Annotated in this window: 51 protein-coding genes and 1 pseudogene (1 of these 52 only partly in view); 38 read left to right on the top strand and 14 right to left on the bottom strand. The window is 64.6% G+C overall.

Annotated elements, in window-relative coordinates; translation table 11 throughout:
• The 3 genes from VOM14_RS07890 to VOM14_RS07880 all read right to left on the bottom strand — a co-directional run.
• On the bottom strand, positions 1 to 710 hold the start of the coding sequence (locus VOM14_RS07890) for a ClcB-like voltage-gated chloride channel protein (RefSeq protein WP_327628178.1). It extends 1,024 nt beyond the left edge of the window; 710 of the gene's 1,734 nt are visible here — the first part of the coding sequence; its start codon is at positions 708 to 710; its stop codon lies off the left edge, out of view.
• Positions 711 to 822: 112 nt separating this feature from the next.
• Positions 823 to 1,560, bottom strand: a complete 738-nt coding sequence (locus VOM14_RS07885; RefSeq protein ID WP_327628177.1) for a glutathione S-transferase — start codon at positions 1,558 to 1,560, stop codon at positions 823 to 825.
• Between the two features lie 133 nt (positions 1,561 to 1,693).
• Positions 1,694 to 2,791, bottom strand: a complete 1,098-nt coding sequence (locus VOM14_RS07880; RefSeq protein WP_327628176.1) for a YeiH family protein — start codon at positions 2,789 to 2,791, stop codon at positions 1,694 to 1,696.
• Positions 2,792 to 2,907: 116 nt separating this feature from the next.
• Between VOM14_RS07880 and VOM14_RS07875 the strand changes: the two genes are divergently transcribed.
• The 8 genes from VOM14_RS07875 to VOM14_RS07840 all read left to right on the top strand — a co-directional run bounded on the left by VOM14_RS07875 (position 2,908) and on the right by VOM14_RS07840 (position 10,806).
• Positions 2,908 to 3,798: a LysR family transcriptional regulator gene (locus tag VOM14_RS07875; RefSeq protein ID WP_327628175.1), complete on the top strand. Its 891-nt coding sequence runs from the start codon at positions 2,908 to 2,910 to the stop codon at positions 3,796 to 3,798.
• Positions 3,799 to 3,969: 171 nt separating this feature from the next.
• Entirely contained in the window at positions 3,970 to 4,743 is a 774-nt protein-coding gene (locus VOM14_RS07870; RefSeq protein ID WP_327628174.1) for a sugar phosphate isomerase/epimerase family protein, read from the top strand.
• A gap of 89 nt (positions 4,744 to 4,832) precedes the next feature.
• Positions 4,833 to 5,852, top strand: a complete 1,020-nt coding sequence (locus VOM14_RS07865; RefSeq protein ID WP_327628173.1) for a sugar kinase — start codon at positions 4,833 to 4,835, stop codon at positions 5,850 to 5,852.
• A 165-nt stretch (positions 5,853 to 6,017) separates the two neighbouring features.
• Positions 6,018 to 7,307 (top strand): MFS transporter, encoded by a 1,290-nt coding sequence (locus VOM14_RS07860; protein ID WP_327628172.1) that lies wholly within the window; start codon positions 6,018 to 6,020, stop codon positions 7,305 to 7,307.
• Positions 7,308 to 7,311: 4 nt separating this feature from the next.
• Positions 7,312 to 8,277 (top strand): 2-hydroxyacid dehydrogenase, encoded by a 966-nt coding sequence (locus VOM14_RS07855; protein WP_327628171.1) that lies wholly within the window; start codon positions 7,312 to 7,314, stop codon positions 8,275 to 8,277.
• Between the two features lie 66 nt (positions 8,278 to 8,343).
• Complete coding sequence (locus VOM14_RS07850) at positions 8,344 to 9,438, top strand: LacI family DNA-binding transcriptional regulator (protein ID WP_327628170.1); 1,095 nt, start codon at positions 8,344 to 8,346, stop codon at positions 9,436 to 9,438.
• Positions 9,439 to 9,543: 105 nt separating this feature from the next.
• The gene (locus VOM14_RS07845) at positions 9,544 to 10,365 is read left to right on the top strand and encodes a YhfC family intramembrane metalloprotease (RefSeq protein WP_327628169.1); all 822 of its coding nucleotides are present in this window, start codon (positions 9,544 to 9,546) and stop codon (positions 10,363 to 10,365) included.
• Between the two features lie 75 nt (positions 10,366 to 10,440).
• Positions 10,441 to 10,806 carry a DUF3022 domain-containing protein gene (locus VOM14_RS07840; RefSeq protein WP_327628168.1) on the top strand — a complete coding sequence of 122 codons (366 nt, stop codon included), beginning with the start codon at positions 10,441 to 10,443 and terminating at the stop codon, positions 10,804 to 10,806.
• A gap of 21 nt (positions 10,807 to 10,827) precedes the next feature.
• Here the strand turns inward: VOM14_RS07840 and VOM14_RS07835 are convergent, their stop codons facing one another.
• Both VOM14_RS07835 and VOM14_RS07830 read right to left on the bottom strand, forming a co-directional pair.
• Positions 10,828 to 11,265: a PGDYG domain-containing protein gene (locus VOM14_RS07835; protein WP_327628167.1), complete on the bottom strand. Its 438-nt coding sequence runs from the start codon at positions 11,263 to 11,265 to the stop codon at positions 10,828 to 10,830.
• Between the two features lie 189 nt (positions 11,266 to 11,454).
• On the bottom strand, positions 11,455 to 11,967 hold the full coding sequence (locus VOM14_RS07830) for a Spy/CpxP family protein refolding chaperone (protein ID WP_327628166.1): 513 nt from the start codon (positions 11,965 to 11,967) through the stop codon (positions 11,455 to 11,457).
• 195 nt (positions 11,968 to 12,162) lie between these two features.
• On the opposite strand from VOM14_RS07830, the gene VOM14_RS07825 reads away from it, so the two are divergent.
• The 3 genes from VOM14_RS07825 to VOM14_RS07815 all read left to right on the top strand — a co-directional run bounded on the left by VOM14_RS07825 (position 12,163) and on the right by VOM14_RS07815 (position 14,934).
• The gene (locus VOM14_RS07825; protein ID WP_327628165.1) at positions 12,163 to 13,047 is read left to right on the top strand and encodes a LysR family transcriptional regulator; all 885 of its coding nucleotides are present in this window, start codon (positions 12,163 to 12,165) and stop codon (positions 13,045 to 13,047) included.
• Between the two features lie 65 nt (positions 13,048 to 13,112).
• Positions 13,113 to 13,571: an Lrp/AsnC family transcriptional regulator gene (locus tag VOM14_RS07820; protein WP_013588181.1), complete on the top strand. Its 459-nt coding sequence runs from the start codon at positions 13,113 to 13,115 to the stop codon at positions 13,569 to 13,571.
• Between the two features lie 256 nt (positions 13,572 to 13,827).
• Positions 13,828 to 14,934 carry a saccharopine dehydrogenase family protein gene (locus VOM14_RS07815; RefSeq protein WP_327628164.1) on the top strand — a complete coding sequence of 369 codons (1,107 nt, stop codon included), beginning with the start codon at positions 13,828 to 13,830 and terminating at the stop codon, positions 14,932 to 14,934.
• Positions 14,935 to 15,006: 72 nt separating this feature from the next.
• Here VOM14_RS07815 and VOM14_RS07810 read toward each other — a convergent pair whose 3' ends face one another.
• Positions 15,007 to 15,627: an AAA family ATPase gene (locus tag VOM14_RS07810; RefSeq protein ID WP_327628163.1), complete on the bottom strand. Its 621-nt coding sequence runs from the start codon at positions 15,625 to 15,627 to the stop codon at positions 15,007 to 15,009.
• Between the two features lie 355 nt (positions 15,628 to 15,982).
• Here VOM14_RS07810 and corA point away from each other — a divergent pair, with 355 nt between their 5' ends.
• The 13 genes from corA to VOM14_RS07745 all read left to right on the top strand — a co-directional run bounded on the left by corA (position 15,983) and on the right by VOM14_RS07745 (position 35,387).
• Entirely contained in the window at positions 15,983 to 16,960 is a 978-nt protein-coding gene (gene corA, locus VOM14_RS07805; protein WP_327628162.1) for a magnesium/cobalt transporter CorA, read from the top strand.
• A 313-nt stretch (positions 16,961 to 17,273) separates the two neighbouring features.
• Positions 17,274 to 18,236 (top strand): sugar ABC transporter substrate-binding protein, encoded by a 963-nt coding sequence (locus VOM14_RS07800; RefSeq protein ID WP_327628161.1) that lies wholly within the window; start codon positions 17,274 to 17,276, stop codon positions 18,234 to 18,236.
• A 342-nt stretch (positions 18,237 to 18,578) separates the two neighbouring features.
• Positions 18,579 to 20,174 carry a sugar ABC transporter ATP-binding protein gene (locus VOM14_RS07795; protein WP_327628585.1) on the top strand — a complete coding sequence of 532 codons (1,596 nt, stop codon included), beginning with the start codon at positions 18,579 to 18,581 and terminating at the stop codon, positions 20,172 to 20,174.
• Entirely contained in the window at positions 20,171 to 21,226 is a 1,056-nt protein-coding gene (locus VOM14_RS07790; protein WP_327628160.1) for an ABC transporter permease, read from the top strand. The genes VOM14_RS07795 and VOM14_RS07790 overlap by 4 nt, the downstream gene beginning before the upstream one ends.
• A gap of 190 nt (positions 21,227 to 21,416) precedes the next feature.
• Complete coding sequence (locus VOM14_RS07785; protein ID WP_327628159.1) at positions 21,417 to 22,457, top strand: LacI family DNA-binding transcriptional regulator; 1,041 nt, start codon at positions 21,417 to 21,419, stop codon at positions 22,455 to 22,457.
• Between the two features lie 111 nt (positions 22,458 to 22,568).
• Entirely contained in the window at positions 22,569 to 23,492 is a 924-nt protein-coding gene (rbsK, locus tag VOM14_RS07780) for a ribokinase (protein ID WP_327628158.1), read from the top strand.
• Between the two features lie 347 nt (positions 23,493 to 23,839).
• On the top strand, positions 23,840 to 25,690 hold the full coding sequence (locus VOM14_RS07775; protein ID WP_327628157.1) for a methyl-accepting chemotaxis protein: 1,851 nt from the start codon (positions 23,840 to 23,842) through the stop codon (positions 25,688 to 25,690).
• Between the two features lie 323 nt (positions 25,691 to 26,013).
• The gene (locus tag VOM14_RS07770) at positions 26,014 to 26,775 is read left to right on the top strand and encodes a 2-keto-4-pentenoate hydratase (protein ID WP_327628156.1); all 762 of its coding nucleotides are present in this window, start codon (positions 26,014 to 26,016) and stop codon (positions 26,773 to 26,775) included.
• An 811-nt stretch (positions 26,776 to 27,586) separates the two neighbouring features.
• Complete coding sequence (locus VOM14_RS07765; protein WP_013339422.1) at positions 27,587 to 29,509, top strand: PrkA family serine protein kinase; 1,923 nt, start codon at positions 27,587 to 27,589, stop codon at positions 29,507 to 29,509.
• A gap of 131 nt (positions 29,510 to 29,640) precedes the next feature.
• Positions 29,641 to 30,912, top strand: a complete 1,272-nt coding sequence (locus tag VOM14_RS07760; protein WP_327628155.1) for a YeaH/YhbH family protein — start codon at positions 29,641 to 29,643, stop codon at positions 30,910 to 30,912.
• Positions 30,909 to 32,624: a SpoVR family protein gene (locus tag VOM14_RS07755; protein WP_327628154.1), complete on the top strand. Its 1,716-nt coding sequence runs from the start codon at positions 30,909 to 30,911 to the stop codon at positions 32,622 to 32,624. The genes VOM14_RS07760 and VOM14_RS07755 overlap by 4 nt, the downstream gene beginning before the upstream one ends.
• Positions 32,625 to 32,860: 236 nt before the next feature.
• Complete coding sequence (locus tag VOM14_RS07750) at positions 32,861 to 33,913, top strand: GSU2403 family nucleotidyltransferase fold protein (RefSeq protein ID WP_327628153.1); 1,053 nt, start codon at positions 32,861 to 32,863, stop codon at positions 33,911 to 33,913.
• Between the two features lie 169 nt (positions 33,914 to 34,082).
• Positions 34,083 to 35,387 (top strand): MFS family transporter, encoded by a 1,305-nt coding sequence (locus VOM14_RS07745; RefSeq protein ID WP_327628152.1) that lies wholly within the window; start codon positions 34,083 to 34,085, stop codon positions 35,385 to 35,387.
• Positions 35,388 to 35,422: 35 nt separating this feature from the next.
• Here the strand turns inward: VOM14_RS07745 and VOM14_RS07740 are convergent, their stop codons facing one another.
• From VOM14_RS07740 to VOM14_RS07720, 5 genes are all read right to left on the bottom strand, one after another.
• Entirely contained in the window at positions 35,423 to 35,644 is a 222-nt protein-coding gene (locus VOM14_RS07740; protein ID WP_327628151.1) for a hypothetical protein, read from the bottom strand.
• A 289-nt stretch (positions 35,645 to 35,933) separates the two neighbouring features.
• Complete coding sequence (locus tag VOM14_RS07735) at positions 35,934 to 36,122, bottom strand: hypothetical protein (RefSeq protein WP_327628150.1); 189 nt, start codon at positions 36,120 to 36,122, stop codon at positions 35,934 to 35,936.
• Positions 36,123 to 36,185: 63 nt separating this feature from the next.
• Entirely contained in the window at positions 36,186 to 37,106 is a 921-nt protein-coding gene (locus VOM14_RS07730) for a LysR family transcriptional regulator (RefSeq protein ID WP_327628149.1), read from the bottom strand.
• A 140-nt stretch (positions 37,107 to 37,246) separates the two neighbouring features.
• Positions 37,247 to 38,647: a DHA2 family efflux MFS transporter permease subunit gene (locus tag VOM14_RS07725; RefSeq protein ID WP_327628148.1), complete on the bottom strand. Its 1,401-nt coding sequence runs from the start codon at positions 38,645 to 38,647 to the stop codon at positions 37,247 to 37,249.
• A 138-nt stretch (positions 38,648 to 38,785) separates the two neighbouring features.
• Positions 38,786 to 39,223, bottom strand: coding sequence for a carboxymuconolactone decarboxylase family protein (locus tag VOM14_RS07720; RefSeq protein WP_327628147.1), 438 nt, complete (start codon positions 39,221 to 39,223; stop codon positions 38,786 to 38,788).
• A 268-nt stretch (positions 39,224 to 39,491) separates the two neighbouring features.
• Between VOM14_RS07720 and VOM14_RS07715 the strand changes: the two genes are divergently transcribed.
• Positions 39,492 to 40,598, top strand: coding sequence for an NAD(P)/FAD-dependent oxidoreductase (locus VOM14_RS07715; protein WP_327628146.1), 1,107 nt, complete (start codon positions 39,492 to 39,494; stop codon positions 40,596 to 40,598).
• 86 nt (positions 40,599 to 40,684) lie between these two features.
• Here VOM14_RS07715 and VOM14_RS07710 read toward each other — a convergent pair whose 3' ends face one another.
• Positions 40,685 to 40,927 (bottom strand): hypothetical protein, encoded by a 243-nt coding sequence (locus VOM14_RS07710; RefSeq protein ID WP_327628145.1) that lies wholly within the window; start codon positions 40,925 to 40,927, stop codon positions 40,685 to 40,687.
• Positions 40,928 to 41,190: 263 nt separating this feature from the next.
• Between VOM14_RS07710 and coxB the strand changes: the two genes are divergently transcribed.
• The 9 genes from coxB (at position 41,191) to VOM14_RS07665 (ending at position 49,875) form a co-directional block, all read left to right on the top strand.
• Positions 41,191 to 42,231 (top strand): cytochrome c oxidase subunit II, encoded by a 1,041-nt coding sequence (coxB, locus tag VOM14_RS07705; RefSeq protein WP_327628584.1) that lies wholly within the window; start codon positions 41,191 to 41,193, stop codon positions 42,229 to 42,231.
• A 60-nt stretch (positions 42,232 to 42,291) separates the two neighbouring features.
• The gene (gene ctaD, locus VOM14_RS07700; protein ID WP_327628144.1) at positions 42,292 to 44,331 is read left to right on the top strand and encodes a cytochrome c oxidase subunit I; all 2,040 of its coding nucleotides are present in this window, start codon (positions 42,292 to 42,294) and stop codon (positions 44,329 to 44,331) included.
• Position 44,332: 1 nt separating this feature from the next.
• Positions 44,333 to 44,986, top strand: a complete 654-nt coding sequence (locus tag VOM14_RS07695) for a cytochrome c oxidase subunit 3 (protein WP_327628143.1) — start codon at positions 44,333 to 44,335, stop codon at positions 44,984 to 44,986.
• Positions 44,971 to 45,411: a hypothetical protein gene (locus VOM14_RS07690; RefSeq protein ID WP_327628142.1), complete on the top strand. Its 441-nt coding sequence runs from the start codon at positions 44,971 to 44,973 to the stop codon at positions 45,409 to 45,411. Before VOM14_RS07695 ends, VOM14_RS07690 begins: the two co-directional genes overlap by 16 nt.
• 2 nt (positions 45,412 to 45,413) lie before the next feature.
• Positions 45,414 to 46,823 carry a c-type cytochrome gene (locus VOM14_RS07685; protein WP_327628141.1) on the top strand — a complete coding sequence of 470 codons (1,410 nt, stop codon included), beginning with the start codon at positions 45,414 to 45,416 and terminating at the stop codon, positions 46,821 to 46,823.
• A gap of 103 nt (positions 46,824 to 46,926) precedes the next feature.
• Positions 46,927 to 48,084, top strand: coding sequence for an acyl-CoA dehydrogenase (locus VOM14_RS07680; RefSeq protein ID WP_327628140.1), 1,158 nt, complete (start codon positions 46,927 to 46,929; stop codon positions 48,082 to 48,084).
• Complete coding sequence (locus tag VOM14_RS07675; RefSeq protein ID WP_327628583.1) at positions 48,081 to 48,689, top strand: SAM-dependent methyltransferase; 609 nt, start codon at positions 48,081 to 48,083, stop codon at positions 48,687 to 48,689. The genes VOM14_RS07680 and VOM14_RS07675 overlap by 4 nt, the downstream gene beginning before the upstream one ends.
• On the top strand, positions 48,686 to 49,339 hold the full coding sequence (locus tag VOM14_RS07670; protein ID WP_327628139.1) for a glycosyltransferase: 654 nt from the start codon (positions 48,686 to 48,688) through the stop codon (positions 49,337 to 49,339). Before VOM14_RS07675 ends, VOM14_RS07670 begins: the two co-directional genes overlap by 4 nt.
• A 41-nt stretch (positions 49,340 to 49,380) precedes the next feature.
• Positions 49,381 to 49,875, top strand: coding sequence for a DUF421 domain-containing protein (locus VOM14_RS07665; protein WP_327628138.1), 495 nt, complete (start codon positions 49,381 to 49,383; stop codon positions 49,873 to 49,875).
• Between the two features lie 123 nt (positions 49,876 to 49,998).
• Here VOM14_RS07665 and VOM14_RS07660 read toward each other — a convergent pair whose 3' ends face one another.
• Complete coding sequence (locus tag VOM14_RS07660; protein ID WP_327628137.1) at positions 49,999 to 51,396, bottom strand: MFS transporter; 1,398 nt, start codon at positions 51,394 to 51,396, stop codon at positions 49,999 to 50,001.
• 233 nt (positions 51,397 to 51,629) lie between these two features.
• On the opposite strand from VOM14_RS07660, the gene VOM14_RS07655 reads away from it, so the two are divergent.
• A complete protein-coding gene (locus tag VOM14_RS07655) occupies positions 51,630 to 51,782 on the top strand; it encodes a hypothetical protein (protein ID WP_327628136.1) in 153 nt (50 codons plus the stop codon).
• Positions 51,783 to 51,915: 133 nt separating this feature from the next.
• Here VOM14_RS07655 and VOM14_RS07650 read toward each other — a convergent pair whose 3' ends face one another.
• The gene (locus tag VOM14_RS07650) at positions 51,916 to 52,056 is read right to left on the bottom strand and encodes a hypothetical protein (RefSeq protein ID WP_327628135.1); all 141 of its coding nucleotides are present in this window, start codon (positions 52,054 to 52,056) and stop codon (positions 51,916 to 51,918) included.
• Positions 52,057 to 52,514: 458 nt separating this feature from the next.
• On the opposite strand from VOM14_RS07650, the gene mprF reads away from it, so the two are divergent.
• The 3 genes and pseudogenes from mprF to VOM14_RS07635 form a co-directional block, all read left to right on the top strand.
• Positions 52,515 to 55,067, top strand: a complete 2,553-nt coding sequence (gene mprF, locus VOM14_RS07645; protein WP_327628582.1) for a bifunctional lysylphosphatidylglycerol flippase/synthetase MprF — start codon at positions 52,515 to 52,517, stop codon at positions 55,065 to 55,067.
• Positions 55,064 to 56,338: a virulence factor family protein gene (locus tag VOM14_RS07640; protein ID WP_327628134.1), complete on the top strand. Its 1,275-nt coding sequence runs from the start codon at positions 55,064 to 55,066 to the stop codon at positions 56,336 to 56,338. Before mprF ends, VOM14_RS07640 begins: the two co-directional genes overlap by 4 nt.
• A gap of 211 nt (positions 56,339 to 56,549) precedes the next feature.
• Positions 56,550 to 56,760, top strand: a pseudogene (locus tag VOM14_RS07635) (threonine ammonia-lyase, biosynthetic); the annotation flags it as partial.

Here is a 56,760-nt window from a genome sequence, read left to right as displayed (position 1 = left end):
ACGCCCGCCACCGGCGGGAACACCGGCATCTCGTACGGCGGTTTGTAGCCGGCGAATTCGCGCATCGTAATGTTGGCAACGACGGCCGCGACCACCACGGGCCCGAAGCTTTCCATCGCGATGGAGCCGAGCACGATCTCGGTGACGAAAAACGCGCCCGCGATCGGCGCGTTGTAGGCCGACGTAATCCCCGCCGCCGCACCGCACGCGACGAGCAGGCGCAGCCGCGGCGGATCGAAGTGCACCCAGCGCCCGATCAGCGAGGCGGCGAGCGCGGCGAGCTGCACCATCGGACCTTCGCGGCCGATCGAGCCGCCGCTGGCGATCGTGAACAGCGACGACACGCTGCGCCACAGGCTCAGCTTCACGGGCACGACGCCATCGCCGATGGCGACCGCTTCCATGTAGTCGATGTGATTGCATTTGTCGGCGTGACGCTGCGCGATCAGCAAGAAGGTGCCGGCCACGAGGCCGCCCGCCGCGGGCAGCCAGATACGCACCGTCCACGGCAGGCTGCGCGCCATCGCCACGAAGCTGCCGGACTTGCCGACCACCAGCAGTTGCAGCGTCGCGATGCCCTCGCGAAACGCGATGGTCGCGAAGGCACCCGCGACGCCGACCACCACCGACCAGACCAGCATCGTGTGGGCGTCGGAGAGACGGAAAAGATCTTGGGCGCGGGTGCGCAGCTTCAGCAGGAATGAAAGCACGTCGGCGGTACGGGGCGTCGAAAGAGGTTGAAAAGCGCGCACGGCAACAGCCGCGCGCCCGCTCGGAGAAGCGGGCGCGCGGCCGGACGTGCACGGAGAATCGCGGCGCGGCTCAAGCCGCCGCCTTGTCGAGTTCGGGATAGTGCCGGAAGATGCACGCCTCGTTATGTTCGATGCGTCGTTCCGACTGCAGATAAGCCGCGATTTTCGGCCGCTCCATCACCGCGTCGTGCAGCGCGGCGAGGCGCGGATAGTGCTCGCCGAAGCGCTTCAACGCGCGCGGAAAAGCGTACAGCAAGCCGTCGATCAACTGGAACATGGACAGGTCCACGTAGGTGAGCGAGTCGCCCACCATGAAACTGTCGCCGGCGGGATTCTGCTTCAGCACGCGCTCGAAGTACTTCATGAACTTCGGAATCCGGTGGTCGATGAAATCGTGCGCGCGCGTCTTCGCGGCATCTTTCTGGTCTTCGTAGTAGAGGTTGCTCGCGAGCGGATGATGGGTGTCGTGCGCCTCGGTCACGACATCGGCGATGGTCAGTTGCAGGCCGTTCGCGACGTAGCGCAAGCTCTCCACCGACGGCGCGAGGCTCAAACGCGGCCCGAGATAGAACAGGATGTTGGCGGTCTGCGCGATCACCAGATCGCCGTCTTTCAGGAACGGCGGCGCGAACGGCGGATACGGCTCGTCCCTGCTTTTCATCACCGCCATCATCGCGTCGGTGCCGAGACCTTCGGAGGGCTCGCCGCGCGCCACTTCGACATAGTCCGCGCCGGCTTCTTCCAGCGCCAGCCGCACAAATTCGCCGCGGCCCTGCAGGCCGTCCCAATAGTAAAGTTCCAGGCTCATCGAGGGGTCCTCATTCAGATTGCATGAACGCCGTGACGCGCGAGCAGCCAGTATGCCGCGCGAGCACATCGAATGCGTTTCCAGAATGCGCAAAACCCCGCACGCGGCGGGGTGGGTTTCAGGCGAGGCCGGCTTAACCGAACAGGTGCTGGACAGTCCATGTGATACCGAGTCCGCCCGCGATCAGCCACACATACAGGATCAAGCCGGTGGTCAGCGCGCGCGGGCCGGCCTGACGAATCTGCGAAAGGCGGGTTTCGATGCCGAGCGCCGTCATGGCCATAGTCAGCGCGAAAGTGTCGAGCGTGTTTAGCGCGGTGGTGGCGGCGTGCGGCAGCACGTGCAAGGAATTGATTACGACGAAGGCGAGGAAGCCGAGCGCAAACCAGGGAATCGCGAGCTTGCGCTGACCGCGCGCCTGAGCGGCCGCGCCTTCGTGCGTGCCGGCCGTTGCGGCCTCGTTGCGCGCCGCGCGATTCACCCAGAGGCCGACCACGAGCAACACTGGCACGAGCAGCATCACGCGAGTCATTTTGACGATGGTGGCGATGTGCGTCGCTTCCGGGCTCACGTTGCTGGCCGCGCCGACCACCTGCGCGACTTCGTGAATCGTGCCGCCGAAGAAAAGCCCCGCGCCGACCGTGTCCAGATGCAGCCAGCCCGCGTTGAACAGGACCGGATAAAGAAACATGGAAAGCGTGCCGAACAGCACCACGCTGCCGACAGCCATGGCGCTCTTGTGCGGTTTGGATTGCAGCGTCGACTCGAAGGCGAGCACGGCCGCCGCGCCGCAGATCGCGCTGCCCGCGGCTGTCAGCAGCGCCGTGTCGCGGTCGAGCTTCATGATTTTCATGCCGGCCAACGTGCCGATCACGAGCGTGCTCACGACGATCAACACCGATTCCGCGAGGCCGGGCAAGCCGACCTGGGCGATTTCCTGGAGGCTCACGCGCAGTCCGAAGAACGCGACCGCGATGCGCAGCAGCTTGCGTGCGGAAAAATTGACGCCGGCGGCCCAGCTTGCCGGCATGCCGTCGCGCAGTGCGTTGCCGTAGACCGCGCCGGCGACGATGCCCACGATCAGCGGGCTCAGCCCCAGCCCGGCAATGGCCGGAATGTCGGCGATGCGCGTCACGGCAGCGGCAAAAAGCGCGACGAAAAGAATGCCGTTGAGCTGCCCGCGGGCGGAGGACTCTTCGGAGGTAGCGGCGGTGAGGCGAGCGGTGGTCATGGTGGCAGCCTTGGTGACTGACTGGATTCGATGGGCCTAATCCTAAATTAGATATATGGATATGAAAAATCGTGATTTAGAATGAGAAATATCAGCCCTGACGATAGTTAAACCCAGTGACCCCCGACCAGCTTATAACTTTCGCCGCCGTCGCCGAGCATCGCAACATCAGCCGGGCGGCGCTGGCGTTGCATCTTTCGCAGCCGGCGGTGTCCGGCCAGTTGCGCCAGTTGCAGGACGAGTTCGGCGAGCCGCTTTATCAGCGCGACGGGCGTGGCGTGCGCCTGACGCCTGCAGGCGAACAGCTCGCGAGCTATGCCGCGCGGTTGCGCGAGACATGGCGGCAGGCGCATGCGTATCGCGACGCGTTGCGCGGTCTCGAACACGGCACGTTGCGGATCGGCGCAACCACGACGCCCGCAAGTTACCTGCTGCCGTATCTGATCGCGGATTTTCATCGGCGATATCCGCAGGTGAGCGTGCACACCGCGGACGGCAATACGAGCGACATCGTCGGCGCGCTCGGCTCGGTGGACATCGCGTTGATCGAAGGGCCGGTCGGCGCGCATTTGCCGCCGGACACCGCCGTGCACGCCTGGCGCGAGGACGAGATCGTCGCGATCATGCCGCGCTCGCATCCGCTCGCGCAGTCGGCTCAGGACGCGAAGATCGAGCTCGCGACGCTCGGCGGAGAGCCGCTCATCGTGCGCGAGGCGGGCTCGGGCGTGCGCCAGATCGTGGAGCGCGCGTTCGCCCACGCGGGCGTGCGCATGCGCGTGGCGCTGGAGATCGCGGGCGTCGAAGGCGTGAAGGAAGCCGTGCGCGCCGGCATGGGCATTGGCTTCGTGTCGGCCATGTCGATGCGGCACGAGAACGGCGCCTTGAGCGTGTTTTCGCTCAGTCCCGAGCCGCTGACACGCCGGCTGTCGATTGTCGTGCCGCACGCGAACGCGCCGTCGCGCGTGGTGCAGCAGTTTCTTGCCCTGTGTCTCGCGGACGGCGGCTGAACCCGTCCGGCGAACCGCCGCGAGCGTGCCTGGGGATTTCCACTATGGTCTGGCGCACGGGCGCGGGCGCACTATTCGGACATCGCAAGCGCTTCGGCGCTTTTTTGAAACACATTTTTGGAACCGGTTCCAAAGCAAGCTTCAGCGCACGAAGAGCCGGACAATGTCGACATGATCCATGCAGTGGAAGTCGCGATCGTCGCGAGCGCTTTCGGCGCGGACCTGGTGCGCACGGCCGGCCACCGGAAGTGGGCGGAAGCCAGCAAGCGGGCGGGCGCCACCGGCTTCGAGGTGCGTCGCGAGCTGTTCGGCTATGAGGCCGACGCTGCCGCGCAGCGTCTCGAGGCGCTGGGCCAACGGATCGGGGAGCTGGGTTTGTGGTCCGTCTATTCGACGCCGGCCTCGCTGTACGCGCCGGACGGCCAGCTCGACACCGCCGCGCTGCGCGGCGCGCTCGATGAGGCGGCCGCGCTCGGCGCGCGCTTCGTCAAGCTGCAGCTGGGCGGATTCGCTCATCACGCGGATGGCGAGGCGATCGCGGGGCTCACGCGCGGCGCGAAGGTGCGGCTCGTCGTTGAAAACGGGCAACTGACGCGGGGCGGATCGCTCGACCAGTTCGTCGGCCTCTTCGATGCATTGGCGCGCGAAGGCCACGCCGGCGTGCTTGGCATGACCTTCGACATCGGCAACTGGGCATGGTGCGGTGTCGCGCCGCTCGAAGCGGCCACGGCGCTCGCGGCCCACGTCGAATACGTGCATTGCAAGGTCGCGGCAGGCGAGGGCGCGCGGCGCTTTGCGGCCGCGCCCGATGCCGGCGACTCGTGGTTCGCCGCCGTGCTGGAGAAGCTGCCTCGCCATGTGCCGCGCGGCATCGAATTTCCGCTCGACGCCGCCAACATCGACGCAGACGCGGCCCGCCGCGTCGCATGGCTGGCCGCGGCGTAAGCGGCGCCATCGGATTTGAGAAGCGGGCGGCCGCGCACGCAGCGGCAAAAACCCCGGCGCGACTCACGAAGCCTACGCAGGAGCAAAGCATGAACATGAGCACGAGCACGAGCACGAGCACGAGCACGAGCACGACAGGCGCAGCACTCGACGTCATCACCTACGGCGAAGCCATGGCCATGTTCGTGGCCGCCGAAACCGGCCCGCTCGCCGGCGTCGGCCAGTTCACGAAGCGCATTGCGGGCGCCGACCTGAACGTGGCGATTGGGCTGTCGCGGCTTGGCTTCAAGGTGGGCTGGATGAGCCGGGTCGGCGACGATTCGTTCGGCCAGTACGTGCGCGACACGCTGACCAGAGAAGGCATCGACCAGCGCTGCGTGAGCACCGACGGGCGCTATCCGACCGGTTTCCAGCTCAAGTCGAAGAACGACGACGGCAGCGATCCCGCCGTCGAATATTTCCGCCGCGGCTCGGCGGCGAGCCATCTGTCCGTGACCGACTACGCCGCCGACTATGTGCTGCCCGCGCGTCATCTGCATCTGACGGGCGTGGCGCCCGCCATCTCGGCAAGCTCGCGCGAACTCGCCTTCCACTTGGCACGCGAGATGCGTGCGGCCGGCAAGACGATCTCCTTCGATCCGAACCTGCGTCCGACGCTGTGGCCGTCGCGCGCCGCGATGGTCGAAGGTCTGAACGCGTTGGCCGCGCTCGCCGACTGGGTGCTGCCGGGCATCGGCGAGGGCGAGATTCTGACCGGCTATACGCAGCCCGACGACATCGCGCAGTTCTATCTGGAGCGCGGCGCGCGCGGCGTGATCGTCAAGCTCGGTGCCGAAGGCGCGTATTTCCGCACCACCGGCGAAGCGGGCGTGATCCGCGGCGAGCCGGTCGAGAAGGTCATCGATACAGTCGGCGCGGGCGATGGCTTTGCCGTCGGCGTGGTGAGCGCGCTGCTCGAAGGCAAAACGCTGCCGCAAGCGGTGGCGCGCGGCAACCGGATCGGCGCGCTGGCGATCCAGGTGATCGGCGATTCGGAAGGGCTGCCGAGCCGCGCCGAGCTCGATGCGCTCGAACGCGGCGATTTGCCGAGCGTCGCGCACGCGGCGTGAATGTCGCGTAGTGGCGAAAGACGCGCGCTTGCCGCGAAGCTTTAGCCGGAAGCACGAGAGCACCAAGCACCAAGCACCTCATCCATAACAGCAAGAGCGCCTGACAAGCGCCGCCGCAGAACCCTCGTTCATCATTGTTTCGGGAAGCCATCAAGGAGACACCCCATGACTTCATCTCTCGCGATTCGCCGCTGGTGGACGATCATGCCGATCGTATTCATCACCTATAGCCTCGCTTATCTCGACCGCGCCAACTACGGTTTCGCGGCCGCCGCGGGCATCAACCAGGATCTCGGCATCAGCAAAGGACTGTCGTCGCTGATCGGCGCGCTGTTCTTCCTCGGCTACTTCTTCTTCCAGATTCCGGGCGCGATCTACGCCGAACGCCGCAGCGTCAAGAAACTCGTGTTCTGGAGCCTCGTGCTGTGGGGCGGTTGCGCGGCGCTCACGGGCATGGTCAGCAATATTCCCTCGCTGATGGTGATCCGCTTCATGCTCGGCGTGGTCGAAGCCGCCGTGATGCCGGCCATGCTGATCTTCATCAGCAACTGGTTCACGAAGAGCGAGCGCTCGCGCGCCAACACGTTCCTGATCCTCGGCAACCCGGTCACGGTGCTGTGGATGTCGGTCATCTCCGGCTATCTCGTGCATTCGGTCGGCTGGCGCAACATGTTCATCGCCGAGGGCATTCCGGCGGTGCTGTGGGCCGTGTGCTGGTGGTTCATCGTGAAGGACAAGCCGCAGCAGGTCTCGTGGCTCACGCAGCAGGAAAAGAACGACCTGGCTGACACGCTGCGAGCCGAGCAGGCCGCGATCAAGCCGGTGCGCAATTACGGCGAGGCGTTCCGCTCGTCGGCGGTGATCAAGCTGTGCGCGCAGTATTTCTGCTGGAGCATCGGCGTGTATGGTTTCGTGTTGTGGCTGCCGTCGATCCTGAAGAACGGCTCGACGCTCGGCATGGTCGAAACCGGCTGGCTGTCGGCGCTGCCGTATCTCGCCGCGACCATCGCGATGCTCGCGGCGTCGTGGGCATCGGATAAACTCAACAGCCGTAAAGCGTTCGTCTGGCCGTTTCTGCTGATCGGCGCGGTGGCGTTCGCGGCGTCCTACGCGCTCGGCTCCACGCATTTCTGGCTCTCGTATGCCTTGCTCGTGATCGCGGGCGCCGCAATGTACGCGCCGTACGGCCCGTTCTTCGCGATCGTGCCTGAACTGCTGCCGAAGAACGTCGCGGGCGGCGCGATGGCCTTGATCAACAGCATGGGCGCGCTCGGTTCGTTCGTCGGCTCGTATGTGGTCGGCTATCTGAACGGCGCGACCGGATCGCCGGCGGCATCGTATGCGTTCATGAGCGTGGCGCTGATCGCCGCGGTCATCCTCACGCTGATCGTGAAGCCGCAACAACAGACGGCGCAACCCCAACACACGCTCGCCACACCGTTGCAAGGAAAATAAGCCGATGAACAAGATCGTCGCCTGGAAGCCGCTGCCTGAAGATGTGCTCGCGTATCTGCGGCAGCACGTGGAAGTCGTGCAGGCGGACCCCGCGCGGCACGACGCGTTCGTCGCCGCGTTGCGCGACGCGGACGGCGGCATCGGCGCGAGCGTGAAGATCACGCCGGCCATGCTCGAAGGCGCGACGCGGCTCAAGGCGCTCTCGACCATCTCCGTCGGCTTCGATCAGTTCGACGTCGCCGATCTCACGCGGCGCAGCATCGTGCTCGCGCACACGCCGGATGTGCTCACGGAGTCCACCGCCGACACCGTGTTCTCGCTGATTCTCGCGTCGGCGCGCCGGGTGGTCGAACTCGCGCAATGGGTGAAGGCGGGGCAGTGGCGCCACAGCATCGGGCCCGCGCAATTCGGCGTGGACGTGCAGGGCAAGACGCTCGGCATCGTCGGCCTGGGACGCATTGGCGGCGCGGTCGCGCGGCGCGCGGCGCTGGGCTTCAACATGAAGGTGCTCTATACGAACCGCAGCGCGAACCGCGAAGCCGAGGAGGCTTACGGCGCGCGCCGCGTCGAGTTGCCCGAGCTGCTCGCCCATGCCGACTTCGTGTGTCTGCAAGTGCCGCTCACGCCGCAAACCCGGCACCTGATCGGCGCGGCGGAACTGAAATCCATGAAGCCGGGCGCGATCCTGATCAACGCGTCGCGCGGCGCGATCGTCGACGAACAGGCGCTGATCGAGGCACTGCGAAACGGCACGATCCACGGCGCCGGACTGGACGTGTTCGAAACCGAGCCGTTGCCCGCCGATTCGCCTTTGCTCAACATGCCCAATGTGGTCGCGCTGCCGCATATCGGTTCGGCGACGCACGAGACGCGTCATGCGATGGCGCGCAACGCGGCGGAAAATCTGGTCGCCGCGCTCGCGGGCACGTTGCGCGCGAACATCGTCAATCGCGACGTGCTGCAACAGTGAGGTGCATGTGATCAAGCTTCCCGTGGCCATGACCTGCTGCGTCGAGCATCGCGTGACGTGGGCCCGATGAGCAGCGCGCCGTCCCACACCGCGCCGCGCCGCGCGACCATCACCGACGTCGCCCGCGAAGCCGGCACCGGCAAGACCAGCATCTCGCGCTATCTGAACGGCGAAATGAGCGTGTTGTCGCCGGAGTTGCGCGCGCGGATCGAGGCCGCCATCGAGCGGCTCGACTATCAGCCCAATCAGATGGCGCGCGGCCTGAAGCGCGGGCGCAACCGTTTGATCGGCATGCTGCTCGCCGACCTCACGAATCCCTATAGCGTCGAAGTGCTGCAAGGCGTCGAAGCCGCGTGCCACGCGCTCGGCCTGATGCCGCTCATCTGTCACGCGGCCAATGAAGTCGAAATGGAGCGGCGCTATCTGCAACTGCTGACCACGTATCGCGTGGAAGGCGTGATCGTCAATGCGCTCGGCGTGCGCGAGGAAACGCTGCGGCCGGTGGGCAGCGGCGGCATTCCGACGGTGCTGGTGGATCGTTCCGTCGACGGCCTCGTTGCGGATATCGTCGGGCTCGACAACCGGGCGGCGGCGGAGCTGGGCACGCGGCATCTGCTGGCGCGCGGCTTTTGCGACATCTGGTTCGTCGTGCAGCCGTTCGAGCAGGTCAGTTCGCGGCGCTTGCGCGAGGCGGCGTTTCGCGACGTGATGAGCGCGGAAGGCGCGGAGGGCGCCGCGCACGCACACGGTCATCGGGCGCGCGGCCGCACGCTCGCGCTGAACCTCGCCGATCCGTCGCAGACCGAACACAGTCTCGCGGAACTCGACCGCGCAATCGACGCGGCCAACAGCCGGCCAGACGCCGTCGGCAACGCGGCGCGGCTCGCCGTGTTCGCGGCGAATGCGCCCGTCGCGCTGCGTCTCGCGTTGCACCTCAAGGCCCGTTATGGTGCCGACTGGCAGGCGCGCGTCGCGCTCCTTTCCATCGACGACCCCGAGTGGGCGGAACTGACCGGCATCACGGCGATCCGCCAGCCGACTTACGAGATCGGCTACCGCGCGGTGGAGTTTCTGCACGAGCGCATCGAAGGCGTGCAGACGACCGCGCGTGATTGCCTGCTGCCAGGCGAGCTGATCGTGCGCGCGTCGACGTCCGGCTGAAGTCCGGCTGAGGTCCGGCGAAGCTGGCGGCCCATTCCGCGCCGATCTGCGATCATGCGGGCTGCGGCGCGCAGCGGGTGCGCGCCGGTCATCGCAAGGAAACTCATGGTCGTTGCACCGCTTACCCTGTCGAGCCTCGTTCTCGCGACGCTGTTCGTCGCCGCTTTGCCGTTTCTGATCTACCGCCGCCTGCGCTCGCCGCTCGCGCTCAGGCCGCGCGACGCAATCGCGGGCATCGCCGTGTTCGCCTTGTTCGCGATGGTGATCGAGCGGGCGCTGAACGACTACGTGCTGCATCGGAACGAAGCGACGGCCGCTTTCCTGTCGCATCCGCTTGCGTTCGTGGTGTATGGCGCGCTCGCCGCGGGCATCTGCGAGGAAGTGGGGCGTTTCGTCGGCATGCGGCTGCTGATGAAACGCGCGGCGGCCCGCGCGGCGCCGGCGACGCATGACAGCACTGCGCTCACCTACGGCCTCGGCCATGGCGGCGCTGAAGCATGGCTTGTCGGCGTGCTCGTGCAGATTCAGTGGATTCTCTTCGCGGTGTTCGAGAATCGCGGTCAGCTCGACGGCTATCTGAGCAATCTGCCGGGCGAATCCGTGATGCGCATCCATCTGATACTCGCGAGCCTGAGCCCGCAAACGGCCGGCATTTTCGCGCTCGAACGCGTGGCCGCGCTGGTGTTCCAGATCGGCTTGTCGGTGTTGATGTGGCGCGGCCTGCGAGCCGGCTGGCGCGGCATCCTGCCGCTCGCCATTGTGCTGCATGCGCTCGTGGACGTGCCCGCCGCGCTGTTCCAGGCGCAGCTCGTGCCGCTCATGACCGTCGACGCCCTCTATGCGCTCGGCGCGGTCGCCGTCGTCGCGCTGCTGGTCAGAGCGTTCAGACGACCCGCCTCGGAGCGCATGACGAAGTTGCCTCGTTAGCGCAGTCGCGCTGCGCCGTTGCGTTTGTTTACAATCGGCGGCCTCGACTGCTGGCCTATTTCTTTCGGCACATCCATGGAAGCTTACCAATACGACTGCGCGAATCCCGAGTTCGAGGAATTGGCGCGAGTGATCAGCGATCTTTTTCCCGAGCAGACGCAGTTCATCCAGCGCGCAGCCGAAGACGGCACGCCGACGCTCGCGATTCACTGGGTCGCGATGCGTTTCGGCGCCGCGGCGCGCCGCATCGTGATGACGGTGGAGATTGCGCCGCCGGCGCTCGCGCGATACCGCGCGTTGCCCGCGCGGCTGCGCGGCCGCAGCTTCGCGGTGCTGCGCGCGTATGTCGAAGCGAGCATCGGCTCGCTCGAAGAGCAGTATGCGAACGGCGAAGCGGTGCCGCGCGAAGTCACCGTGGACCTCGGCGACGAGTTCGCCTGACGGCGTTTTTAGTCGGCGAAACTAGTCGGCGAGACGGTAGACCTTGGCGAAACGGGCGGCCTGCACGACACCGTAATCGCCGGGCGCGTATTGCATGATCCAGTCGCCGGCCATGCCGCGCAGCACGTCGCCGCCACTGGCCGAGCGCGCGAGCGAGAACGCTTCGTTCATCTGTTTCGCAAGCACGACGGCCGGGCGATTGCGATAAGCGCCCGGTTGGCCGTGCGTGAGCGCGGCGTCGGCGGGAAGATATTTGGCGTCGAAACGTTCGCGCGAAACGACCCAGCGGTCGCCTGTCGATCCGGTGATCAGCGCGTCGCCGGGCAGATAGCGGTTCGGGCCTTCGAGGCTCATCAGCTCGCCTCGCGCGGCGGCGAATTCGACATTGACCGTTTCGTCTTTGATGACGCGGCGCGCGGCGGCATCGTGGCTCAGGTCGAGATTTTTCAGATCGTTCATGAAGCGGTGCAAAAGTGATATTGACGGCGGCGTCGGGAGCTGGCGCCCCGTTCGCGGACCCGCATCATGCCAGACGCATATCGAGGTGCGTTGTTTTTGTGATGCGCGGCGCGGTGCGAGAGCATCGCAGCGCGCCGCGTGATGGGTCCAGCAATGAACCCTTGACGGCTTTTGCCGCTGTTCCAGCGCTTACGGCTTGACCGTCGCGTCGCTGGCCGGAGCCGGCGCAGCCTTGCCCTTGCCATGGTGACCATGGCGGCTGTTCGCGCCGCCCGGCTGATGGAAGGTCGTATCGGCGAGCTTCTTCTGTTCCGGCGAGAAGCTGTTGTAGAGCGGATCGAACGCGTCGACCAGCTTCTTCATGCCGTCCGCGTGCGCCTGCGCGATGTTGGCGTACTGCTTCATGTCGTCGAGTGCGGACACGTTCGCGGCGGCGCGGCGCTCCTTGAACAGTTCGCCCATGGTCTGACCGTTGTTGCGCATGACGTCGGCGAACGCCTTCCACTGCGGCTCCTGCGCCGACGTGATTTTCAGTTGCGAATGAAGATAGGCGATGCGGTCTTCGACATTGCGCTCGTGGCCGCCCTTGGCGACCGGCGCGGAAGCCGCCGTGCCCGAAGACGCCGCAACTGGCGCGGAAGCTTGTGCGAAGGCGCCGCTCATGGCGACTGCGGAGGCCAGCATGACCAGTGCTTTTTTCATCGAAACTCCTGATGTCTGTTGGAATAGGGACAAGGCGTGTGGCGAGCGGCCCGCCCGGCGTCGCGCGAAAATGCGCGGTCGCGCGACGGCGCGGGTCGCCCAACAGGGCCGTCGGCGCTATTAGTATCACGTTATGCGGACAAGGCGGCCCTTGTGCGACAAACGCTTACAACCGAAACGAACAGGAAATAGCGGGTGGACAAATTCGTCAGCATGGAGGTTTTCGTGGCGGTGGTCGAGGCGGGCAGCCTGACGGCGGCGGCCGAGCGCTTCGACATTTCGTCGGCGATGGTCGGCAAGCACATCCGCTCGCTCGAATCGCGGCTCGGCACGCGGCTCCTCACGCGCACCACGCGCCGTCAAAGTCTGACCGAGATCGGCCGGCAATATTACGAGCAGTGCAGGCGCATTCTCGCCGACGTGAAGGGCGCCGAGTCGCTCGCCGAAGCCATGGCCGCCGCGCCGCGCGGCGTGCTGAAGGTGACGGTGCCGCTCACCTACGGCGTCGAGGTGTTTTCGCCGGCCATCACCGACTATCTCACCGCGTGGCCGGACGTCACGCTCGAACTCGATCTGTCGAACCGCATGGTCGATCTCGTGGAAGAGGGCTTCGACGCCGCCGTGCGCATCGGCCATCTGCCCGATTCGAGTTTTGTCGCGCGGCCATTGAAGCCATATCGCATGCGCGCCTGCGCGTCGCCGGCGTATCTCGCGCGGGCCGGCATTCCGCGGACTCCCGCCGATCTCGCGCAGCACGAATGCCTCGGCTTTCTGCATTGGGGCCGCGAAGGCACGTGGCGTCTGGGAGGCGAAAGCGCCGCGGAAAATCAGCTGCGCGCCGGGCGATTTCGCGCGAACAACGGCCAGGCGCTGAAGGTGGCGGCGCTGCGCGGCTTCGGTCTCGTGCTGCAACCGGAGGCGCTGCTCGCGCGCGAAATCGCGAGCGGCGAACTCGTTTCGGTGCTGGAAGAGCATTTGCCCGAAGGCGCGCCGGTGCATCTCGTCTATCCGCGCGACCGGCGCGCCACGCGCAAGCTGACTAGCTTCATCGACTTCGTGATCGAGCGCCTTGGCGCATGACAGCCGCCGCCGAACACTGAAGACGCGCGATAATCCGCTCCATCGCGACCACCTTTTTTCTTTCGATGAGACCTCCGCGCCTCGACCAACTCGACGACCTCGACCGCAACCTCGTGGCGCTGCTTCAGGCCAACGCGCGCGAGAGCGTCGCCAATCTCGCGCGCCAGCTCGACGTGGCGCGCACCACCGTGATCGCGAGAATCGCGCGGCTCGAACGCAGCAACGTGATTGCGGGCTACAGCGTGCGGCTCGGCCAGGACGTGCTCGATTCGAGCATTTATGCGTACGTGGGCATCATCATCGCGCCGAAGCACGGCCCGGCGGTGCAGAAGCGCCTCGGCAAGATGCCCGAGGTGCAACTGCTGTGCGCGGTGAGCGGCGAGTTCGATTACGTCGCGTGGCTGCGCGCGGATTCGCCTGATCGTCTGAACGATCTGCTCGATCAGATCGGCGGAATGGAAGGCGTGGAGCGGACCACGACCTCGATCATTCTCGCGCGCAAGATCGACCGCGGCATGGTGTGACTCGCGGGCAGTCGCGGCCCGTCGCGGCCCGACCACCGCGCCGTTTTTACCCGGTTTTTACGCGCTTTCGACGTTTTGTCTGCCGCGCTCGTCGAAGTGTCGAAACTCGTGGTCATTGCGCAGCATTTTGCGCGTATGAACCGTTCTCGCTTCTCCCTACACTGTCGTTCAAGGGTTCAGCCCGCCGGGCGCCGCATCCAACACCGCGGCGCACTTCAAGCTGGAGACAGCGGACGAATAACAAAGGAGAAAGCGCATGAAAGTAGCCATCGTTGGCGCAGGTCTGATTGGTCACACCATCGCCCATATGCTGCGTGAAACCGGCGACTACGAGGTCGTCGCGTTCGACCGCGATCAGCACGCGCTCGACAAGCTCGCGGCGCAGGGCATCGCGACCCGCCGTGTGGATTCCGCCGATGCCGCCGCGCTGCGCGCCGCGATTCAGGGCTTCGACGCGCTCGTCAACGCGCTGCCGTATTACCTCGCCGTGAACGTGGCGGCCGCCGCGAAAGGCGCGGGTGTGCATTACTTCGATCTGACCGAGGACGTGCGCGCCACGCACGCGATCCGCGCGATCGCCGACGAAGCCGACCACGCGTTCATGCCGCAGTGCGGCCTCGCGCCGGGCTTCATCGGCATCGCGGCGCACGAGCTGGCGAACCGCTTCACGGAAATCCGCGACGTGAAAATGCGCGTCGGCGCGCTGCCCGAATTCCCGACCAATGCGCTGAAGTACAACCTGACGTGGAGCGTGGACGGTCTCATCAACGAATATTGCCAGCCTTGCGAAGCGATTCGCGAGAACCGCACGCAGTGGGTGCAGCCGCTCGAAGGCCTCGAACATTTTTCGCTCGACGGCATCGAGTACGAAGCCTTCAACACGTCCGGTGGTCTCGGCACGCTGTGCGAAACGCTGTCAGGCCGCGTCGAGTCGCTCGATTACAAGTCGGTGCGCTATCCGGGCCACCGCAATCTGATGCAATTCCTGCTCGAAGACCTGCGTCTTTCCACCGACCGCGACACGCTCAAGAGCATCATGCGCCGTTCGGTGCCGTCCACCGCGCAAGACGTCGTGCTGGTGTTCATCACCGTGAGCGGCATGCGCGACGGGCAACTGGTGCAGGAAGTGTTCACCCGCAAGATCTTTGCGAAGACGGTGTGCGGCGTACCGATGAGCGCGATTCAGATCACCACGGCGGGCGCGATGTGCGCGGTGCTGGATCTGTTCCGCGAAGGCAAGCTGCCGCAACGCGGCTTCGTGCGTCAGGAGCAGGTGCCGCTGCGCGAGTTCCTCGCGAATCGTTTCGGCCAGTTGTACGAAGGGCAGACGTTGCAGTCAATGAAAAGCGCGGCGACGGTTTGAGAAACGGCGTCGTTGCAATCGAAAACGCCCTGCATGCAGGGCGTTTTTTCGTTTACCGCCTGGGCGCGGCCGCTAGACAGGCAGTGGCGGCATCATCCCGCATGCGGCCTGCCGCTCGCTGAGGATGCGCGCGAGCAGCGCGTCGTGATCCGCCGCGCCCGGCGCGGTGTTGTCGAACATCAGCAGGTCGTCGCACAGCGCGCCGCCCGGCGCGAAGCGCCGCTGACGATACTCGTCCCAATGCGCGAGCTTGTAGGCGTCGTTCGGATTGGCGCGCGCCACGATCCGCTGACGCGCGACATCTTCCGAAACATGAACCCACACGACTCGCACGGTCACATCATCGGCGATACCGAGCCACGCGCGATCGAATAGCCGCCGTTCACGGATTTCCCGCGAAAGCGGCCCGACCACGAGCGCGCTCACGCCGAGTTCGAGGTTCTCGCGCGCGGTGTCGAGCAGGCCGCGATACTCGGGCTCGCGCAGATGCTGAAGAAAGAGCGGGCTGTCGCGATCGTTCGGGTCACCGGTCAGCATGCCCATTGCGGCCGCGCTGTAGCCGCCGTAGAGCGTGTCCTTGTCGAGCAGGCAGAAATGCTCGGCTGCCGCTTTCATGAGCGGGCCGATCAGTTTTTTCGCGAGCGTGGTCTTGCCGGTGCCCGCGTGACCGCAAATAAAAACCAGACGGCTCATGAGGAAGTGTCCTCCATTCGAGCCGCCGGGCCGACGCCGGCCAGCCAGTTGAAATAGCGCATGAAAGTCTCCGTATTGCCGCTTCTTCCATCGATCATGAAGAAGAACGCGAGGGCATGCAAGCGCTGCGCATCCGGGCGCAAAGGTGAGGATCGCAAACCATCGCGAGGCCTCGTTCGACGGCGACGATCACGAAGCGCAACCCGTGAGCGCCCGCGCGAGGCTTAACAATTCGATACATGGCCCTCGCCAACAGCCCTTAACATGGCGGCTATCGCCTCTCCATTCATGCAAAGCGGCTTTGCGCAGCGTATGCCGACGGGGCCCGCTTTGCTCCGCTTTCAAGGTACACAACATGCTGATCAATTGCGCCGCCTATCAGGACGGCCGGAAGCTCGCAGACATCGACATCGACAGTATCAGCGACTACGTGGCGCGGCCCGAGTGCTTTGTGTGGGTCGCGCTGAAAGACCCCGCGCCCGCCGAACTCGAGGTGATGAAGCACGAATTCGGCCTGCATGACCTTGCCATCGAAGACGCGCTGAACGGCCACCAGCGCCCGAAAATCGAGGAATACGGCGAGTCGCTCTTCGCCGTGATGCACACGGTCGAAATGGACGAGGACGGCGAACTGCTGATCGGCGAAGTGGACGTATTCGTTGGAGCGAACTATGTGCTGTCGGTGCGGCGCGGCACGCGCGCCGGCTTTCAGAACGTGCGGGCGCGTTGCGAGCGCGAGCCCCAGTTGCTCAAGGCGGGCGCGGCCTTCGTGCTGTATGCGCTCGCCGACGATATCGTGGATCGCTATTTCCCGATCGTCGAGGCGTTGAATACCGAGATCGAGGCGATCGAAGACCGCATTTTCGAGCGCAACAATTCCACTGCGTCGCGCGCGATCATTCAGGATCTGTATTGGCTGAAGCGGCGTCTCGTCACGTTGCAACATCACATCGCGCCGTTGCAGGAAGCGATCAGCAAGCTGACGGGCGGGCGCATTCCCAGTGTCTGCGAAGGCATGCAAGCTTACTTTCGCGATGTCTACGATCACCTGGACCGGATCGTGCGCATTATCGACGGCCGGCGCGACATCATTGTCACCGCAGTGCAGGTGAATCTCGGCATGATCTCGCTCGCGGAAAACGAAGTGACGAAGCGGCTCGGTTCGTTCGCGGCGCTGTTCGCGGTGCCGACCATGATCGCCGGCATCTACGGGATGAATTTTCAGAACATTCCCGAGCTGCATTTCCAGTTCGGCTATCCGGTGTGCCTCGGCATCATGCTGACCGTCGATCTTGTTCTGTTCTGGCGTTTTCGCAAAGCCGGCTGGCTCTGATCGCCTCTCCCGACGCTCCTCGCCGCACTTGCCCTTGCATGTCGCGCAATAAAGGGCCAGCATGGGCGGCCCGCCGGCCGCTGACCTTGCAGCCGGCGGCACTTCCGCTACGCACGGACCCAAGCGAGGATGCGTTGTCATACGCTGCCTGTCGAAACGCTCGCGCCGCGCGGCACTTTGTGCGCGCCGGTGCAGTGCAACACCGCGAATCGTTGACATTTCGCTCAGGCTGCGCCGAGAATGAGTCCCGCAAACGTTTGCGGGCAACAAAAAATACGGCTTCCGCGAAGCCAGACAAACCAAGGAGATAGGCATGAGCAATCGCATTCGCCGCCGCATCGTGACAGCTGCCGTCCTCGCCACCGTGACCGCCGTCCTGCCGGTTTCCGCCGTCCAGGCTCAAACCGCCCCCGCTCATAAGCCGAAAGTCGCGCTGGTCATGAAGTCGCTCGCCAACGAATTTTTCCTCACCATGGAAAACGGCGCGAAGGACTACCAGAAGCACAACGCGTCGCAGTTCGATCTCATCACGAACGGGATCAAGGACGAGACCGACACGGCGAACCAGATCCGCATCGTCGAGCAGATGATCGTGTCGAAGGTGGACGCGATCGTGCTGGCTCCGGCCGATTCGAAGGCGCTCGTGCCGGTCGTCAAGAAGGCGGTGGACGCGGGCATCATCGTCGTGAATATCGACAACCGGCTCGACCCGGACGTGCTCAAGTCGAAGGACCTGAACGTGCCTTTCGTCGGCCCGGATAACCGCAAGGGCGCGCAAAAGGTTGGCGATTACCTCGCGAAGAAGCTGAAATCGGGCGACGAGGTCGGCATTCTCGAGGGCGTCTCGACCACGACCAACGCGCAGCAGCGCACCGCGGGCTTCAAGGACGCGATGCAGAGCGTCGGCGCCAAAGTCGTGTCGGTGCAGTCGGGAGAATGGGAAATCGACAAGGGCAACGCGGTGGCCTCGGCCATGCTCAACGAGTACCCGAACCTGAAGGCGCTGCTCGCCGGCAACGACAACATGGCGATCGGCGCGGTCTCGGCGGTGCGCGCGGCGGGCAAGCAGGGCAAGGTGTACGTGGTCGGCTACGACAACATCAACGCCATCAAGCCAATGCTGAAGGACGGCCGCGTGCTCGCCACCGCCGACCAGTACGCCGCCAAGCAGGCCGTGTTCGGCATCGACACCGCGTTGAAAGCCCTGAGCGAGCACAAGAAGCAGTCGCAGTTGTCGGGCGTGGTGGAAACGCCGTGCGATCTGGTGACGAAGTAAAAGCGTGACGACGTGAAGGCCGCCGGCTAACTGGCTAACCGGCAAGCGCGGATTAGCGCGGATAAGCGCCGGCGCGGGGCTCGAGGCAGACGCCCATGCCGCGCAAAAACCGCGAACTCGCGCCGCCTGTTCAACGAACGCTCAATAATCGCTCAAGAAACCTGCCGGGCCGCCGTTAATTCCAGAGGTAAGCGTCATGACGGTGGCCGGGCGGCGGGAGGGGGCGCGGTCGTGGAGCCTGCGCATTCCGCGCATTGGGCCGGCATTGACCACGCGGTGTCCGGCGCGGCCTCGTACGAATCGCTCGAACGGGACCGCGCGGTACCGCGCAACAGGATCGCGATGGACTCAACCGACCACGACGCCTTGCCAGCCGTTCTGTCCGTTAGCGGCATCGGCAAGACCTACGCCGAACCGGTGCTCGCCGACGTGTCGTTGTCGCTGCGCGCCGGCGAGGTATTGGCGCTCACCGGCGAGAACGGCGCGGGCAAGAGCACGCTGTCCAAGATTATCGGCGGCCTCGTCGATCCGACCACCGGCACCATGCGGCTCGGCGGCGAGCCGTATGCGCCGGCGAGCCGGACAGAAGCCGAGGCGCTCGGCGTGCGCATGGTGATGCAGGAGCTGAACCTGCTGCCTACCTTGTCGGTGGCCGAGAACCTGTTTCTGAACCGCCTGCCGCGCGCGGGCGCGTTCAGCTTCGGCTGGATCGACCGCCGCAAGCTGCGCGAGGACGCGCGTCATGCGATGGCGCAGGTCGGGCTCGACGCGATCGATCCGGACACGCTGGTGGGCGAGCTGGGCATCGGTCATCAGCAGATGGTGGAGATCGCGCGCAATCTGATCGACGACTGCCGCGTGCTGATCCTCGACGAACCGACCGCGATGCTGACCGCGCGCGAAGTCGACCTGCTGTTCGAGCAGATCGGGCGGCTGAAGGCGCGCGGCGTCGCGCTCGTGTACATCTCGCACCGGCTCGAGGAGCTGGCGCGGGTCGCCGGGCAGATCGCCGTGCTGCGCGACGGACGCCTCGTGCACGTCGACGCGATGGCCAACCTCACGAGCGACGAAATCGTCACGTGGATGGTGGGCCGCGAACTCGGCGAGCAGATCGATCTGGGCGAGCGCAAGATCGGTGCGCCGCTTCTGAAGGTGGATCGGCTCGCGCGCGGCAAGGTCGTGCGCGAGGTGTCGTTCGAGGTGCGCGCGGGCGAGATTTTCGGCATCAGCGGCCTGATCGGCGCGGGCCGCACGGAGTTGATGCGGCTGATTTACGGCGCCGATCAGAAGGACGGCGGCACGGTGGCGCTGGCCGCCACGCCGGGCGCGCCGCCCACGCAGGTACGGATCGATACGCCGTCGGACGCGGTGCGCGCCGGCATCGCGCTCATCACCGAAGACCGTAAAGGCGAGGGCCTGCTGCTGCCGCAGCCGATCGCGGCCAACGTGTCGCTCGGCAATCTCGGCGGCGTGGCGCGGCACGGCGTGGTCGACGCGAAGCGCGAGAACGCGCTCGCGAAAAAGCAGATCGCCGCGATGCGGATTCGCAGCTCGGGGCCGGCGCAGATTGTCGGCGAACTGTCGGGCGGCAATCAGCAGAAGGTCGTGATCGGCCGCTGGCTCGCGCGCGATTGCCGCGTGCTGCTGTTCGACGAACCCACGCGCGGCATCGACGTCGGCGCGAAGTTCGATATTTATGGCTTGATGGGCGCGCTGGCTCGTGAAGGCCGGGCGCTCGTCGTGGTGTCGAGCGACCTGCGCGAACTGATGCTGATCTGCGACCGGATCGGCGTGATGTCCGCGGGAAGTCTGAGCGGTGTGTTCGAGCGCAACACGTGGTCGCAAGATGCATTGCTGGCCGCCGCTTTCGCCGGCTATCGCAGCCGCGAAGCGCTCTTGCACACCCTCGATGCCGATGAAGCAGGGAGTCTGTCATGACAGATCAATCGTTGCGCGAAGCGTCGGGCGCGAAGCCGGGTTCGGGCGCCGTGAACGGGAACGCCGTGCCGCCGTCCGATCCGTCGGCACCGCTCGCAAGCGGCAAGCCGGCGGGCACGCGGCTCGGCTTTTCGAACTACCTCGGTCTCGCGGGCGCGTTGCTGGCCATGATCGTGCTGTTCTCACTGCTGAGTTCGCACTTTCTGACGTATGACACGTTCAGCACGATCGCCAATCAGATCCCGGATCTGGTGGTGATGTCAGTCGGCATGACGTTTGTGCTGATCATCGCCGGGATCGATCTGTCGGTCGGGTCGGTGCTGGCGCTGGGCGCTTCGGTGGTGAGCGTGGCCGCGCTGAAGTGGGGCTGGGGTCCGCTGCCGTCCGCGCTGCTGGGCGTCGCGGCGGCGGCGCTGACCGGCACGATCACCGGCGCGGTCACGGTGGGCTGGCGGATTCCGTCGTTCATCGTGTCGCTCGGCGTGCTGGAAGCGGCGCGCGGCCTCGCGTATCAGATGACGAATTCGCGCACCGCCTATATCGGCGACGCGTTCGATTTCCTGTCGAACCCGATCGCGGTCGGCATTTCGCCGGCTTTCCTGATCGCCGTGGCGGTGATGGTGATCGCGCAACTCGTGCTGACGCGCACGGTGTTCGGCCGCTATCTGGTCGGCATCGGGACGAACGAAGAAGCGGTGCGGCTCGCGGGCGTCAACCCGCGGCCGTACAAGGTGATCGTGTTCGCGCTGATGGGCGCGCTCGCGGGCCTCGCGTCGCTGTTCCAGATTTCGCGTCTGGAGGCGGCCGATCCGAACGCGGGTGTCGGCCTTGAGCTGCAGGTGATCGCGGCGGTGGTGATCGGCGGCACGAGTCTGATGGGCGGGCGCGGTTCGGTCATCAGCACGTTTTTCGGCGTGTTGATCATTTCGGTGCTGGCGGCCGGGCTCGCGCAGATCGGCGCGAACGAGCCGACCAAGCGGATGATCACCGGCGCCGTGATCGTGGTGGCGGTCGTGCTGGATACGTATCGCAGCCGCCGCAAGCGCGTCTGACATGTGTGTGCATGTGATGAGCGAGCGGTGCGCGTGCGGTGTGTCGTCAGATTAGCGTGTCAAAAGCGGTTGAAGCGTGGTTTGCGGTAAAGCGTAAGAATTCATGAGTGTGGTCTGTCTTCGATGAAGACGTCCGCGGGTCGGCGAACAGCAGGACCGGCGGGAAAAACGGGCAGGAGAGCAAGAGGTTATGGCGACGATCAAGGATGTGGCAGCCGTGGCGGGCGTGTCCTTCACCACGGTTTCGCATGTGGTGAACAACTCGCGGCCGGTGTCGGCCGACGTGCGCGCGAAGGTCGAGCACGCCATTCGCCAGCTTCATTATGTGCCGTCGGCGGTGGCCCGCTCGCTGAAGGCGCGCGCCACCGCGACCATCGGGCTCGTGGTGCCGAACAGCACCAACCCGTACTTCGCGGAACTCGCGCGCGGGATCGAGGACGGTTGCGCCCGCAACGGCTACTGCGTGTTCTTCTGCAATTCCGACGACGACCCGGCGAAGCAGCGCAACTACCTTCGCGTGCTGCAGGAAAAGCGCATCGACGGACTGATCGTCGCGTCCGCCGGCGACGACGCGGTGCTCGCGCAGACGCTCGCCGACGCGCGCGAGCCGCTCGTGATCGTCGACCGGAATATCGAAGGCGTGAATGCGGACCTCGTGCAGATCGATCACGAAAAGGGCGCGTATCTCGCCACGCGTCATCTGCTCGAACTCGGGCACGTGCGGATCGGCTGCATCACCGGGCCCGTGGATACGGCGGTCAGCGCAATGCGGGTGCACGGCTTTATCCGCGCGATGGCCGAGCGCGGCATCGAGATTTTGCCGGATGCGATCGTGCAGAGCGATTTTTCGGGCACCGGCGGCCATCGGGCGGCGGGGCAACTGTTCGACACGATCAAGCCGTCGGCGATTTTCGCCTGCAACGACATGATGGGCATCGGCGCGTTGCGCGCTGCGGCGGAGCGCAATATCAGCGTGCCGCGCGACTGCTCGATCATCGGTTTCGACGACATCGAGCTGGGCCGCTTCACCTATCCGGCGCTCTCGACGGTCGGGCAGTCGGTGCGCGCGCTCGGCGACATGGCCGCGCAGACGCTGATCGAGCGGATCGCGGGCAAGTCGTCGGCGAGCGCGCGGCCCGTCGGCCGGCGCCGCGTGGTGTCGCCGCGGCTGATCGTGCGCGAATCCACCTCGACGTGGGCCGGCGCGGGCAAACGCAATCGGGCGGCGTGAGTTCGAGCGCGGCCGCGGGCTGAGCGGCCGGCGCCGCGCGTGATTGGCCCGAACTTCTGCACCAGAATTCGGGTCGCTTCTGTTTTAAAGCGCGAGTTTGAGGAGAAACGAGTGGCAAGCAAGGAAACGCACTCACGCGTGGCGGTGGTCGGCAGTCTGAACATGGACCTGGTGGTGCGCGCGCCGCGTCTGCCGCATCCCGGCGAAACGCTGGCTGGCCACACGTTCGCGCAGGTCGCGGGCGGCAAGGGCGGCAACCAGGCGGTGGCCGCGGCCCGGCTGGGCGCACAGGTGTCGATGCTCGGCTGCGTCGGCGCGGACGCGAACGGCGCGCAGTTGCGCGCGGGGCTGGAAGCGGAAGGCATCGATTGCGCGGCGCTCGAAACCGGCGCGCAAGCGACGGGCGTCGCGCTGATCGTCGTGGACGACGCGAGCCAGAACGCGATTGTGATCGTGGCCGGCAGCAACGGCGAGGTCACGCCGGACACCCTTGCGCGCCACGAAGCGGTGCTCGCGGCCGCCGACGTGGTGATCTGCCAGCTCGAAACGCCGCTCGCGAGCGTCCACGCGGCGCTGGCCACGGCCCGGCGTCTTAACAAGACGGTCATCCTGAATCCGGCGCCCGCCACCGGCCCGTTGCCCGCCGACTGGCTGCCGCTCGTCGATTACCTGATTCCGAACGAACTCGAAGCCGCGACGTTGACCGGTTTGCCGGTCGGCTCGCCGGAAGAGGCGGCCACGGCCGCGGCGGTGCTGCGCGCGGCCGGCGCTCGCAACGTGCTGGTGACGCTCGGCCCGCGCGGCGTGCAGGCGGCGCTCGAAGGCGCGGCGCCCGTGCTGTACGACGCGCCGAAGGTCAAAGCCATCGATACAACCGCGGCCGGCGACACCTTTATCGGCGGGTTCGCGGCGCAGCTCGCGCAAGGCGCAAACGTCGATGAGGCGATCCGCTTCGCCCAGCGCGCGGCGGCGCTGTCGGTCACGCGCGCCGGCGCGCAGCCCTCCATTCCGACTCGCGCCGAACTCGAAGGCTGAGTCCGGCGCGGCGAATTCCTGCTTCAAAAGCAAAGCGCTCAGGCGGGTCCAGCGGCGACGTGCAAACGTCGCGCGCGGGCCCGCCTGCTCACGTGCGTAACGCCTTCCGACCGCGTTTATCCCTGCGCTTCGCGGCCGGTGTCTTGTGCATCGTCCCTTATAAATTGTAATGTTTTCCGTTTTTGGCGGCGTCTATTGTCGGACTATATAAAAATTTCAAGTTCGCAGTTCGCGTGCCGTTAATGAGGCTATTAGAGCGCCACTTCCGGGGGTTGCACACTCACGGCGCCCCACAGAGTCGAAAGACTTTCCGCTGCGCCGCAGCCTCTCAAAGCACAGGAAACAGCATGTTGAACAAGGGCATTTCGATCAAGGCGCGCATTGGCCTGACGATGGCTTTTCTCGCCGCACTACTCGCCGCGATCGGCATCTTCGGACTGTTCGGCATGAGCCGTTCGAACGACGCCTATCAGGACACGTTCACCAACGCCATGCCGAGCGCCGTCGATATCGGCTACGCGGAACTGTACGCGTCGCGCGAGCGCCTCGTGCTCGACCGCGCGGCCTTCATGATCGGGACGCCGGAAGTCGCGGCGACGCTCGAACGCGCGCGCGCCATGCGCGTCACCTCCGACATGTGGTGGAAGAAGTACATGGACCTGCCGCGCGATGCCGAAGAGGATCGCCTTGCGCGCGACGTCATCGGCAAGCGCGACGTGCTGCATCAGCAGATGGACGCGTTTGCGGCGACCATTGCGGCGAACGACCAGGGCAAGGTGGTCGACGGCGCGAAGCGCATCGAGGCCGCGTACAGCGAACTCTCCGTCTCGGACGACGCGCTGAGCAAGTTTCAGTTCGATTCGTCGGAAGGGGGCTATCAGGCCGCGCAATCGCATTTCCAGATATTTCGCATGATCAGCATCGGCGGGGTGATCGCCGGCATCCTCGCCGCGATCCTGTCTTACGTCGGGCTCAGCCGGGCAATCGCACGCCCGATCGCCGAGGCGCTCGGCCATTTCGACGCGATCGCCGCGGGCGATCTGCGCCGTCAGGTCGTCGTGACCTCGCGCGACGAAATGGGACAAGTGCTCGAAGGTCTCGCGAAGATGCAGCGCAGCCTCACCGACACGGTGCGTTCGGTGCGCAACGGCAGCGAGTCGATCGCGACGGCCACGCGCCAGATCGCGGCCGGCAACGTCGATCTGTCGTCGCGGACGGAAGAGCAGGCGTCGGCGTTGCAGGAAACGGCGGCGAGCATGGAAGAACTCACCGGCACCGTCAAACAGAACGCCGACAACGCCCGCCAGGCGAGCGCGCTCGCGGCCAACGCGTCCGAGATCGCCAACCGGGGCAGCGCGGTGGTCGGCCAGGTGGTCGGCACGATGGGCGAAATCAACCAGAGTTCGGCCAGAATCGCCGACATCATTTCGATCATCGAAGGCATCGCGTTCCAGACCAACATCCTCGCGCTGAATGCGGCCGTGGAAGCGGCGCGGGCCGGCGAAGAAGGGCGCGGCTTCGCGGTTGTCGCGGGCGAAGTGCGCAGCCTCGCGCAGCGTTCGTCGGCGGCGGCCAAGGAGATCAAGGAGTTGATCGACACGTCGGTGGATCGCGTGCAGTCGGGCTCGGCGCTCGTCGATCAGGCCGGCCGGACGATGACCGAGATCATCGGCGCGGTGCAGCGCGTGACGGACATCATGGGCGAAATCGCGGCGGCCTCGGAAGAGCAGAGCGGCGGTATCGACCAGGTCGCGCGCGCCGTCACGCAGATGGACGAGGTCACGCAACAGAATGCGGCGCTCGTCGAGGAAGCGGCGGCGGCCGCGTCTTCGCTCGAAGACCAGGCGAGCAAGCTGCGCAGCGCGGTCGCCGTGTTCCAGCTGGATGATGGCGGTGTGAAGGCGGCGGCCGGCGCGTTGCCGACCCACGCGTTGCCGACCCACGCGTTGCCAACCCATATGGCGGCGCCGGCGCGGCTTGCGCCGGCTGTGCGGACGGCTTCGCGCGCTGAAGCGCGTGTCGCGCCGCGTGCGGCGGTTGCCCCGCAGTCGGTGCAGCGCGCGTTCGCCTCGAACATACCGGCAGTTTCGCCAGCTTCGGCGCCTGCTTTCTCCGCGCCGAAAGCGGAAGTGGCCCCGAAAGCGCCTACTCAGGCCGTGGCCAGCGCCGGCAGCGATCAGGACTGGGAAACGTTCTGACTGGCCCTGCGCGTCGCGAGCGGTCGAACGCCCGCTGCAACATCCGTTCCCGACGGCTCGGCTCATGAACGCAGGCCCGGAGGGCCACGCCGCCTGAGCTGGAAAGACCGCGATTGCGCAAGCAGCCGCGGTCTTTTTCCATGACGCGCGCATTAAGTCGCGTTTGCGACGCGGCTCGCGCCCTGGTGAGCCTTCCGATCCGGTACATTGTCGTGCGCGGCTACGTTTTATTCGTGGCCGAACTTGCGGCTTTCAGTCAGCCGCGGCCTTCGCCCAGCCTCGCGGCAATTCACTGTTTACTGCGCCAGCCACAAAGGACCGACATGACGCCACACGACCTCGCGCACCGCCTCGTCGAAGCACGCCGGCAGCATTGCCCGATCGGCGGGCTCGCGCCCGAACATATGCCGCCCGACGCCGCCACCGCGTACGCGATCCAGCAGGCGGTCATCGCGGGCCTCGGCGACTCGACCGGCGCGTGGAAGATCGGCGCCAAAACGCCCGGCGGTCCCGCCTCGGGCGCGCCCATTCCGGCGGCACTGGTGCTGCCTTCGCCGACGCGCGTCGAGCATGCCGGGTTCTTTCGCGTACTCGTGGAGCTGGAGATCGCGTTCCGTTTTTCCGAAGCGATCGAGCCGCGCGGCCGAGCCTATGCGCGCGACGAGGTGCTCGCGCTGGTCGGCGAGGTGCTGCCGGCCATCGAGATCGTGGACAGCCGTTTCGCCGAATGGCCGAACGTCGCGCCGCTTGCCCAACTCGCCGACGCGCAGAACAACGGCGCGCTGGTCACGGGGCATCCGCTCGCATATGCGGGGCTCGCTCGCGGCTTCGACTTCGTTTCGCCGGAACTGGAGTTGAGCTTCGACGGCGACTCCCTCATGCCCGCCGCCACCGGCAATCCGGCTGGCGACCCGCGCGAGCTGCTCGTGTGGTTCGTCAACCATTGCGCCGCCATGGGGATCACCATCGAACCCGAATGGACGCTGACCACGGGCTCATACGTCGGTGCGCACAATGTGGGCAAACCGGGCATCGTGCGCGGCCATATCGACGGTCTCGGCGAGGTGGAGATCGAACTGACCTGAGCGCGTGACACTGTGTCATCCGCGAGCGTGCGCGATTGCACTTCGCGCGATGCCTGTCGCCACGCGCGTGTAACTACGGATTACAAAGCGAATGTAAAACGCGGATGTAAAACACGGAACTGAAACGGCTGCCTCGGGGGCGGCCGTTTTGCATTCGACGCATCTCCGGCAACTGCTTAGCCGTATACCCTATTGAACCGATCGGGGCGCGCGCCGTTATCCAGTTAGAGCATCCCGTCGGCACGCGGCAGCGGCATGCGAGCCGGCCATGCCGCCGACGCGGTTATGCGAAGCATTCGAAGCGTGGTGTCGAATGCAAAGTGTGCGCAGTCCCACAAGGAATCATGTATCGATGCGAAGCGCCGCGGAACAAAAAGCCTGCGTGCATGGACGAATCGCATGAAGGTGCGGTGGCGAACATTGATAGCGTGCTGAATGAGTCGACATGTAACAGACGTCGTGACGTGTAGACCGATCGCGGGTCGAAGCGTTATGAGGGAAAGAGAAGAAAAAGCCTGCACGTAGTGCAATTTTGTGTAACGCCGCGCCGTTGAGGTACGCCGTGTGCGTGGGCTGGCAGCGCGTCGATGCAAGCAGTGAGTGTGAGCAGTGAGATTGTTCGACGCGCAAGATTGTAGGTGGTCGAAACGCGGTTTCCAAGTGACGAATGTTGGGAGGCTCATACGGCGCGATTTTTCGCAACGTAGTCCGTGAAAAAAAATTTAAAAGGGTTTAGGATGAATTCGAGCGATGTCGTTTCCTAATAGCGCGCCGCGCACGACATCGGTCTAGACTTCGGCGAGGAGGTAGCATGGATATCTACAGCAGTTTCGCGACCCGCTTCGAGAAAACGCGAGAAGATGAACTCTCGCTCGAGGAGTATCTCGCGCTCTGCAAAGACAATCCCGCCGCGTACGCCACGGCTGGCGAACGCATGTTGACGGCAATCGGAGAACCGGAACAGATCGATACTCGCAACGATCCGCGTTTGTCGCGCATCTTCGCGAACAAGGTCATCAAGGTATACCCCGCATTCCGTGAGTTCTACGGAATGGAAGAGGTGATCGAGCAGGTGGTCGCCTACTTCCGGCACTCGGCCCAGGGGCTCGAAGAGAAGAAGCAGATTCTGTATCTGTTAGGCCCGGTCGGCGGCGGTAAATCGTCGATCGCGGAACGGCTGAAGCAGCTCATGGAACGCGTGCCGTTCTACGCTATCAAGGGCTCGCCCGTCAACGAATCGCCACTCGGTCTATTCGACTACGACGAGGACGGTCCGATCCTCGAAGAGCAATACGGCATACCACGCCGCTACCTGAAAAGCATTCTGAGCCCGTGGGCGGTCAAGCGCCTGCACGAGTACAACGGCGACATCCGCAAGTTTCGCGTGGTGCGTCGCTATCCCTCCATTCTGCGGCAGATCGGCATTGCCAAGACGGAGCCTGGCGACGAGAACAATCAGGACATCTCCTCGCTCGTCGGCAAAGTGGACATTCGCAAGCTCGAACAGTATGCGCAAGACGACGCCGACGCCTACAGCTACTCCGGCGGCCTGTGTCTCGCGAATCAGGGCCTGCTCGAATTCGTCGAAATGTTCAAGGCGCCGATCAAGGTGCTGCACCCGCTGCTGACCGCCACGCAGGAAGGCAACTTCAAGGGCACGGAAGGCTTCGGCGCGATTCCTTTCGACGGCGTGATTCTCGCGCACTCGAACGAGTCGGAGTGGAAGGCATTTCGCAACAACCGCAATAACGAAGCGTTGCTCGATCGTATCTTCGTTGTGAAGGTGCCGTATTGCCTGCGCTATTCGGAAGAGATCAAGATCTACGAAAAGCTCTTGCGCAATTCGTCGCTGGCCAATGCGGTATGCGCGCCCGGCACGTTGAAAATGATGGCGCAGATGTCGGTGCTCACGCGCTTGCAGGAGCCTGAAAATTCGAGCCTCTTCTCGAAGATGCAGGTCTACGACGGCGAGAATCTGAAGGACACCGATCCGAAGGCGAAGTCTTATCAGGAATACCGCGACTTCGCGGGCGTGGACGAAGGGATGACCGGCGTGTCGACCCGCTTCGCGTTCAAGATCCTCTCGCGCGTGTTCAACTTCGATTCGACCGAGGTCGCGGCCAATCCGGTGCATCTGATGTATGTGCTCGAACAGCAGATCGAGCGCGAACAGTTCCCGCCTGAAACCGAGCAGAAGTATCTGTCGTTCATTAAAGACGTGCTCGCCTCGCGCTACGCGGAATTTATCGGCAAGGAGATTCAGACTGCTTATCTGGAGTCGTACTCCGAATATGGGCAAAATATTTTCGATCGCTACGTGACGTATGCGGACTTCTGGATTCAGGATCAGGAGTTCCGCGATCACGACACCGGCGAGAGCTTCGATCGCGCGGCGCTGAATGCGGAACTCGAGAAGATCGAGAAGCCGGCGGGCATCAGCAATCCGAAGGACTTCCGCAACGAGATCGTGAACTTCGTGTTGCGCGCTCGGGCTGCCAATGCAGGGAAGAATCCTGCATGGATCAGCTACGAGAAGCTGCGCGTCGTGATCGAAAAGAAAATGTTCTCGAACACGGAGGAATTGCTGCCGGTCATCTCGTTCAACGCCAAAGGTTCGGCGGAGGAGCAACGCAAGCATGAAGACTTCGTCAACCGCATGGTGGCGAAGGGCTATACGCCGAAGCAGGTGCGCTTGCTCTGTGACTGGTATCTACGCGTGCGCAAGTCGTCATGATCCGCACCGCGTGCCGCTCGCGCGGTCCGTCCGCGCGAGCACCCTGCGAGCCGCAAGCTGCATGGACATAGCATCGGACTAGCAGCGCGCGTCTCGCGCACCCAAACTCCGATCGAAATAGGAGACCGGGCGTGCTTCATCAAATCATCGACCGCAGGTTGGCAGGCAAGAACAAAAGCATTGCAAATCGCGAGCGTTTTTTGCGTCGCGTCAAGAACTATATTCGTCGCGCCGTTTCGGAAGCGGTGCGCGACCGCAGCATCAAAGACATTCAGAACACGCAGAGCATCACCATTCCGCGCAAGGACATTGCGGAGCCGTCGTTCCGGCACGGGCCGGGCGGGCGGCGCGAAATGGTGCACCCCGGCAACTCCGACTACATCCGCGGCGACAAGATCCAGCGCCCGCAAGGCGGTGGCGGCGGAGGTGGAGGCAGTCAGGCCAGCAACGAGGGCGAGGGCCAAGACGACTTCGTGTTCGAACTGAGCCGCGAAGAATTCATGCAGTACTTCTTCGACGACCTCGAATTGCCGCGGCTCGTCAAAACTCATCTGATGGCCGTGCCTACCTGGAAGAGCATTCGCGCGGGTTGGGCAGCCGAAGGCACGCCGAACAATATCGACGTGGTCCGTTCGCTGCGCAGCGCGCTCGGGCGCCGCATCGCACTTGGCGCGCCGCTCGTCAATCAGTTGCACGAAATGGAGCGGCAACTCGAGGTCATGAAAGCCGACCCCGACGACCGCCGCGAAGACATCAAGCTGCTCGAAGAGGAAATCCACCATCTGCGCGGACGCATCTGGCGCATTCCGTTTATCGATCCGTTCGATCTGCGCTATGTGAACCGCGTGAAGCAGCCCACGCCGTCGAGCCAGGCGGTGATGTTCTGTCTGATGGATGTGTCCGGCTCCATGGACGAGCAGCGCAAGGATCTCGCGAAGCGCTTTTTTATCCTGCTGTATCTGTTTCTCAAGCGCAATTACGAGCGCATCGAAGTGGTGTTCATTCGCCACCACACGCGCGCGGAAGAGGTCGACGAGGACACCTTTTTCCATTCGACCGAAAGCGGCGGCACGGTGGTGTCGAGCGCGCTCGAACTGATGCAGAAGGTGATGGACGAACGCTATTCGCCGACTGAATGGAACATTTACGGCGCGCAGGCATCGGACGGTGACAACTGGACGGACGACTCGCCGAAGTGCCGCAAGATACTCGCGGATGACATCCTGGAGAAGGTGCGCTATTTTGCATATATCCAGGTGACGCCCGAAGAGCAGAACCTGTGGCTCGAATATGCGCAACTGGCGTTGAGCCAGCCGCATATGGCCATGAAGAAAGTCGAAACAGCGGCTGACATCTATCCGGTGTTTCGCGAGTTGTTCGAAAAGCAGGCAGCCACGTCATGACGACGAAGCACTTGCACAACGAAGCGCGCGGCTATCAGCCGGAGCGCGGGAAAGGCGTGCCGCAGCGTCAGTCGGGGCATGCCGAGGCAGCGGCGGATGAGATCCGGCCCGCCGCAGCCGGAGCAGTCGACGACGCCGATGCACGGGGACACACCGGAACGCCCACCGAGGGGCAAAGGGAAGTCCGTATGAACGTAGCCGATAGACGGCCTCTGCCGTGCCCGTCCGACTGGACCTTCGAGTTGATCGAGGAGTACGACTCGCATATTGCCCGTGTTGCAGAGCAATATGAACTCGACGTGTATCCGATCCAGCTCGAACTCATCAGCTCCGAACAGATGATGGACGCGTATGCGTCCGTCGGCATGCCGGTGAATTATCGTCACTGGTCGTTCGGCAAGCACTTTCTCGCCACCGAAAAAAGCTACCGTCGCGGGCAGATGGGGCTCGCGTACGAGATTGTCATCAATTCGAATCCGTGCATCGCGTATCTGATGGAAGAAAACACGATGACGATGCAGGCGCTCGTCATCGCGCATGCGGCGTACGGGCACAACTCGTTTTTCAAGGGCAACTATCTGTTCCGGCTGTGGACGGATGCGCATGCCATCGTCGATTACCTCGTCTACGCGAAGAACTACATCGCCGAGTGCGAGGAGCGTTTTGGGCTCGACCGCGTGGAGGAACTGCTCGACTCGTGCCATGCGCTGATGAACTACGGTGTGGATCGCTACAAGCGTCCGCAGAAACTGTCGCTCGAAAAGGAGTTCGCGGCGCGCCGCGAACGCGAGGCGTATCTGCAATCGCAGGTGAACGAATTGTGGCGCACCTTGCCCACGCGCCATACGCCGCTGCCGGAGGAAACCGAGGAGCGCTATCCGCCCGAGCCGCAGGAAAATCTGCTGTATTTCGCGGAGAAAAATGCGCCTTTGCTGGAGCCGTGGGAGCGCGAGGTGATTCGCATCGTGCGCAAAGTGGGGCAGTATTTCTACCCGCAGCGGCAGACCCAGGTCATGAACGAAGGCTGGGCCACGTTCTGGCACTACACGTTGCTCAACACGATGTACAACCAGGGCAAGCTGGAAGACGGCTTCATGATGGAGTTTCTCCACTCGCACAGCAACGTGGTGTATCAGCCGCCCGTCACCAAGCCGTATTACAGCGGCATCAATCCGTACGCGCTCGGTTTTTCGATGATGAGCGACATTCGCCGCATCTGCGAAAGTCCCACCGACGAAGACCGCAAGTGGTTCCCGGAACTCGCGGGCAGCCCGTGGCTTCCGGCCATGCACTATGCGATGCGCAACTTCAAGGACGAGAGTTTCGTCGCGCAGTACCTGTCACCGCATCTGATCCGCGAAATGCGTCTTTTCTCCGTGCTCGACGACGACATGCGCGACGCGCTCGAGGTCTCCGCGATTCACGACGACAGCGGTTATCAGTACGTGCGCCAGGCGTTGTCGCGGCAGTACGACATGCATCATCGCGAGCCGAACATTCAGGTGTGGGCGGTCAACACGCGGGGCGACCGCAGCCTCACGCTGCGTCACTTCATGAGCGACAACCGGCATCTTTCCTCGGATAGCGACGAAGTCCTGAAGCACATGGCGCGCTTGTGGCAGTTCGACGTGTATCTGGAAAGCGTCGATGAAAACGGCACCGTCAGAAAGCGTTACGAATGCCGCTATGTGCCGCCTGCCGTGAGGGCATGAGCAGGTGAACACGCCGGGATCGTGAGATCCGGCCGGCATCGCATGTAAAAAGCCCCTGTGGTTTCTCCGACCGCTGAACTGCACCCCAAAAGTTGGACACCCGTCCAACGATATGGGGTGTTTTTTCATGAGTCTTCCCGCGTGGCGAGGGCGTTTCAGTATTTTCAGAAAAATTACTGAAAAATCTCGGCTCTCCCCGTTTTTCAGTAGAATTAAAAAAATTACTGAAAAATGCCATGTCGCCATTTCCTCTCTACGAACAGCACGAGCAGGCATATTGCTCGCAATTCGCCAACGTCGAACAGGCCGCCGCCACGCAGGACAAGGTGCTGATGGGCGCGCCCGGCACGGTTATCGAACACCGGCGCGGCGGCGCGGTGTACTACGCGCGCCAATACATGGGGCCGGAAGGGCGTCGCCAGGAGGAAAGCCTCGGCGGCCCGCAAGGCGATCCCGAGGTGGATGCGCGCGTCGAGCATGTGCGCCAGCGCATCGATCTGAGCAAGGATCTGATCGCGAGAATCCGCGACTTGAGCAAGCTGGGTTTTCAACTGGCGGACAACAAGACCTATGCAACCGTCGGCGTGCTGTACAACTACGGACTCTTCGAGGCGGGCGCGGTGCTGGTCGGCTCGCATGCCTACGCCGTGATCCTGAACTCGCTCGGCATCAAGGCCGTGTCCTACGAGACGGAAGATATCGACATCGCGCGCCGTCACCAGCTTGCGCTCGCGAACCTGCCCGAGGGCGGACTGCTCGCGATGCTCAAGGAGACCGGCATCAACTTCGTGCCGGTGCCCGCGATGAAACGCGGCGAGCCGTCGACGTCCTATACGGAAGCCGGCAAGTCGCGCTTTCACGTCGATCTGCTCGTGCCCTCGCGCGACGACACTTTTCCCACCGTGCCGGTGGCCGAACTCAACGCGCACGCGACGGGCCTGCCTTATCTCGCGTATCTGCTCGGCAAGGCGCACACCGGCACGCTGATTTCGCGGCACGGCGCGGCGCCGGTGCGCGTGCCCGAGCCGGCGCGGTTCGCGATCCACAAGCTGCTCGTCTCGCGGCTTCGCACCAATACGCTCGTGAAGTCGCAGAAGGATGTGCGGCAGGCGTCGGTGCTGCTCGCCATGCTCGGAGAGCATCGCACGGGCGACATCGAAGATGCCTGCGCCGAACTCCCGCGCTCGGCGCGCGCGCTCGTGCGCCGCACGCTGCCCGAAGTCGAGACGCTGATGCGCGAAGCGCACGAGGCGGGCTTCGCGGAACTGGAAAGCGGCCTGGCGGGATAAGCGGTCCGCTGTCGGCGTCCGCTGTCAGGCTCGGCGGCGGCGCGCCGCGCTTGCCCACAAAATCCCAACTTCGACTTGCGATTCTGTAAAATTCGCCCACGCTGAAAACCGCGTACCGAAGGCGGCGCGACGACCGCCACCTCCGTTCAAGAGACAAGGAATACATAACATGACCGACCTCACAGACCACAGCGTGGCCTCCGCTCACGACACGCGGCGTCGCATCTTCGCGATCGTCGGCGCTTCATCGGGCAATCTTGTCGAGTGGTTCGACTTTTACGTCTATTCGTTCTGCGCGCTGTACTTCGCGCCCGCGTTTTTCCCGAGCGGCAACACCACGACGCAGTTGCTCAACACGGCCGGCGTGTTCGCGGCCGGCTTTCTGATGCGTCCTATCGGCGGCTGGTTCTTCGGCCGTCTCGCCGACAAGCACGGCCGCCGCACCGCGATGATGATCTCCGTGTTCATGATGTGCGGCGGCTCGCTCGTGATCGCCCTGTTGCCCACGTACGCGCAGATCGGCGCGCTCGCGCCCGCACTGCTGCTGGTCGCGCGTCTGTTCCAGGGCCTCTCGGTGGGTGGCGAATACGGCACCAGCGCGACCTATATGAGTGAAGTCGCGCTGAAGGGACGGCGCGGCTTCTTCGCCTCGTTCCAGTACGTGACGCTGATCGGCGGCCAGTTGTGCGCGCTGCTCGTGCTCGTGGTGCTGCAACAGACGCTCTCCACCGCGGAGCTGAAAGCGTGGGGCTGGCGCGTGCCGTTCGTGATCGGCGCGGTGGCCGCGCTGATCGCGCTCTATCTGCGTAAATCGCTCGATGAAACCACGACCGCCGCGACGCGTCAGCGCAAGGAAGCGGGCACGTTGCGCGGCTTGTGGCATCACCGCGTCGCGTTTCTGACGGTGCTCGGTTTCACCGCGGGCGGCTCGCTGATCTTTTATACGTTCACCACGTACATGCAGAAGTATCTGGTGAACACGGCCGGCATGAGCGCGAAGACCGCGAGCAATGTGATGACCGCCGCGCTTTTCGTGTACATGGTGCTTCAGCCGGTGTTCGGCGCGCTGTCGGACCGCATCGGCCGCCGTCGTTCGATGCTGTGCTTCGGCTTGTTCGCGACCATCGGCACGGTGCCGCTCCTGCACGCGCTGAAAGACGTGACGAGCCCGTATGCGGCCTTCGGCCTTGTCGTGCTGGCGCTTGCCATTGTGAGCTTCTACACGTCGATCAGCGGCCTCATCAAGGCGGAGATGTTCCCGCCCGAAGTGCGCGCGCTCGGCGTGGGCCTGTCGTACGCGGTGGCCAATGCGATTTTCGGCGGCTCGGCGGAATATGTGGCGCTGTGGCTCAAGTCGATCGGCAACGAATCGATGTTCTTCTGGTACGTCACGCTGCTGTGCGCGATTGCCGGGCTCGTGTCGCTGCGCATGCGCGATCCGTCGACGGAAGGTTATCTGCGTCACGAACCGTGAGCCCGCGCGCGTGGGCCTGAAGGCGGCGCACGCGCTCAGGTCACGACGATCTCGGTGCCGAGCGCGTGCAGCAGATCGCGCAGCGCCTCCGCCTGCGCCATCTTCGCGCCGCTGCGCAAGTGAATCTGCACGGCTCGCCCGCTGATTCCGTCGACGGGTTGGGCGAGCCACAACTCCACCGCCAGGCCCAATCCTTCGGGCTGATTCACTGCGACGGGCTCGATCACGCGCGGCTTGAAACAGGCACTGTCGGACATGGCGAATCACCTCGGGGCTGATGACGTGTCGGGCTCATCGTAATCAGCCGCGCGCGCGAGGCAAAGCAACAAATACGCGTTTGCTAAGCAGAGGATGCTTAGCAGAAAACCCGCAGACGCCGCCTGCTGCGCGGCGCGCGCCATCAACCGGGTCGGCTCGTATCGGCGGCCATTTCCGCCACGAGTTTCTTCGCGAAATGTCTGGCGTGTGAAAGGCGCGGCAAGGGAAAAATTTGCGCGGCTTTGCCGCGAAACGCTGCAAAGCCGCATCCAGACTCGCGCTTTATTTTCACCCGACCGATGGCTCGCCTTCTCCCGGCTTCCGTCCTGGACGGTCCGCCGGCGACTCGTTGCGGTGGGCATCGTCGCGCTGCGGCATCTTGCTTTTCTCGTTGTCGCTATGCACCGCCGGATGCGGGTGCGCGATGTCGTCGGCGGTCTTGTCGGGCTTGGTGTCGGTCTGTTTCGGGTCGGCCATGGCTTTTCTCCTGGTTGGAATGCCTAGCTTGCGAAGCAAAGCTTGGGCCTGCATGGCGCGGTTTCACTCGATCTGTCCGGCGCCCGTCAGCGAAACGATGAAATCGAAAAACGCGCGCACCTTGGCCGGCGGATGATGCCGCGACGGATACAGCGCATACAGCGGATAAAGCTCGTCGCCCCAGTCGGGAAACAGTTCGACGAATCTGCCGCTCGCGAGCAGCGACTCCGCGCCGAGCGAGAGAATCTGCGCGACGCCCTGGCCCGCCGCGCACACGCTATGCAGGGTGCCGACGTCGTTCACGGTCAGCCGGCCTTGCGGCGCGATCACGATCTTCTTGCGGCCGCGATGAAACTCCCAGCTAAACGGATAGCCCGTGAGCGGGTCGCGAAACTTGATGCATGCGTGCTTGCCGCTTTCGAGTTCGGCGGGCGTCGCCGGATGGCCGTGCTTCTTCAGATACGACGGCGCGGCCACGGTGAGAATGCGCGTGTCGAGCAGCTTGCGCGCGATCAGCGACGACACCGGGGGCTCGCCGAAGCGGATCGCGACGTCGAAACCATCGCCGACCATATCGCCCAGCTGATCGCGCGTCATCAGTTCGAGTTGCAGCTCCGGATGTTTGTCGATGAAGCCGCCGAGCCGCGGCCCGAGCACGAGGCGCGAGAAGAACGGGTCCATGTTCACCCGCAGACGTCCGCGCACGGCGGTCGCGCCCCGCGTGGCCGAGGCCGCCGCTTCTTCGAGGCCGTTGAGCAGCGGCACGATCTGTTCGTAGAAACGCCGGCCTTCGTCGGTGAGCGTGACCGAGCGCGTGGTGCGGTCGAACAGCCGGATGCCGAGACGCGCTTCGAGCCGCGCGACCGATCGGCTCACGCCGGATTGCGACATGTCGAGCGCCACGCCGGCCGCCGCGAAACTCCCGCAATCGACGATCGCCGTCAACACGCCCACGCCGTTCAGCATGCGCTCGTCAAATGGCATGAGGCAGTCCTGTGTTATTCGTCACGCGGTACATGCTAACGCGAAACGCCGCGCGGGCCGCTGCGAAGGCGCAGCTCAATGGGCTGTCTCAATGGGCTGTCTCAATGGCGCACTTCAACGGCGCACTTCAACAGCACAGTTCAACGCCCCGCGCCCTGGCTCGCGGGCGCGGGGCGTCGATCCGCGCCGCTCGTGGTGTCGAGATGGCGGAACACCCACGCCGACAGCAGCGTGATCGCGCCGACGCACGCGAAGCTCAGCCGGAAGCCGAGCGCGGCCGAGCCCCATTGCGCGGCGAACAGCTTCACGAGCCCGCCGCCGATGGACACGCCCAGGCCGATCGCCAGCATCTGCACCATCGAAAAGAGGCTGTTGCCGCTGCCCGCGTCTTCATGCGAGAGGCCTTTGAGCGTGACGCTGTTCATCGCCGCGAACTGCATCGAGTTGGCCGCGCCGAACACGGCCAGAATCGCAATTTCCACGATGAGCGGCGTGCCGCGCGAGATCAGCGCAAATGCAACGATCGACGAACCGACGATCAACGTGTTCACGAGCAGAAAGAGGTCGTAGCCGTGGCGTCGCACGAGCGGCGCGATCCAGCGTTTCGCGATCGTGCCGGCGAGCGCCGCGGGCAGCATCATGAGGCCGGAATGCAGCGGCGTATAGCCGAGTTCCAGTTGCAGCAGGAGCGGCACGAGAAACGGCACGGCGCTCGAACCGATGCGGCAAATCAGGTTGCCGATCAGGCCCACGCTGAAATTCGGCTCGCCAAACAGCGACAGTTTGAAGAGCGGATTGCGCCGCCGCTTCGCATGCGGAATGTAGGCGAGGGCGCTCGCCGCCGCGAGCGCGAACAGCGCCGCCGACCACGCGGCCTGATGCGCCGGCACGGGCGCGTCCACGGCGAGCGAAAACGCGATCATGCACAACGACAGCATCGCGCAGCCGACGAAATCGAAGGGCGGCGCCTGCGTCTGCGTGTACGACGGCAGAAAGCGGTGCACCGCGTAAAGACCGGCCGCGCCGATCGGCACGTTGATCAGAAAAATCCAGTGCCACGTGATGGTCTGGACGAACCATCCGCCGAGCGTCGGCCCGGCGATCGGACCGAGCTGGCCGGCGACCGAAATGAAGGCGAGCGCCGACACGTACTGCTCGCCGGAGACGCTGCGCAGCACGGCGAGCCGTCCGATCGGCAGCAGCATCGAGCCGCCCACGCCTTGCAGCACGCGCGCTGTCACGAGTTGCCCGAGCGTGTGCGCGCTCGCGCAGCAGATCGAGCCGATCACGAAGATCAGGATCGCCGCGAAATAGACGCGCCGCGTGCCGAAGCGGTCGGCGAGCCAGCCGGACGCGGGCGTGAGCATCGCCATCGTCAAGGTGTAGGCGACCACGATGGGCTGCATCGCCAGCGGCGCGACGCGCAGGCTATGAGCCATTGACGGCAACGCGGTGTTGACGATCGTGGTGTCGAGCGACTGCATGAAAAAGCCGGCGGCGACGATCCACAGCAGCGCGGTCTGCGACGAATCCCTGGTCATAAGATGGCGAGCGGCGCGACGCGCGGCCGCTCCAGTGTGAAGCGCGTGGGTGAAGTTTGTCAGCGAACGCTTCAATGATAGGGGCATCGCGTCCGGCGCGAAAGTCCCGCCGCACATTCATGCCGCGCGCCGCCGCGCTTAGGCCGGCATCTTGCGGAACGAAATCGCGAGGCGGTTCCATGCGTTGATCGCGGAAATGAGCAGTGTGAGATCGACGAGCTGTTCGTCGCTGAAATGCGGACGCACGGCTTCCCACACGGTGTCGGGCACGTGGTTTTGCGCGACGAGGGTCACGGCTTCCGTCCATTCGAGCGCGGCACGTTCGCGATCCGTGAAGAACGGCGTTTCGCGCCACGCGACCACGGTGGCGAGACGCCGCTCGGTTTCGCCGCCTTTGCGGGCGTCGGTGGTATGCATGTCGACGCAAAATGCGCAGCCGTTGATCTGCGATGCGCGCAGACGCACCAGTTCCGCCAGCGATTTTTCGATAGCCGATTTGCCGATGCGTTCTTCAACGCCGAGCAGGGCCTTCACGGCGGCGGAATTGGCTTTGTAGAAGTCCAGACGTTCTTGCATGATTCGATCCTTGGTTTTGGGTTGAGCTGTGGGTTCAACACTTCGGGTTGACTTCGGGTTGAACGCATCCGGCGATGCGATGGATGAATACTAATCGCGGCATTGGCTTTGAAAAATGGCCATTTTTTGCTATTTTCAGGTGACCAATTTCACGCTGGGCTCGTCATGGGCGCGGTGGCCCGAGCGCCCTTGTTCGCTGTAATGGCATCGTTGCCGCGCCGCGGACGATTCGGTATGGTGGGTCGTCAACTGTTCCAAGAGATAGCGCATGACTGCCGCCGATTCCGCTTCAGAACCCGCTTCACAGCCCGCTTTAGAACCCGCGTCACAGCCCGCTTCAGAACCTGCATCGCAACCCATCCGCGCCGACGTGCTGATCGTCGGCGCGGGCCCGGTCGGGCTCTTTGCCGCGTTCGAGGCGGGCGTGATCGGGCTCTCGTGTCAGATCGTCGATGCACTCGGCAGGATCGGCGGCCAGTGCACCGAGTTGTATCCCGACAAGCCGATCTACGACATTCCCGCCATTCCGTCATGCACCGCGCGCGAACTGGTCGATCGTCTGCTTGTGCAATGCAAGCCGTTCGACGTGCCGATTCATCTGGAGCAGCGCGTCGAATCTGTCGAGCCGCGCGACGACGGGCGCTGGAGCGTGCGTACCGATCGCGGCCTCGTGTTCGATGTCGCCGCGATTCTGCTCGCGGCGGGCAACGGCGCATTCGTGCCGCAAAAGTTGCCGCTTGCCGAAGCCGTGCCGCTCGAATCGCGTTATGTGCACTACAGCGTGCCGCGTCTCGCCGATTTCGCGGACAAGACCGTGGTCGTCGCGGGCGGCGGCGATTCCGCGCTCGACTGGGCGCTCGCGTTGCACAAGGTCGCGCGGCGCGTGACGCTCGTGCATCGGCGCAACGGATTCAGTGCCGCAGATTCGAGTGTCGAGTTGATGCGCCGCGCTGTCGAAGCGGGCGAGATGGACTTCAAGGTCGGCGCGATTTCGGGGTTGAATGTCGAACGCGGCGCGCTCCAATCCATCACGTTGCGACATATCGAGGGCGAGACGCAACTACAGGTTGAACAGCTCGTCGTGTTATATGGACTGGTCGCGGATCTCGGCCCGATAGGAACGTGGGGCTTGAAGATTCACGGCGGACGCGTCGACGTGGACACATCCAATTACGAAAGCTCGCGTCCCGGCATTTTCGCGGTGGGCGATATCGCCAACTATCCGAACAAGCAGAAGCTGATTCTGTCGGGTTTTCATGAGGCGTCGCTTGCGCTGCGCAAGGCGTATTCGTATGCGTATCCCGACAAAAAACGCGTGCACGTGCATTCCAGTTACGACGCGAAGCTCGCGGAGAAGGTCAGCGCGGCAGGGTAAAAATGTAAAGAACGGGAGCAGGGATGAACAAACAGACCCGGTGGCGATCGTGTGATCGCCCCGGGTCTTTTTTACATGACGTCGCGTTATTTTCCGGCGGGCTGACTTGCGGCAGCCGCGCCGCTCGCCGCCTTTTCCTTGTCCTTCTTCTTGGCCTCATGATGGCCGATCGCGCAGCCTGCCGCCGCGCCGGCTGCGCCGTGATGGCCCGCGACATGCCCACCGACGCCGCCCACGACCGCACCTTTGGTGCAGCCTTCCGCGTTCGCGGCCGTATGAATGAGAGAGAGCGAGGCCACCAGGGCCGTGACGAAAAATGCGCGTTTCAATTGAAGCTCCTTATGTCGAAGATTGAAGAGTGCCTCGACCTTCAAGCAATCGCGGGGCCAGGCTCGTATTAGCGCTCTGAAAGGTTCGATTCTTGCTGCGTGCTGCTCGATGCTTGATGCCGGATCGGCGCAAGCAAACCGGAGACAGGACCGGCATGCAAAGCACGAGGACCGCGCGAGACAAAGTGAGTCAGGCCTGCACGGCTCTGTGCCAGCACGCGTGGCGCGTGTCGTGGCTGTCGTTCATGACGTTCGTGTCGTGCATGTCGTTCATCGTGTGTTGCAGCGTGTTTTTCGCGTCGAGCGCTCATGCCGCGCCGCCGCTCGCCTATTTTCTTCACGCGGCGGGGCCCGCGGCCGCGCCGACTTTGCGGCTCGGTTGGGCGCTGACCGCCGTCGTCGTGCTCGTGACGCTGATCCTGACCGGACTGCTGATCGGCGCAATTGTCCGTAAGCGGCCCGCCGCGCCCGCTGAGGCGGTCGGCCCGGAAGCAGGGGGCCTGCGCTGGATTTACGTGGGCACGGGCCTGTCGTGCGTCGCGCTGGCCGGCATCCTGGTCTACGTGATGATCACGCTGGAGTCCGTTGCTTCGCCGGCCGCGCACTCGCAACTCGTGATCACCGTGACGGCTTACGACTGGTGGTGGAAAATCGACTACACCGACGACCCGAACCCCGCGAGAAACTTCAGTACGGCGAACGAAATTCATATTCCGGTCGGCGAACCCGTGAAGGTCCAGTTGAAAAGCGCGGACGTCGTGCACGCGTTCTGGGTGCCGCAGCTTGCCGGCAAGACGCAGACCATTCCGGGGCAAACCAACGAGCAGTGGATTCAGGCGGATCGGCCGGGCATCTATCGCGGGCAATGTTCGCAGTTCTGCGGCGCGCAGCACGCGCATATGGCCTTCGAGGTCGTCGCGCAAAGCGCTGCGGATTTCAGTGCGTGGAGAGACGCGCAAGGGCGCATGGCCATACAGACGCAGATGCAGACGCAAACCCAGGCGCAAACACAGGCACAAGCGCAAACCGCTGCGATCACCGCCGGCAAGAAACTGTTCGGAGAACGTTGTGCCGGTTGCCACACGATTCGCGGCACCGACGCAGCCGGATCGCAAGCGCCGGATCTGACGCACCTCGGCTCGCGACGCCTGATCGCTGCCGGCGCGCTGACGAACACGCCCGATCATCTGCTCGACTGGATCGAGCACGCGCAGCGAATCAAACCGGAGGCGTTGATGCCGAGCATCGCGTTGACAGCGGGCGAGGCCGCCGCGCTGTCGGCGTATCTCGCCACCTTGCAGTGAAGCCTCGCCTATTGGCTTTGTTGATCGCCTGACACAGTGCAAATCAAGGAGCGCATTCCGATGTCCGACCATGCCGCCGCGCCGCCACCGGGCGCACCGCAAAACGAGGAACAGCACGCGTCCTCGCAAGCGACGCCGCTTGCGCGCCGGCCGCAGCGCGGTCGTGTCGTGCAAGGCAGCCCGGAAGAAAAGCGTCTGCGCGAGATCTGGGAGACGCCGCCGGGCTGGCGTGGCTGGCTCTCCTCGGTCGATCACAAAACCATCGGCTTGCGCTATCTCGTGACGGCTTTCATCTTTCTGCTGATGGGCGGCGTGGAAGCGCTCATCATGCGCGTTCAACTCGCGCGCCCGAACGCCACGGTCCTCACGCCCGAGCAATACAACCAGCTCTTCACGATGCACGGCGTGACGATGATCTTCCTCTACGCGCTGCCTGTGCTGTCCGGCTTTTCGAACTATCTGTGGCCGCTCGTGCTCGGCTCGCGCGACATGGCTTTTCCGCGCCTCAACGCGCTCTCGTACTGGGTCTTTCTGTTCGCGGGCATCTTCCTGTATGCGAGCTTTCCAACCGGGCAGGCGCCCGACGCCGGCTGGTTCAACTACGCGCCGCTCTCGGGCCTCGAATACAGCACCGGGCCCAATATCGACGTCTACGCGCTCGGCATGGTGCTGCTCGGCATCTCCACGACAGTCGGCTCGATGAACTTCGTCGTGACCTTGCTGCGCATGCGCGCGCCGGGCATGTCGCTCGACCGCATGCCGGTGCTCGTGTGGGGCACGCTGACGGCGTCGGGCGGCAATCTGCTCGCGGTGCCCTCGGTCAGTCTCGCGTTTCTTCTGCTGTGGATGGACCGGCGCATCGGCACGCATTTCTTCGATGTACTGAACGGCGGCCGCCCGCTGCTGTGGCAACACCTGTTCTGGATTTTCGCGCATCCGTGGGTCTACGCGGTCGTGCTGCCGGCAATGGGCATCGTCTCCGATGCGTTGCCCGTGTTTTGCCGCCGCCCGCTGGTGGGTTACGGACCCGTCGCTCTCGCCACGGTCGCGACGATGGCGGTCGGTTTCGTCGTGTGGATTCATCACATGTTCGCGACCGGCATCCCCGCGCTCGCGCTGTCGTTTTTCGGCGCGGCCAGCATGGTGATCGCGATTCCGAGCGCGGTGGCCACCTTCGCGTGGATCGCGACCATCTGGACCGGCAGGCCGGTATTTCGGGCGCCGTTCCTGTTCTTCGCGGGCTTCGTGTTTCTGTTCGTGGTGGGCGGCGTGTCCGGCGTGCTGACCGCGGCCGTGCCGTTCGACTGGCAACTCACCGATACCTACTTCGTGGTCGCGCATCTGCACTACGTGCTGCTCGGCATCAACGTGTTTCCGGTGATCGGCGGCATCTACTTCTGGTTTCCGAAGTTCACCGGCAAGATGATGAGCGAGCGTCTCGGCAAGCTCGGTTTCTGGGTAATGTTCGCGGGCTTCAACATTGCCTTCTTTCCAATGCATGTCGCGGGACTGCTCGGCATGCCGCGCCGCATTTACACCTATCCCGCCGACATGGGCTGGAATACGGTGAACCTCGTCACGTCGCTCGGCTCGTTTCTGTTCGCGCTCGGCGTGCTGATCTTTCTCGTCGATGTTGCCGTGAGTCTGAAGCGCGGCAAACCGGCGGGCAACAATCCGTGGGACGCGCCGTCGCTCGAATGGTCGATCAGCTCGCCGCCGCCGCCGTATAACTTCGCCGTGGTGCCGACCTTGGCGAGCCGGCATCCGCTATGGGAAGGCCGTATTCCGGAAGCCGGCAACGCGGGCCATGTGCGTTCGCAACTCGACGAAGGCTATCTGCTCGCGCAAGGACGCGAGGCGCTCGGCACGACCGCGCTCGAAGCGAACCCCGACGTGATCCTGAAGATGCCGGGCGATTCCTATGCGCCGTTTTTTCTCGGGCTGTTCGCGGCGCTTTTTTTCGCGGGACTCGCATTGAGTGGATGGGTGTTCGCGGGTGCAATGCTCGCGGGCTGCGCGGTGTCGATCGTCATATGGCTGTGGCCGGAGCGCGAGTTGATTCAGCGCGAGCCGCTTGCCGTTCACGACGCGGGAGGCTGAAATGAGCGACGCCGTCGATCTGAAGCATTCTCCGCGCGAGCCTCGCCAACCGGTCGGCCCGTTGCCGATGGGCAGCGCGGGCGAGCGTTCGGGCGGCTGGTGGGGCTGTCTCACGCTGGTTCTCACCGAAGGCGCGCTGTTCGGCTATCTGATCTTTTCGTATCTGTATCTGGCTTCGCAGAACCCGCAGCATTGGCCGCCCGAAGGCATGCCCAAGCTCACGCTCGGCGTGATCAACACGATCGTTCTGTTGACGAGCAGCGTGTTCGTCTGGCTCTGCGAGCGTTGCGTGCGACGCAGGCGCTTGCGCTGGGCCGTGGCGTCGATGGCGACGGCCGTCGTGCTCGGTATCGCGTTCATGAGTATTCAACTGGTCGAATGGCACGATCATCCGTACGGGCTGACGACACACCTGTATGGCTCGCTGTATTTCACGATCACAGGCTTCCATATGGCGCACGTCGCGGTCGGCATTGTCGTGTTGACGTTGCTGCTGTTGTGGACCGCGCTCGGCTATTTCGACGAGCGACGTTGCGGGGCATTGACGATCGGCGGGCTGTACTGGCACTTCGTGGATATTGTGTGGCTCTTTATTTTCAGCACGCTGTATCTGACGCCTTATCTGTTTCAGGAGTGGTCATGGCCGAGGACATGAAACCACACGCACCAGGCGGCTTGCCGGGCGCGCCGCATCCGCTGCGCCATGTGCTGATCGGCCTGCTGGTTGCGCCGCTTGCCTGGATTTTGCAGATGACGGTCGCGGAGATGCTGGCCGCGCAAAGCTGCTTTCCGTACGATCATCCGTTATCCGAACCAGTTCTGCCATGGATGAACACGGCGCTCGTCGTGCTCGGCGCGTTGTGTCTGATGGCCGGCACGTTCGGCACGTGGGTCGCGTGGCGCCAGATGCGCCAGCTCGGTCCGGTGGATTGGGCCGCGCTGGACGCGTCGCACCGCAAGCGCGTGGAGTTGCAACGGTTTCTGCTGAGAGTCGCGGCATTGTGCAGCACGCTGTTTCTCATTGCACTGATCGCGGTGGATGCCGCGCTTGCGATCGTCTCGCCGTGTAAATGGTGGTGACCATGCGCAACCTTCGTCATTTTCCGACTCTGCGGCGCGGCGGCCTGTTGCGGCGAGCTGCGCAATGCGCGGGCCGCGCCGCGCTCGCGCTGGCGCTCTCCGGTATCGCGTTGCAAGGTGGCGTAAGCCATGCGCAAAGCGTCGATACGAGCAATCCGGGCCATGCATCGACGAGCGCCGACGCCGCCGAAATCGCCCGTGGCGCCTACCTCGCGAAAGCCGGGGACTGCGCGGGCTGCCACACGGCCGCGCCGCGCGTCACCCAGCCAGGCGCGAAACCGCTCGCGACGACGCCGTTCGCGGGCGGCCTCGGGATGGGCTCGCCCTTCGGCACCATCTATTCGTCGAACATCACGCCGGACCCGCAGGCGGGCATCGGCCGCTACAGCTACGAGGATTTCGCGCGCGCGTTGCGCGAGGGCGTGGCGCCGGGCGGCAAACGGCTTTATCCGGCGATGCCGTTCCCATCGTTCGCCAAAATCAACGACGACGACATGCACGCGCTCTACGCATACTTCATGCACGGCGTGCAGCCGGTCTCGACGCCCGCGCCCGCGACGCGACTGCCATTTCCGTTCAACCAGCGCTGGGCGCTGCTGTTCTGGGACTGGGCGTTCGCGCCCACGGGCCGCTACCAGCCCGATGCCGCGCACGACGCGCAATGGAATCGTGGCGCGTATCTCGTGCAATCGCTGGGACATTGCGGCGCATGCCACACGCCGCGCGGACCCGGCTATCAGGAGCGCGGCTACAGCGAATCGAGTTCGGTCTATCTGACGGGTGGCACGAACGATCACTGGTTCGCGCCCAATCTCACGGGCGATCCCGGTTCGGGCCTCGGCCGCGTGGGCGACGGCGATATCGCCGCGTTCCTCAAGCGTGGCCACGGCGGCGGACTGGTGACGTTCGGCAGCATGGTGCAGGTCGTCGAGGACAGCACCCAGTACATGAGCGACGCCGACCTCGCGTCAATCGCCGCCTATCTGAAGAGCTTGCCGCCGCGCGCGCAAAGCGGCCACTTCAACGGAAGATCGCGCGCCGCGCAGCAGACGGTCGAGGCGCTGAAAACGGGCGACGTCGAGCGGCCCGGCGCGGGCGTCTATGCATCGTATTGCGCGCGCTGTCACCAGATGGATGGCGCGGGCGTGCCGCAAAAATATCCGCGCCTCGCGGGCAATCCGGCGGTGCTGGCGGAGTCGACCACGTCGCTCGTGCGGCTTCTCGTGGAGGGCGGCGAAAGTCCGCATACCGAAACCGGACCCGAGCCGCACAAGATGCCGTCGTTCGCCAGCAAGCTCACCGATAACGAAATGGCGCAAGTGCTCACGTTCGTGCGCAATACATGGGGCAATGTGGCCGCGCCGGTCACGTCGCGCGAGGTGTCGAGCGTGAGAAAGGCGCTGCATAAATAGCCGGGCAGAAGGGCGTTCGGCACGCGGCTTGCTGAATCCCTGCATCTGCTGCGGCCCTGAAAAATGCCGCGCGCCTTCATTTCATTGCTTTCTGGAGGGCACGATGCTGCCTGTGCGTGATCGCGCGCCTTGCGCTCCCACGATGCCGCCGCATGGCGCAAACGCCACCTGTACGCCCGATGACACTGCTCATTGGGAACAGATAGACGCGTCGTTCGCGAGCCCGCTTGCGGACTTCTTGCGCGATCTGCGTTTCGATGCCAACGATCCCGCCGCGCTCGGCGAAGTGCTGGGCAAGCTGATCGAGCGCGGCTTCGATCGCGAGCCCGCCATGCCGCTGCCTGGCCACGGCAGGACGCTCGCGCGCTGGCGCGTTCTCGCGGAAGTCGCGGCAAGCGATCTCGGTCTCGTGAAGCTCTTTGAAGGCCACACGGACGCGCTGGCGATCCTCGCCGAACTGCGCGGCCCCACGCCGCCCGCCGCAAGCCGCTGGGGCGTGTGGGCCGCCGAACCGCCCGACGCGCGAGTTCGAATCAATTCAGAAGGAATCCGAAGTAACGGCAACGTGTTGCTGGACGGCACCAAAGCCTGGTGTTCGGGTGCGGGCGTCGTGAGCCATGCGCTCGTCACCGCATGGCTGGGCGACCAGCCCGTGCTCGCGGCGCTCGCGCTGGACCACGCATCCATTTCAATCGATACGTCTCACTGGCAGGCCGTCGGCATGCAGGCCACCGCCAGCGCCGATGTCACGTTCAGCGCAACGCCCGCGACGCTGGTCGGCGACGCGCATGCGTATGTGCGCCGCGCGGGCTTCTGGCACGGCGGCGCGGGCATCGCCGCATGCTGGTACGGGGCCGCCGCGCGAATCGGCCGGAGGGTGCGCGAGGCTTCTTTGCTGCATGCCGGCCCGCATCAGCTTGCGCATCTCGGCGCGATCGAGTCCGCGTTGGCGGGCGCTGCCGCCGTGTTGCGCGAGACGGCCGCGCATATCGACGCGCATCCGCGAGCCGACTCGCAACGCGAGGCCATGCGGGCGCGGCTCGTCGTCGAAGAGGCGGCGACGGCCGTGATGCATCACGCGACGCGCGCGCTGGGCGCGGGGCCGCTGTGCCGCAACGCGCGCTTCGCACGCGCACTGGCGGACTTGCCGGTGTTTCTCAGGCAGAGCCATGCCGAACGCGATCTTGCCGCGCTCGGCGAACTGATTGCGAAAGAGGCCCATGACGACGCCGCGTCCGGAGACTCGCCGTGGACACTCTGACCCGCCGCGCGGAGCGCTATTTCGACGACCTCTACCAGCGCAGCGACGATCCGTGGCATTTGCGCGAAGGCTGGTACGAACGACGCAAACGGGCGCTCACGCTCGCGCTGTTGCCGCGCGAGCGCTATCGACGTGCATTCGAGCCAGGCTGCGCGAACGGCGAATTGACCGCGCAACTCGCGACGCGCTGCGATGCGCTCATCGCCTCGGACCTGCATGAGCGCGCGGTGCATCTCACGCGAGAGCGCGTCGCGCACGCGCCGCAGGTTCGCGTCGAGCAATGCGCGGTGCCGCGCGAGTGGCCGGAGAAAGGGGGGCCGTTCGATCTGATCGTCGTGAGCGAGCTGGCGTATTACCTCGACGCCGACGAACTCGAAGCGATGGCCGCGCGCATCGCCGAAACGCTCGCGCCCGATGGCACGCTGCTCGCCTGTCACTGGCGCCGGCCGTTCGCCGAGTCGTTTCAACCCGCGGACACGGTGCACGCGCTCTTCGACGCGCGCTGCGGAACGACGCGGCTTTCGCATCATGAGGAAGCCGATTTTGTGATCGACGTCTGGTCGCGCGACGCGCGTTCCGTGGCGCAACGCGAGGGGCTTTTATGATCGGCGTCATCGTTCCCGCACACAACGAACAAGCCCTGTTGGCCGATTGCCTCGTGGCGCTCGCCGAGGCGTCGCAGCGGCCTGAGCTGGAGGGCGAAGCGGTGCGCATCGTCGTCGTGCTCGACGACTGCAAGGATGGTTCGGGCGACATCGCCCATGCGCATGGCGTCGAGACGCTGACGGTGAAGGCGCGCAATGTCGGCATCGCGCGCGCGCTCGGCGCGGATCATTTGCTGGCGGCGGGCGCGCGCTGGCTTGCCTTTACCGACGCCGACAGCCGCGTGTCGCCGGGCTGGCTCGCCGCGCAACTCGCGCTCGACGCGGACGCGGTGTGCGGCTCGATTGCCGTCGACGACTGGAGCGACCATCCGCACAGTGTGCGCGACTATTTCCGCAAGACCTACAAGGATGCGGACGGCCATCGTCACGTTCACGGCGCGAATCTCGGCGTGAGCGCCGACGCGTACCGCCGCGCCGGCGGATTTCCGCCGCTTGCGTGCAGCGAGGACGTGGCGCTCGTGGATCGCCTGATCGCCATCGGCGCGCGCATCGCCTGGAGCGCGGCGCCGCGCGTGATCACCAGTGCGCGCGCTGCGGCCCGCGCGCGCGGCGGCTTCGGCGACACGCTCGTGTCTCTCGCCGCCGGTTAGAGCCCATGCGGCGGCCAACCACCGCCAAGGAGGACAGAAACATGATGGACGCAATCTATCTGCTATTCGGGCAAGGCAGAAGCCTCGACCCATTGCAGATGAGCTTGCGCGCTATCGCCGTATTCGTAATTGCGCTCGTCATGATCCGCATTTCCGGCCGGCGTTCGTTCGGGCAACGCTCGCCGTTCGACTCGGTGGTCGTGATTCTGCTCGGCGCGACGTTGAGCCGGGCGATCGTCGGCGCGTCGCCGTTTATCGCGACGGTGCTGGCGTCGCTCGTGATCGTGGTGTGCCACCGCATGCTCGCGTGGTTCTGCATGCGTTCGCATGCTTTCGAGCGGCTGGTGGGCGGTGCGGAGCGCGAGGTTTACAGCAACGGCGCCTTCAACGAGCACGAACTCCGGGCCGCGTTGATGACCCAGAGCGACGTGCGCGAAAGCGTGCGGCAAAAACTCGGCGTGCGGTCGCTCGACGAGGTTGCCGCCGCCGTGCTGGAGCGCAACGGCGAAGTGAGCGTGATCCGCAAGGAGCGGTGAAAGCGCGCGGGTAATGGGTGTCGCGGGTGCAACGGTCCAACCGCCCAATGGCTTCAACGATGCAGCGGTGTAGCAGTGCAGCGGTGCAGCGGTGCAGCGGTGCAGCGGTCCGACAATCCGGCCTTAGCCGCGGCCGCCGCGCGAGATGTCCTCGCCCGCGCGATGCGGCAGGCGCAGCGTGACCGGAATCGACGCGAACGAGCACAGTCCGACCACGAGGAAGGCGGGCCAGAAATCCGACCACATGATCGCGGCGTGCCCGTTCGCGAGCCGCGAGAGTTGCAGCACGATGCCGCCGACCGTCACGCCGAGACCGAGTGACATCTGCTGCACGACGCTGCCGAGGCTCGTTGCGCGCCCGACGTCGCGGATCGCGATTTCCGCGTAGGTCAGCGAGTTCAGACTCGTGAATTGCAGGGCCGGGAAGAAGCCGCCAAGCAGCACGACCACCCAGATGATCCACGTCGGCGTGCCGGGGAAGAAGAGTCCGCACGCCGCGATCGACACGCCCGAGAGCGCCGCGTTGACCACCAGCACCGAGCGAAAACCGTAGCGATGCAGCACGCGCGAGGCCACCGTGCGCATGAACATGCCGCCGAACGCGGAGGCGCAGGTGATCAGGCCCGACTCGAACGCGCTCATGTGGTGGCCTTCCTGGAGCATCAGCGGCAACAGGAAGGGCAGCGCGCCGAGACCGATGCGAAAAAGCGAGCCGCCGAGCACGCTGGCCTGAAACGTCGGCACCTTGAAGAAACGCAAATCGAGCAGCGGCAGCCGCGCACGCTGCGCATACACGACATACAGCGCGAGCAGGACGGCGCCGATCGCGCACATCGCGAACGCGTCGCTATTCGAAATCAGTTCGCCGCCGATCAGCGACAAGCCGAGCAGAAGCAGCACCGCGCCCGCCGCCGAGAGGAAAAAGCCGATCCAGTCGAGCGGCCCGGGATGGGGCTCGCGCGTGTTGGCAATATGCTTGTTCGTCAGATAAATGCCGAAAATGCCGATTGGCACGTTGATGAAAAAAATCAGCCGCCAATGCAGATAGGTCGTGATGAAGCCGCCGAGCAGCGGCCCGGCCGCGGGGCCGAGCATCGCGGGCACGCTGAGATAGTTCATCGCGCGGATGAAATCGGACTTGTGCACCACGCGGAAAATAATGATGCGCCCGACCGGCACCATCATCGCGCCGCCGACGCCTTGCACGAAACGCGCCAGCGTGAACGTGGCGAGCGAGTTTGACGCTGCGCACAGCAGCGACCCGGCCACGAAGATGCCAATCGCCGTGCGGAACACCGTGCGCGCGCCGAAGCGGTCCGCGAGCCAGCCGCACACGGGAATGAACACGCCGAGCCCGAGCACGTAACTTGTCACCGCGATTTTCAGCGTGACCGGATCGCGCCCGAAGTCGCGCGCCATGGCCGGCAAGGCCGTGACGATCACGTTGGCGTCGACACTTTCCATGAACATCGCGCACGCGACGATCAGAGGCGCAAGCAGGGCTTTCTCGACGGCGGTCATGGAATGGGCTGCGGCAGGCGGTCGCAGGTAAAAGGGCCATTATTGCACCTGTACGGTGCGGTTTGTTAATAGCCTTTCCACAGATATCGGCCTTTTTTGCCGCTTCGCTACGACGAATCTCCTCATGCGATGCGTGCTTTTTACGCAACACCTTTGTTTTTTGTTGCGCTGCGCAACGAGAAGACTATAATCGGGTTATTCCCTAGGTATAAACCCTATACAGGAGCTCGACCATGAACACCGCAACGAACACCGCTTCCGCCCGAAACACCGTCGCCAGCAACAACGGCTGGCTCGCCAAGCTGCGCGCTGCCGCAGTCCACGCGCTGAATCTGCATCTGCAAAACTGCGCTGTCATCGCTGAAGCGCATCGCCGTCCGCAGTAAGCAAACTGCAATAAACGCTTGGCAAGAGCCGGACATCGGCGGAGCGCGGGAAGTGCGCGCCGCGCGCGGACCAGCAAGCAATAAGCGGCGCTTCAGGCGCCGCTTGTGCATTGTGGGTCGCGTTGTCCTGCGGTTACTTACCCGGTCGACGCAGCGCCTTGGCCGCCGCGTGCCGCGTTTTCGCCGCGTGCGTAGCCAGAACACCCATGACGAGCGCGCTCGACATGAGACCGGCCAGATAAACTCCCGCCATAATCCAATCCTGTTCGGCCATCGTCGTTTCTCCTGTCAAATGTCAGGTTCTTGCGGTCAACGCGCCGCATCTCACCGGACTCCTGCTTGCAATTACGGCACAGCAGGAAAAAACTTGATCACGGGCGCCCTTCATGCGCCTATTCATGCGCCTATTCATGCGCCCCATTTGGCAGCTTTTGCGGCGCGTCGCGATTAAGCAGACGCCGAATCTTCCTTCATGACGCGTGATTGCGTTTAAACTTCAGGCCCCTGCAAGTTCAAACGCGCGGCGACGCGCATCCGATCCCGGGAATCCCAGGTAAAACCCGGCGCGAAGGCCTGCACTGTCAACCTTTTGAACAGTTTGCCGTTATCTATTTGTAAATCGCCGACCCGGCGACTCCGCGGCAGACGGCCCGTCGCCGCGACTGCTCCACGCAAGGCCCCGCATTGACCATGTTCCATCGATATAAGAACAATTTCGACCGGCTAGGCGCGATGCTCGTCCATGCATCGAAGGCGCCTCGCGTCAGGGGATTGCTCTCGCCCGTCCTCGCGCTCGTGATTGGCGGGCTGCTGCTCGTGGTGCTCGAACACCTGTCGCAGGCCGTCGACTATCGCTCGGTGATGCACGAGTTGCGCAGGCTGAAAGCCGGCGAGTGGGCCGCCGCGCTCGGCGCCACCGCGCTCAGCTATCTGGCGCTGGTCGGCCGCGATGCCGTCGGGTTGCGCTACCTGGACGCCGCCGTGCCTCGCGCGTCGCTGTGGATCGGCGCGACCGCCGGCTCGGCGCTCGGCAACGCCACCGGCTTCGGCGCATTGACGGGCGGCGCGGTGCGCGCCCGCGTCTACGGCGTGGCGAACGTGACGCCCGCGCAGATCGGCCGCATGACGGTATTCACGAGCGTCTCGCTGGCGCTCGCGCTCGTCCTCATGACGGCGCTCGGCATGGTGGGCATGGCCGGCCCGATCGCACCGATGCTGCACCTCACGCCCGCCACGCTGCGCTGGGTCGGCGCCTTGCTGCTCGTTGCGCTCGGCGTGCTGGGCGCCGCCTGCGGCGCGCAAACGCGTCCGGTCCGCACGCGCTGGGAGTGGCTGTCGTTCGATATTCCCGCACGCCGCGATCTGATCGAACAGGTCGGCCTGGCGGTTCTCGACGTGGTCGCAGCCGGCCTTGCGCTGTGGGCGCTGCTGCCGCATGCCGATGTCGGCTTCGTCGCGTTCATCACGGTCTATGCGGCGGCGATGCTGCTCGGCATGATCGGTCATACGCCGGGCGGCGTCGGCGTGTTCGAAGCGGCCATGGTGTTCACGCTGAGCGGCAGCGTGAAGACGCAGCAGATGGTCGCCGCGCTGCTTGCCTATCGCGCGATCTATTTTGGTGTGCCGCTCATCGTTTCCGCTGCGTTGCTCGCCGGTTTCGAAGGCCGCGCGCTGAAGGGCCGTCTGCCGCTGCGGCACGCGGCGCGCGCGTCGCGGCTCGCGCCGCTGTTTCTGAGTCTCGTCACGTTCGTGGTGGGCGGCATGCTGGTGATCTCCAGTGCGACGCCCGCGTTCTGGCATCGTCTTCATATCCTCAGCGCTTTGCTGCCGCTGTGGGTGCTCGAAAGCTCGCAGATGTTGTGCAGCGTGCTCGGCGTGCTGTTGCTGTTCGTCGCGCGCGGGCTGCTGCGGCGTCTGGACGCCGCGTGGTGGATGACCCTCGCGCTCGCTGTCCTGAGCCTCGCGCTCTCGCTGACCAAAGGTCTCGCGTTCGTCGAGGCGGGCGTGCTCGGCATGCTGATCGTGCTTCTGCTGGCCACGCGCCGGCGCTTCAACCGTCATTCGTCGCTGTTTGCCGAGCGCTTCACGGCGGGCTGGCTGGTGTCGGTGGCGATGGTGCTGATGCTCGCCACGTGGGTGATGCTGTTCGCTTTCCGCGACGTCCCCTATACACGTGACCTGTGGTGGCAATTCGCGTTCGACGAGCGCGCGCCGCGCGCGCTGCGCGCCACGCTCGCCGCGAGCCTGTTCGCCGCGACGTTTTCGTTCTGGCAATTGCTGCGGCCGGCGCCGGGCCACTTCGTGAAGCCGGCGGCGGAAGATCTGCACGATGCGGCGCGTATCGTGCGCGCGCAGGAACGCAGCGACGCCGGGCTCGCGCTGATGGGCGACAAGAGCTTCCTTTTTTCGGAGTCGCGCGAGGCTTTTCTGATGTACGCGAAAAACGGCCGCACGTGGGCCGCGCTGCACGATCCGGTGGGTCCGCGCGAAGAATGGGCCGCGCTGATCAGCAAGTTCGTCGCGCTCGCGCATGCGCACGGCGGGCGCGCCGCGTTCTATCAGGTGCGCGCGAACGCGTTGCCGCTCTATCTCGACGCCGGCCTTTCGCTGATGAAGCTCGGCGAGGAAGCGCATGTCGTGCTGGACGATTTCGATCTGAAGGGCTCGCACCGCGCGCATCTGCGATATGCGCTCAAGCGTGGCGAGCGCGATGGCTTCACGGTCGAAGTGATCGACCAGGCGAAGGTGCCCGCGTCGCTGGAAACATTGCGCCGCATCTCCAACGGCTGGCTCACGAGCCGCGACGCGCGCGAAAAAAGCTTCTCGGTCGCCGCCTTCACCGACGAATATCTTGCCGCCCAATCGGTCATGCTGGTGCGTCAGAACGACGAGCCGGTCGCGTTCGTGACTTTCATGACGACCGACCTGAACACCGAGGCGACCGTCGGCGTGATGCGTCACGTGGAAAGCGCGTCGCCGTATGCAATGGAATATCTGTTCACGCAACTGGCGCTGCATCTGAAGCAGGCGGGTTTCCGCTCGCTCAGCCTCGGCATCGCGCCGCTTTCGGGCATGCAGCCGACGCCGCTCGCGTCGCGCTGGCACCGGCTTGCCGGCATCGTGTGGCGCTTCGGCGGCCGCTTCTACAACTTCCGCGGACTGCGCGCTTTCAAAAGCAAGTTCCAGCCGCATTGGGAGCCGCGCTATCTCGCGGCGTCGGGTTCGGTGGGCGTGGTGTTCACGCTCGCGGACCTGTCATTGCTGGCAGGAGGCCGGCGTTCATGACATTGCATTCGTTTTTCAGGCTCGCCGTGGTGGCGAGTCTCGTGACGGGCGGCGCGCTCGCGAACGCGGCGCCGACCACCATCTCCGGCGGCCGTTATGGCGACGTCACGCTCACCCAGCCGGTTGGGCCGATGCGCGGTTTCGTCGTGCTCTACTCACAGGCGAGCGGCTGGAGCGCGGCCGACCAGCAGGGCGCCGACGCGCTCGCGAAAGCCGGCGCGATGACCGTCGGCGTGGATACCTCGCGGTATGCAGCGAATCTCGCCGCGACGCTCGCGCAGAAGAAGGAAACCTGCCATCAGCTCGTGGGCGATGCCGAAGCGCTCAGCCATCAGCTCGAACGGCAATCGCAGTCGAGCCATTATTTCGCGCCGATCGTCGCGGGCACGGGGCAGGGCGCGACGCTCGCCATGCACGTGCTCGAACAGGCGCCCTCGAACACGATTGCCGGCGCCGTTTCCGTGGATGCGCAGCCGAAGCTCGATCAGCGTTTCCTGCCGTGTCCGCCGGATGCGACGATCATTCGCGACAAGATTCCTGGCTTCGTGGAGAAAGCGAGCACGGGCAAGGCGGACCGCGAGCGTCTTGTCGCACTGGTCACGCCGCACCTGCAAACCCTCTCGACCCGCGACGACGATGTCTCCGATCTGCCGCTCATCGAGTTGCCGGCCGCGCATCCGAACGGTTTGATGGCGATCGTCATTTCCGGCGACGGCGGCTGGCGCGATCTCGACAAGACCATCGCGCAAGCGTTGCAGAAGGATGGCGTCTCCGTGGTCGGCTGGGACAGTCTGCGTTATTTCTGGAGCGAGAAGCCGCCCGCGCAAACGAGCCGCGACCTCGCGCGCGTGATGCAAACCTACGGCGTGCGCTGGCATGCGCAACATATCGCGCTCGTCGGCTATTCGTTCGGCGCGGACGTGATGCCCTTCGCGTATAACCGTTTGCCGACGGCGCTGCGCGACAAGGTTTCGCTGATTTCGCTGCTCGGCTTCGCGCCCGACGCCGATTTCCAGATCCGCGTGGGCGGCTGGCTCGGCATGCCGGCCAGCGACAAGGCGCTGAAAGTGCGGCCTGAGTTGACGCGCGTGCCGCCCGCGCTGGTGCAATGCATCTACGGTGAAAACGAGAAGGACACCTTGTGTCCCGAACTGATGAAGACCGGCATCCAGGTGATCCGCACTTCGGGCGACCATCATTTCGGTGGCGATTACGACGCGCTCGAAAAACGCATTCTGGGCGCGTTCAAGAAGCAGAGCGGCGTGCAATGAGGACGATGCGGCTGGCGGAGCGGCATTGACAAATCGCGACAAGTCAACGATGATCGGCCGCATGAACTGCCTCGACATCCGTATTGCGCTGATTATTAGCATCATTCATCGAATGGTGGGTTAGCGCGCGTCTGATAGCAGTCACACATAACCCGCCCCACGAGGCGGGTTTTTTTATGTCCGCTTGCTCCCGCCTCCTGGTCGACTTTCGATGCACGTCCTTGCCGCACAGGAGCCAGCCTTGCCGTCACACGAACTCGAACAGGTCGCGAAAGCCGCCGACAGCGTCGCGCTTTGCAACGACTACCTGAAGAAAACCCTCACCGCGCGCGTCTACGATGTGGCCCGCGAGACCGAGCTTGAGCACGCGCCGCATCTGTCGGCGCGTCTGCGCAATCCGGTTTATCTGAAGCGCGAGGACA

Source organism: Paraburkholderia sp. MPAMCS5 (assembly GCF_036016995.1).
GTDB lineage: Bacteria > Pseudomonadota > Gammaproteobacteria > Burkholderiales > Burkholderiaceae > Paraburkholderia.
This window is presented reverse-complemented; position numbering and strand designations above follow the sequence as displayed.

What these genes read in the sequence shown, in the direction of transcription:
- VOM14_RS07815 (WP_327628164.1), top strand. Translation starts at nt 13,828, where the DNA reads ATGAAAGTAGCCATCGTTGGCGCAGGTCTGATTGGTCACACCATCGCC.
- VOM14_RS07655 (WP_327628136.1), top strand. Translation starts at nt 51,630, where the DNA reads ATGAACACCGCAACGAACACCGCTTCCGCCCGAAACACCGTCGCCAGC.
- VOM14_RS07845 (WP_327628169.1), top strand. Translation starts at nt 9,544, where the DNA reads ATGGTCGTTGCACCGCTTACCCTGTCGAGCCTCGTTCTCGCGACGCTG.
- VOM14_RS07855 (WP_327628171.1), top strand. Translation starts at nt 7,312, where the DNA reads ATGAACAAGATCGTCGCCTGGAAGCCGCTGCCTGAAGATGTGCTCGCG.
- VOM14_RS07795 (WP_327628585.1), top strand. Translation starts at nt 18,579, where the DNA reads ATGGACTCAACCGACCACGACGCCTTGCCAGCCGTTCTGTCCGTTAGC.
- VOM14_RS07880 (WP_327628176.1), bottom strand. Translation starts at nt 2,791, where the DNA reads ATGACCACCGCTCGCCTCACCGCCGCTACCTCCGAAGAGTCCTCCGCC.
- VOM14_RS07835 (WP_327628167.1), bottom strand. Translation starts at nt 11,265, where the DNA reads ATGAACGATCTGAAAAATCTCGACCTGAGCCACGATGCCGCCGCGCGC.
- VOM14_RS07680 (WP_327628140.1), top strand. Translation starts at nt 46,927, where the DNA reads ATGCTGCCTGTGCGTGATCGCGCGCCTTGCGCTCCCACGATGCCGCCG.
- VOM14_RS07720 (WP_327628147.1), bottom strand. Translation starts at nt 39,223, where the DNA reads ATGCAAGAACGTCTGGACTTCTACAAAGCCAATTCCGCCGCCGTGAAG.
- VOM14_RS07745 (WP_327628152.1), top strand. Translation starts at nt 34,083, where the DNA reads ATGACCGACCTCACAGACCACAGCGTGGCCTCCGCTCACGACACGCGG.
- VOM14_RS07685 (WP_327628141.1), top strand. Translation starts at nt 45,414, where the DNA reads ATGCGCAACCTTCGTCATTTTCCGACTCTGCGGCGCGGCGGCCTGTTG.
- ctaD (WP_327628144.1), top strand. Translation starts at nt 42,292, where the DNA reads ATGTCCGACCATGCCGCCGCGCCGCCACCGGGCGCACCGCAAAACGAG.
- VOM14_RS07735 (WP_327628150.1), bottom strand. Translation starts at nt 36,122, where the DNA reads ATGGCCGACCCGAAACAGACCGACACCAAGCCCGACAAGACCGCCGAC.
- VOM14_RS07670 (WP_327628139.1), top strand. Translation starts at nt 48,686, where the DNA reads ATGATCGGCGTCATCGTTCCCGCACACAACGAACAAGCCCTGTTGGCC.
- corA (WP_327628162.1), top strand. Translation starts at nt 15,983, where the DNA reads ATGCTGATCAATTGCGCCGCCTATCAGGACGGCCGGAAGCTCGCAGAC.
- VOM14_RS07810 (WP_327628163.1), bottom strand. Translation starts at nt 15,627, where the DNA reads ATGAGCCGTCTGGTTTTTATTTGCGGTCACGCGGGCACCGGCAAGACC.
- VOM14_RS07665 (WP_327628138.1), top strand. Translation starts at nt 49,381, where the DNA reads ATGATGGACGCAATCTATCTGCTATTCGGGCAAGGCAGAAGCCTCGAC.
- VOM14_RS07860 (WP_327628172.1), top strand. Translation starts at nt 6,018, where the DNA reads ATGACTTCATCTCTCGCGATTCGCCGCTGGTGGACGATCATGCCGATC.
- mprF (WP_327628582.1), top strand. Translation starts at nt 52,515, where the DNA reads ATGCTCGTCCATGCATCGAAGGCGCCTCGCGTCAGGGGATTGCTCTCG.
- VOM14_RS07715 (WP_327628146.1), top strand. Translation starts at nt 39,492, where the DNA reads ATGACTGCCGCCGATTCCGCTTCAGAACCCGCTTCACAGCCCGCTTTA.
- VOM14_RS07790 (WP_327628160.1), top strand. Translation starts at nt 20,171, where the DNA reads ATGACAGATCAATCGTTGCGCGAAGCGTCGGGCGCGAAGCCGGGTTCG.
- VOM14_RS07765 (WP_013339422.1), top strand. Translation starts at nt 27,587, where the DNA reads ATGGATATCTACAGCAGTTTCGCGACCCGCTTCGAGAAAACGCGAGAA.
- VOM14_RS07730 (WP_327628149.1), bottom strand. Translation starts at nt 37,106, where the DNA reads ATGCCATTTGACGAGCGCATGCTGAACGGCGTGGGCGTGTTGACGGCG.
- VOM14_RS07870 (WP_327628174.1), top strand. Translation starts at nt 3,970, where the DNA reads ATGATCCATGCAGTGGAAGTCGCGATCGTCGCGAGCGCTTTCGGCGCG.
- coxB (WP_327628584.1), top strand. Translation starts at nt 41,191, where the DNA reads ATGTCGTTCATCGTGTGTTGCAGCGTGTTTTTCGCGTCGAGCGCTCAT.
- VOM14_RS07820 (WP_013588181.1), top strand. Translation starts at nt 13,113, where the DNA reads ATGAGACCTCCGCGCCTCGACCAACTCGACGACCTCGACCGCAACCTC.
- VOM14_RS07775 (WP_327628157.1), top strand. Translation starts at nt 23,840, where the DNA reads ATGTTGAACAAGGGCATTTCGATCAAGGCGCGCATTGGCCTGACGATG.
- VOM14_RS07640 (WP_327628134.1), top strand. Translation starts at nt 55,064, where the DNA reads ATGACATTGCATTCGTTTTTCAGGCTCGCCGTGGTGGCGAGTCTCGTG.
- VOM14_RS07785 (WP_327628159.1), top strand. Translation starts at nt 21,417, where the DNA reads ATGGCGACGATCAAGGATGTGGCAGCCGTGGCGGGCGTGTCCTTCACC.
- VOM14_RS07800 (WP_327628161.1), top strand. Translation starts at nt 17,274, where the DNA reads ATGAGCAATCGCATTCGCCGCCGCATCGTGACAGCTGCCGTCCTCGCC.
- VOM14_RS07850 (WP_327628170.1), top strand. Translation starts at nt 8,344, where the DNA reads ATGAGCAGCGCGCCGTCCCACACCGCGCCGCGCCGCGCGACCATCACC.
- VOM14_RS07750 (WP_327628153.1), top strand. Translation starts at nt 32,861, where the DNA reads ATGTCGCCATTTCCTCTCTACGAACAGCACGAGCAGGCATATTGCTCG.
- VOM14_RS07695 (WP_327628143.1), top strand. Translation starts at nt 44,333, where the DNA reads ATGAGCGACGCCGTCGATCTGAAGCATTCTCCGCGCGAGCCTCGCCAA.
- VOM14_RS07770 (WP_327628156.1), top strand. Translation starts at nt 26,014, where the DNA reads ATGACGCCACACGACCTCGCGCACCGCCTCGTCGAAGCACGCCGGCAG.
- VOM14_RS07690 (WP_327628142.1), top strand. Translation starts at nt 44,971, where the DNA reads ATGGCCGAGGACATGAAACCACACGCACCAGGCGGCTTGCCGGGCGCG.
- VOM14_RS07740 (WP_327628151.1), bottom strand. Translation starts at nt 35,644, where the DNA reads ATGTCCGACAGTGCCTGTTTCAAGCCGCGCGTGATCGAGCCCGTCGCA.
- VOM14_RS07755 (WP_327628154.1), top strand. Translation starts at nt 30,909, where the DNA reads ATGACGACGAAGCACTTGCACAACGAAGCGCGCGGCTATCAGCCGGAG.
- VOM14_RS07865 (WP_327628173.1), top strand. Translation starts at nt 4,833, where the DNA reads ATGAACATGAGCACGAGCACGAGCACGAGCACGAGCACGAGCACGACA.
- VOM14_RS07660 (WP_327628137.1), bottom strand. Translation starts at nt 51,396, where the DNA reads ATGACCGCCGTCGAGAAAGCCCTGCTTGCGCCTCTGATCGTCGCGTGC.
- VOM14_RS07885 (WP_327628177.1), bottom strand. Translation starts at nt 1,560, where the DNA reads ATGAGCCTGGAACTTTACTATTGGGACGGCCTGCAGGGCCGCGGCGAA.
- VOM14_RS07650 (WP_327628135.1), bottom strand. Translation starts at nt 52,056, where the DNA reads ATGGCCGAACAGGATTGGATTATGGCGGGAGTTTATCTGGCCGGTCTC.
- VOM14_RS07840 (WP_327628168.1), top strand. Translation starts at nt 10,441, where the DNA reads ATGGAAGCTTACCAATACGACTGCGCGAATCCCGAGTTCGAGGAATTG.
- VOM14_RS07830 (WP_327628166.1), bottom strand. Translation starts at nt 11,967, where the DNA reads ATGAAAAAAGCACTGGTCATGCTGGCCTCCGCAGTCGCCATGAGCGGC.
- VOM14_RS07725 (WP_327628148.1), bottom strand. Translation starts at nt 38,647, where the DNA reads ATGACCAGGGATTCGTCGCAGACCGCGCTGCTGTGGATCGTCGCCGCC.